At 58.5% G+C, this 43,721-nt stretch carries 51 protein-coding genes, 1 tRNA gene and 2 pseudogenes; 19 read left to right on the plus strand and 35 right to left on the minus strand.

Annotated features, from left to right (window positions below):
• The first annotated feature begins 78 nt into the window (after positions 1 to 78).
• The gene (locus tag CG471_RS15155) at positions 79 to 696 is read left to right on the plus strand and encodes a fructosamine kinase family protein (protein ID WP_257211563.1); all 618 of its coding nucleotides are present in this window, start codon (positions 79 to 81) and stop codon (positions 694 to 696) included.
• A gap of 730 nt (positions 697 to 1,426) precedes the next feature.
• Here CG471_RS15155 and drt3b read toward each other — a convergent pair.
• From drt3b to CG471_RS15180, 6 genes are all read right to left on the minus strand, one after another.
• Positions 1,427 to 3,397, minus strand: a complete 1,971-nt coding sequence (gene drt3b / locus CG471_RS15160) for an antiviral reverse transcriptase Drt3b (RefSeq protein ID WP_083575546.1) — start codon at positions 3,395 to 3,397, stop codon at positions 1,427 to 1,429.
• Positions 3,390 to 4,625 carry an antiviral reverse transcriptase Drt3a gene (gene drt3a / locus CG471_RS15165; RefSeq protein ID WP_175551307.1) on the minus strand — a complete coding sequence of 412 codons (1,236 nt, stop codon included), beginning with the start codon at positions 4,623 to 4,625 and terminating at the stop codon, positions 3,390 to 3,392. Before drt3a ends, drt3b begins: the two co-directional genes overlap by 8 nt.
• A 71-nt stretch (positions 4,626 to 4,696) precedes the next feature.
• A complete protein-coding gene (locus CG471_RS30705) occupies positions 4,697 to 4,837 on the minus strand; it encodes a hypothetical protein (RefSeq protein ID WP_175551306.1) in 141 nt (46 codons plus the stop codon).
• A 321-nt stretch (positions 4,838 to 5,158) separates the two neighbouring features.
• On the minus strand, positions 5,159 to 5,302 hold the full coding sequence (locus CG471_RS30710) for a hypothetical protein (protein WP_175551305.1): 144 nt from the start codon (positions 5,300 to 5,302) through the stop codon (positions 5,159 to 5,161).
• Positions 5,303 to 5,510: 208 nt separating this feature from the next.
• Entirely contained in the window at positions 5,511 to 6,833 is a 1,323-nt protein-coding gene (locus CG471_RS15170; RefSeq protein ID WP_072896111.1) for an acetamidase/formamidase family protein, read from the minus strand.
• A gap of 319 nt (positions 6,834 to 7,152) precedes the next feature.
• Entirely contained in the window at positions 7,153 to 8,058 is a 906-nt protein-coding gene (locus CG471_RS15180) for a sigma-70 family RNA polymerase sigma factor (RefSeq protein ID WP_083575551.1), read from the minus strand.
• A gap of 159 nt (positions 8,059 to 8,217) precedes the next feature.
• Here CG471_RS15180 and CG471_RS15185 point away from each other — a divergent pair, with 159 nt between their 5' ends.
• On the plus strand, positions 8,218 to 8,679 hold the full coding sequence (locus tag CG471_RS15185; protein WP_257211564.1) for a carboxymuconolactone decarboxylase family protein: 462 nt from the start codon (positions 8,218 to 8,220) through the stop codon (positions 8,677 to 8,679).
• A gap of 24 nt (positions 8,680 to 8,703) precedes the next feature.
• A complete protein-coding gene (locus CG471_RS15190; protein WP_072896118.1) occupies positions 8,704 to 9,108 on the plus strand; it encodes a DUF4440 domain-containing protein in 405 nt (134 codons plus the stop codon).
• Between the two features lie 254 nt (positions 9,109 to 9,362).
• Here the strand turns inward: CG471_RS15190 and CG471_RS15195 are convergent, their stop codons facing one another.
• Genes CG471_RS15195 through CG471_RS15205 form a run of 3 tightly spaced genes read right to left on the minus strand, consistent with a single transcriptional unit; the run spans position 9,363 to position 11,566 of the window.
• Positions 9,363 to 10,127, minus strand: coding sequence for an SDR family oxidoreductase (locus tag CG471_RS15195; protein WP_063141696.1), 765 nt, complete (start codon positions 10,125 to 10,127; stop codon positions 9,363 to 9,365).
• Between the two features lie 45 nt (positions 10,128 to 10,172).
• On the minus strand, positions 10,173 to 10,724 hold the full coding sequence (locus tag CG471_RS15200) for a carboxymuconolactone decarboxylase family protein (protein ID WP_072895184.1): 552 nt from the start codon (positions 10,722 to 10,724) through the stop codon (positions 10,173 to 10,175).
• Between the two features lie 38 nt (positions 10,725 to 10,762).
• The gene (locus tag CG471_RS15205; RefSeq protein ID WP_097385750.1) at positions 10,763 to 11,566 is read right to left on the minus strand and encodes an SDR family oxidoreductase; all 804 of its coding nucleotides are present in this window, start codon (positions 11,564 to 11,566) and stop codon (positions 10,763 to 10,765) included.
• A 117-nt stretch (positions 11,567 to 11,683) separates the two neighbouring features.
• Between CG471_RS15205 and CG471_RS15210 the strand changes: the two genes are divergently transcribed.
• On the plus strand, positions 11,684 to 12,625 hold the full coding sequence (locus CG471_RS15210) for a GlxA family transcriptional regulator (protein ID WP_063141699.1): 942 nt from the start codon (positions 11,684 to 11,686) through the stop codon (positions 12,623 to 12,625).
• A gap of 9 nt (positions 12,626 to 12,634) precedes the next feature.
• On the opposite strand, the gene CG471_RS15215 is transcribed toward CG471_RS15210, so the two are convergent.
• Both CG471_RS15215 and CG471_RS15220 read right to left on the minus strand, forming a co-directional pair.
• Positions 12,635 to 12,946 (minus strand): putative quinol monooxygenase, encoded by a 312-nt coding sequence (locus CG471_RS15215; RefSeq protein WP_063141701.1) that lies wholly within the window; start codon positions 12,944 to 12,946, stop codon positions 12,635 to 12,637.
• Positions 12,939 to 13,964, minus strand: a complete 1,026-nt coding sequence (locus CG471_RS15220) for a zinc-binding alcohol dehydrogenase family protein (RefSeq protein ID WP_072895187.1) — start codon at positions 13,962 to 13,964, stop codon at positions 12,939 to 12,941. The genes CG471_RS15215 and CG471_RS15220 overlap by 8 nt, the downstream gene beginning before the upstream one ends.
• Positions 13,965 to 14,065: 101 nt before the next feature.
• Between CG471_RS15220 and CG471_RS15225 the strand changes: the two genes are divergently transcribed.
• Positions 14,066 to 14,413, plus strand: a complete 348-nt coding sequence (locus tag CG471_RS15225) for a helix-turn-helix domain-containing protein (protein WP_063141705.1) — start codon at positions 14,066 to 14,068, stop codon at positions 14,411 to 14,413.
• A 265-nt stretch (positions 14,414 to 14,678) separates the two neighbouring features.
• Here CG471_RS15225 and CG471_RS15230 read toward each other — a convergent pair whose 3' ends face one another.
• Both CG471_RS15230 and CG471_RS15235 read right to left on the minus strand, forming a co-directional pair.
• Entirely contained in the window at positions 14,679 to 15,128 is a 450-nt protein-coding gene (locus tag CG471_RS15230; protein ID WP_099232374.1) for a DoxX family protein, read from the minus strand.
• Between the two features lie 53 nt (positions 15,129 to 15,181).
• Positions 15,182 to 15,457 carry a DUF2282 domain-containing protein gene (locus CG471_RS15235; RefSeq protein WP_072895193.1) on the minus strand — a complete coding sequence of 92 codons (276 nt, stop codon included), beginning with the start codon at positions 15,455 to 15,457 and terminating at the stop codon, positions 15,182 to 15,184.
• Between the two features lie 207 nt (positions 15,458 to 15,664).
• Here CG471_RS15235 and CG471_RS15240 point away from each other — a divergent pair, with 207 nt between their 5' ends.
• The 10 genes and pseudogenes from CG471_RS15240 (at position 15,665) to CG471_RS15285 (ending at position 24,059) form a co-directional block, all read left to right on the plus strand.
• Complete coding sequence (locus CG471_RS15240; RefSeq protein WP_099232375.1) at positions 15,665 to 16,204, plus strand: sigma-70 family RNA polymerase sigma factor; 540 nt, start codon at positions 15,665 to 15,667, stop codon at positions 16,202 to 16,204.
• Positions 16,201 to 16,842 (plus strand): DUF1109 domain-containing protein, encoded by a 642-nt coding sequence (locus tag CG471_RS15245; RefSeq protein ID WP_072895200.1) that lies wholly within the window; start codon positions 16,201 to 16,203, stop codon positions 16,840 to 16,842. Before CG471_RS15240 ends, CG471_RS15245 begins: the two co-directional genes overlap by 4 nt.
• Positions 16,843 to 16,974: 132 nt before the next feature.
• Positions 16,975 to 17,244, plus strand: coding sequence for a hypothetical protein (locus tag CG471_RS15250; protein ID WP_004208798.1), 270 nt, complete (start codon positions 16,975 to 16,977; stop codon positions 17,242 to 17,244).
• A gap of 61 nt (positions 17,245 to 17,305) precedes the next feature.
• Positions 17,306 to 18,136, plus strand: coding sequence for a DUF692 domain-containing protein (locus tag CG471_RS15255; protein ID WP_072895203.1), 831 nt, complete (start codon positions 17,306 to 17,308; stop codon positions 18,134 to 18,136).
• Positions 18,133 to 18,909: a DNA-binding domain-containing protein gene (locus CG471_RS15260; RefSeq protein WP_072895205.1), complete on the plus strand. Its 777-nt coding sequence runs from the start codon at positions 18,133 to 18,135 to the stop codon at positions 18,907 to 18,909. Before CG471_RS15255 ends, CG471_RS15260 begins: the two co-directional genes overlap by 4 nt.
• Before the next feature lie 206 nt (positions 18,910 to 19,115).
• A pseudogene (locus tag CG471_RS15265) lies at positions 19,116 to 19,415 on the plus strand (transposase); the annotation flags it as partial.
• 129 nt (positions 19,416 to 19,544) lie between these two features.
• The gene (locus CG471_RS15270; protein WP_099232376.1) at positions 19,545 to 20,447 is read left to right on the plus strand and encodes an iron-containing redox enzyme family protein; all 903 of its coding nucleotides are present in this window, start codon (positions 19,545 to 19,547) and stop codon (positions 20,445 to 20,447) included.
• 3 nt (positions 20,448 to 20,450) lie between these two features.
• Positions 20,451 to 20,798, plus strand: coding sequence for a response regulator transcription factor (locus CG471_RS15275; RefSeq protein ID WP_004208794.1), 348 nt, complete (start codon positions 20,451 to 20,453; stop codon positions 20,796 to 20,798).
• Positions 20,799 to 20,912: 114 nt separating this feature from the next.
• Positions 20,913 to 21,163 (plus strand): annotated as a pseudogene (locus CG471_RS31820) (IS630 family transposase); the annotation flags it as partial.
• Positions 21,164 to 21,458: 295 nt separating this feature from the next.
• Complete coding sequence (locus CG471_RS15285) at positions 21,459 to 24,059, plus strand: PAS domain-containing protein (RefSeq protein WP_099232377.1); 2,601 nt, start codon at positions 21,459 to 21,461, stop codon at positions 24,057 to 24,059.
• Between the two features lie 66 nt (positions 24,060 to 24,125).
• Here the strand turns inward: CG471_RS15285 and CG471_RS30715 are convergent, their stop codons facing one another.
• Positions 24,126 to 24,482, minus strand: a complete 357-nt coding sequence (locus CG471_RS30715; protein ID WP_175551285.1) for a DedA family protein — start codon at positions 24,480 to 24,482, stop codon at positions 24,126 to 24,128.
• Positions 24,483 to 24,558: 76 nt separating this feature from the next.
• Entirely contained in the window at positions 24,559 to 24,975 is a 417-nt protein-coding gene (locus CG471_RS15295) for a hemerythrin domain-containing protein (RefSeq protein WP_080993684.1), read from the minus strand.
• A gap of 150 nt (positions 24,976 to 25,125) precedes the next feature.
• Here CG471_RS15295 and CG471_RS15300 point away from each other — a divergent pair, with 150 nt between their 5' ends.
• Positions 25,126 to 25,407 (plus strand): DUF2171 domain-containing protein, encoded by a 282-nt coding sequence (locus CG471_RS15300; protein WP_072895282.1) that lies wholly within the window; start codon positions 25,126 to 25,128, stop codon positions 25,405 to 25,407.
• A gap of 10 nt (positions 25,408 to 25,417) precedes the next feature.
• Positions 25,418 to 25,603, plus strand: coding sequence for a hypothetical protein (locus tag CG471_RS15305; RefSeq protein ID WP_037490583.1), 186 nt, complete (start codon positions 25,418 to 25,420; stop codon positions 25,601 to 25,603).
• Between the two features lie 535 nt (positions 25,604 to 26,138).
• On the opposite strand, the gene CG471_RS15310 is transcribed toward CG471_RS15305, so the two are convergent.
• Complete coding sequence (locus CG471_RS15310) at positions 26,139 to 26,324, minus strand: hypothetical protein (RefSeq protein ID WP_048938969.1); 186 nt, start codon at positions 26,322 to 26,324, stop codon at positions 26,139 to 26,141.
• Positions 26,325 to 26,549: 225 nt separating this feature from the next.
• On the opposite strand from CG471_RS15310, the gene CG471_RS15315 reads away from it, so the two are divergent.
• Positions 26,550 to 26,846: a plasmid stabilization protein gene (locus CG471_RS15315; RefSeq protein ID WP_072895214.1), complete on the plus strand. Its 297-nt coding sequence runs from the start codon at positions 26,550 to 26,552 to the stop codon at positions 26,844 to 26,846.
• A 557-nt stretch (positions 26,847 to 27,403) separates the two neighbouring features.
• On the opposite strand, the gene CG471_RS15325 is transcribed toward CG471_RS15315, so the two are convergent.
• From CG471_RS15325 to CG471_RS15340, 3 genes are all read right to left on the minus strand, one after another.
• Positions 27,404 to 27,925, minus strand: coding sequence for an Hsp20/alpha crystallin family protein (locus tag CG471_RS15325; RefSeq protein ID WP_072895286.1), 522 nt, complete (start codon positions 27,923 to 27,925; stop codon positions 27,404 to 27,406).
• Between the two features lie 81 nt (positions 27,926 to 28,006).
• The gene (locus CG471_RS15330; RefSeq protein ID WP_004208786.1) at positions 28,007 to 28,483 is read right to left on the minus strand and encodes an Hsp20 family protein; all 477 of its coding nucleotides are present in this window, start codon (positions 28,481 to 28,483) and stop codon (positions 28,007 to 28,009) included.
• A gap of 693 nt (positions 28,484 to 29,176) precedes the next feature.
• Positions 29,177 to 29,743: a hypothetical protein gene (locus CG471_RS15340; protein ID WP_004208785.1), complete on the minus strand. Its 567-nt coding sequence runs from the start codon at positions 29,741 to 29,743 to the stop codon at positions 29,177 to 29,179.
• A 357-nt stretch (positions 29,744 to 30,100) separates the two neighbouring features.
• Between CG471_RS15340 and CG471_RS15345 the strand changes: the two genes are divergently transcribed.
• A complete protein-coding gene (locus CG471_RS15345) occupies positions 30,101 to 30,730 on the plus strand; it encodes a class I SAM-dependent methyltransferase (protein WP_150131267.1) in 630 nt (209 codons plus the stop codon).
• Positions 30,731 to 30,775: 45 nt separating this feature from the next.
• Here CG471_RS15345 and CG471_RS15350 read toward each other — a convergent pair whose 3' ends face one another.
• The 16 genes from CG471_RS15350 to CG471_RS15425 form a co-directional block, all read right to left on the minus strand.
• A complete protein-coding gene (locus CG471_RS15350) occupies positions 30,776 to 30,973 on the minus strand; it encodes a hypothetical protein (RefSeq protein WP_004208783.1) in 198 nt (65 codons plus the stop codon).
• Positions 30,973 to 31,416, minus strand: a complete 444-nt coding sequence (locus CG471_RS15355) for a pyridoxamine 5'-phosphate oxidase family protein (protein ID WP_004208782.1) — start codon at positions 31,414 to 31,416, stop codon at positions 30,973 to 30,975. The genes CG471_RS15350 and CG471_RS15355 overlap by 1 nt, the downstream gene beginning before the upstream one ends.
• Before the next feature lie 62 nt (positions 31,417 to 31,478).
• Positions 31,479 to 32,276 carry a S9 family peptidase gene (locus CG471_RS15360; protein ID WP_004208781.1) on the minus strand — a complete coding sequence of 266 codons (798 nt, stop codon included), beginning with the start codon at positions 32,274 to 32,276 and terminating at the stop codon, positions 31,479 to 31,481.
• Complete coding sequence (locus CG471_RS15365) at positions 32,273 to 33,391, minus strand: DUF3182 family protein (protein WP_004208780.1); 1,119 nt, start codon at positions 33,389 to 33,391, stop codon at positions 32,273 to 32,275. Before CG471_RS15365 ends, CG471_RS15360 begins: the two co-directional genes overlap by 4 nt.
• A 231-nt stretch (positions 33,392 to 33,622) precedes the next feature.
• Positions 33,623 to 34,597 (minus strand): TIGR03557 family F420-dependent LLM class oxidoreductase, encoded by a 975-nt coding sequence (locus CG471_RS15370; RefSeq protein WP_072895219.1) that lies wholly within the window; start codon positions 34,595 to 34,597, stop codon positions 33,623 to 33,625.
• Between the two features lie 107 nt (positions 34,598 to 34,704).
• Positions 34,705 to 35,217, minus strand: a complete 513-nt coding sequence (locus CG471_RS15375) for a hemerythrin domain-containing protein (protein ID WP_072895223.1) — start codon at positions 35,215 to 35,217, stop codon at positions 34,705 to 34,707.
• Between the two features lie 700 nt (positions 35,218 to 35,917).
• Entirely contained in the window at positions 35,918 to 37,201 is a 1,284-nt protein-coding gene (locus tag CG471_RS15380; protein WP_004208776.1) for an integrase arm-type DNA-binding domain-containing protein, read from the minus strand.
• Positions 37,202 to 37,367: 166 nt separating this feature from the next.
• A tRNA-Phe gene (locus CG471_RS15385) sits at positions 37,368 to 37,443 on the minus strand.
• Positions 37,444 to 37,492: 49 nt separating this feature from the next.
• Positions 37,493 to 37,687, minus strand: coding sequence for a DNA gyrase inhibitor YacG (locus tag CG471_RS15390; RefSeq protein WP_037521277.1), 195 nt, complete (start codon positions 37,685 to 37,687; stop codon positions 37,493 to 37,495).
• Entirely contained in the window at positions 37,677 to 38,666 is a 990-nt protein-coding gene (locus CG471_RS15395) for a ribonuclease (protein WP_099232380.1), read from the minus strand. The genes CG471_RS15390 and CG471_RS15395 overlap by 11 nt, the downstream gene beginning before the upstream one ends.
• A gap of 49 nt (positions 38,667 to 38,715) precedes the next feature.
• Positions 38,716 to 39,303: a nucleoside triphosphate pyrophosphatase gene (locus CG471_RS15400; RefSeq protein WP_099232381.1), complete on the minus strand. Its 588-nt coding sequence runs from the start codon at positions 39,301 to 39,303 to the stop codon at positions 38,716 to 38,718.
• A gap of 12 nt (positions 39,304 to 39,315) precedes the next feature.
• Positions 39,316 to 39,534, minus strand: coding sequence for a translation initiation factor IF-1 (gene infA, locus CG471_RS15405; RefSeq protein ID WP_003049127.1), 219 nt, complete (start codon positions 39,532 to 39,534; stop codon positions 39,316 to 39,318).
• 57 nt (positions 39,535 to 39,591) lie between these two features.
• Positions 39,592 to 40,881: an adenosylmethionine--8-amino-7-oxononanoate transaminase gene (locus tag CG471_RS15410; protein ID WP_099232382.1), complete on the minus strand. Its 1,290-nt coding sequence runs from the start codon at positions 40,879 to 40,881 to the stop codon at positions 39,592 to 39,594.
• A gap of 32 nt (positions 40,882 to 40,913) precedes the next feature.
• Positions 40,914 to 41,537 carry an OmpA family protein gene (locus CG471_RS15415; RefSeq protein ID WP_099232383.1) on the minus strand — a complete coding sequence of 208 codons (624 nt, stop codon included), beginning with the start codon at positions 41,535 to 41,537 and terminating at the stop codon, positions 40,914 to 40,916.
• Positions 41,534 to 43,366 (minus strand): sodium:proton antiporter, encoded by a 1,833-nt coding sequence (locus CG471_RS15420; protein WP_017499663.1) that lies wholly within the window; start codon positions 43,364 to 43,366, stop codon positions 41,534 to 41,536. Before CG471_RS15420 ends, CG471_RS15415 begins: the two co-directional genes overlap by 4 nt.
• Positions 43,367 to 43,479: 113 nt before the next feature.
• Positions 43,480 to 43,721 (minus strand): DUF4168 domain-containing protein (locus CG471_RS15425; protein ID WP_143560214.1); only part of this gene is annotated, 242 nt, incomplete at its 5' end.

The raw sequence follows: 43,721 nt of genomic DNA on the forward strand, positions 1-43,721 counted from the left end.
ACTGCCGCCGCGAACCTAAGCCTCTGCAAGCTCAACCAAACCCAAAAATGTAGTGGTAACACTCGCGCCGGTGCGTGCATGTCATTGAACAAAAATGCCTTTTCCAAAAGCACTGTTCAAGTTGGGCTTGAGGATCTACCCTCGAGCGCCCGGCTCGCCCGGAACTGGGCGCATCTTGCCGAACTGCTGGACCATCTCCATGCCCAGAGCCAGGTGGCCTATGGCTGGGATCGCGATTATGGCTTTGGCGATGTGTTGATCCCCAATGGCCGATCCGACAACTGGGTCGAGTTCTGGGCGGAGAAACGCCTGCGCTGCCATATTCCGCATCTCAGTGCCCAGCTGGCCCATCGGGTTGAGCGGCTCGCCGATCGCCTTGGCGAGCACATACCCAATCGCCCGCCCTCAGCCCTCCTCCATGGCGATCTATGGGGTGGCAATATCCTTGTCGGCCAGGACCGGATCAGAGGGCTGATCGACCCTGCATGCTATTATGGCGACCGCGAAGTCGATCTCGCCATGCTGGGGCTGTTCGACCAGCCGCCACAGATATTCTACGATGCTTGCGGCCTCACCCAGGGCTGGGAAGACCGCCAGCCCGTCTATCGGCTGTGGCCGCTGCTCGTCCATGTCCGGCTCTTTGGCGGCACCTATCATCAGCAGGCTGGGGCATGCCTCCAACAGCTCGGCCTCTGACAGGCCCGCATCCTCCTCAATTGCGCAAGGCGCAATCGCACTCCAGCCTTTGTCAATTGGCAGGACAGCGCCGCCCAACCATAGAGGCCCTGCCTTTCAGGCATCCTCTCCTAAAACTCATCGGCCGGTCTTCTGATCGGCCTTTTTTTTTGTCTGGCTCAGCGTTGACGAGAAGCGCTTTCGTGATCGTCATGTAAAGATCGAAACGCGCGCCCGCGTCCTGGCGATGTGGTCTGGGTGACCGCAAAAATATGCAACACGCGCGAGCAGGTGGCTTCGGGCTGTTGCTTGGAGTGGTCCGCCCGGCTGCTAACGGCAAGGGATGGGACTTACCGGAATGTCGGCTTCAGAAACGCGAACCCAAGAAAGCTGCCGTTCACGACTCGTAGATGTACTAGCCTCAAAAGACGGTAACGCACCCTACGCACCCTACGCACCCGTGCTGCCAATAAATTGAAATAGATCATATACTTATGAGGCATACAAAAATGTCTCAGGGCACATTTTTTGGGTCTCAGAGAGAGGTTTGGCAAGCAATTTTTGTGTGGCTCGTGGTGGCGCCCACGAGGCAACATCGCTGGGTGGGTCTGCCCAGTCACGTTTGGTGTGTGCACGGAGGCTCATCATCGTCGCCTAGCAAGCTCTAGCAAAGAGAATGCCTTTGGACGGGAGAATAGAGCAGCGGACTGCTCTCAAGTGAAAGGACAGAACCCGTGCGTCTTGTGTCCGATTAATAGACCGCGCTCAACTCCTTTTTCCGCAATATGCTCAGCAGGTCGATCGTTGCCCAGCGAACAAACCATGGATGGGCTTCGATTTCCGTAACCGCGTTACGAGCTTCAACTGCGGAAATGCCCGGAAGCTGACATTGCGACCGGAGAATGTTGAACCAGCTCGCGCGCCTTTGGAGCGGGACATAAGGGCAGCTTAAAATATCGAGCGCCAGGTGAGCCGATTGCGAATCGGTACGAGGACCGAGTCCATTCGCAACAACCATTTTCGCGCGGTCAAAAAGCTCTCTGATGAGCGCGCGGTGCTTCACCCTTCCTCCCGACAGAAACAAAAATGATACAATTTCAAAATAATCGAAACTGTCTACAGTAGAGCACATTGAATCTATCAATTCATCCACTAACGGTTCCGATGCCGCGATTTCACGCATAGGAATCAAAATATTGAGAACTTCCACTGGAACGGCTGTAAGGTCCTTGTGACGCGAATTTCGCCTGATGGACTTTGCCAAATCCAAGGTCCACCGGACAATGCTTTCCGACAAGTGCGCTAATCGATCGGGGAAATTTTCGCGGAATAGGCGGGTTGACGTAATGGTTGCACGAGCAACATTTAGTGACGACCGGACGGTAGGATTCACAGTATAAAAGAAATATATCACTTCAATCAACATCATAGATGATGCAATATACTTCTCCTTATCGTATTCATAGTTTTCCAATATCCCAAATCCGTCAGACAATTCAGTCATTCTCTTGCTTGCGGCAGATACGATATAATCTGAAACCGTATCATACCCGGTCTGATGAACCGTACATATAGCCTTTATATCACTTACTAGTGAGCGTATTAATGCGTCAGCGCGCATAATCATCTTTGGAATCAATGCAGCCTCATCGCCATCTGACCTTTCTTCCAGAAAACGACCAAAAAATTTAGTAAGCACTGCATTAGTCTCGGCAATAATTCTGGACTTTTTTGTCGAAAAAGGCCGAGATATGGTTACGGTCTTTGCTTCATTTAGATGAAGATTAAACTCTTTCAGGTTGGTCTGGATGGCAGCGGTTACCCGATCCGCCGTAATTTCATCTTGCGCAAATACATAGTAATCATCAACATATCTGCGAAATTCGTAATCCGTGCGAAATGATATATCACGTTGCGATAAGGAACGAATTACTCTTCGATCTATTTCCGCAAATATAATTTCAGCAAAAATGCGACTTATCTCAGGCCCGACACAAATCCCATTTGTCTCATTGTAGTTCATAGACTGCATCAGACGATCAAACTCATTGGCAAATCCGGCCGAGTTCGTGCTGTCCTTGGCGGTTTGGACATCAGAAACCGCCCAGTATAGGGTATGAGTATAGATACTTCCAAAGCACTTGCTGACATCTAGTGATCTAAAAAATTGATATTTTTTCTCCAAATGTAAATATTCATTCGAATCGAAAAATTCGTGAGCGCGGCTAATTTTATTATAGGCGAAATAAGACGCTGGATTTGAAACTGAGTTTTCTATCGTTACGGTATCGATACCGCTGCGGCGGAGCTGGTTCCGTCCGCTTGCTGGGCCTTTGACGAAGAATGTGCTGCCCACTTTTACCGGTGCCCGCAGAGATGCTTCGGATCGCCCTCCGTAATAGCATATGAGCGAGTCATATTTCTCATAGAACTCAGCCGTAGCTTGTTGAGCTGAGGGATGGATAAGGCTGAGCCCTCGAGCCGACCATGCGTCTTTAAGTACGCTATAGCGATAAGGCTTAGTGTATGAGCGTTCGGGAGTGAGAAGCGTTTCCACGAACAGCGCAGCTTCAGCAGAATGTGGAACGCGCTGTGATAGATTGCTGTAGAAGCCATCGTTTGAAAATATTATCGGAACTTCTTCTGGTAGCGTGTCAGTAACTACGGCCCGAAGATAATCGGCACGCCTCACATTGCCCTTGGCAATTACCCGTTTACGCATGCGACCAGCATCCGATCAAATTTTTCAGAGTGACTTCATCAAAAGTGAAGAAGCGATTGGCTAAGAACCCAGACGTGAAGCCGAAGCCTAAAATTCTTGCGCGCTGAACCCTTGTGAGATTTGGGCGTATCCGATTGTTTGGATGGCTTGATGTCACAACATTTATCAAGAATCGATCAAGAGCAGCTAATTGCGGCGAATTTGTCGGATCTATCAAACCATAATTATATTTAATTCCAGAATATCGTTGCTGGCCGGTTGAATCATCAACAAAACCATAGTTGCTTGTAAGCAATTTTATTCTGTTATGAAGATCGTTAAAATTTCCACCATTGTTGAAATTCAAAAGAGATAGGCAAATTCTTCTTTTAATTTTTGCAACCTTAGAATGTGCAATGTCTACATGGACATTTCGACATAGACGTCCGTTCGTGCGCGTTATATGACTTATGTCTAAGGTGTACCCAAGAAATTTAATACTGTGCTCTGTTGTAGATCCTGCGCTCCGCAAAAAGGAACCGAATTTATATGGCTTTGTCTTAGCTCGATTCAGCTCTAATCCAATTGGGAGGAGGCCTTTTACGAAATCTAGTAGTTGGGACGCATCTACTTTATCAGATGCTAGAATTATCCCGTCGTCTACATATCGGCTATAGAATCTGACGCCGGGGAAATTTGAGATGGCACTGTCGAATGCACGAAGGAGATATTCTGAAAGTGTCGCACTAAGGCCTATTCCGCGCGGCAGTCCATTTATTCGTTGGCTCTGGAGGGCAGCAAAAAAGGTTTCGATCAGTCCGATGGACTGACGGGAAAAAGCAGGGTCACGCCGCAATCTTTCAATTAGGGCATCGGTGTCTACGCTTTCATAAAAAGATTTTATATCAAATTTAAGAATATTGAATGGAACGCCTTCACTTGTGAGAGCAATAAGCGACTTAACTATAGATTTTCTATCTGATTGCTGAACGCCTGTTATCCGCCGCAGGCCTTCGGAAATGTGTCTAATCAATAATGCTTCGCATAGGGCAGCGTGCCGATATACTGGCTTGCCTCCGATAGAGTTTCGCCTGAGTGAAACTGTCGTAAATCCAGTGGCTGCTACGCGCAACGCATCAGCGATGATCTCATCTTTGTCGTCAGCAGTTATACCCCAGGATGAATCTCTAAAATCACTTCTTCTAAATTGTCTCGCAATAGTTTTTGCGTGTATGGTTGTGTCGAGCAAAATCAGCTCTCCATTCTAATGCATACGTAATCAAGAAAGTTGAATATTTATTATAATATAAACTTCATTTTTCATACGATGACGATTTCTTTTGGAGAAACTTGTTCCGGATTCCATGTTTTGCTCGCTTCTTGTCCCTTGAGCAAGTGCGACGGCCGCAACGGTTTGGCGTGCAAGCCATCGGCGCGCCGCATCGAATCCAACTTCTGCACTACCCCCCCAGCTAAACAGATAGCAAGTTGCAAAGGCTTAGCAGCGGAGGCAGCTTTTATGCAACGTTCAGAGATCAAACGGCAGCCTAAGCTTTACGAGGGTACACACACGACCCTGCTCGATCAGTCGAGCAGACTTGGAAGCTGCGCTTCGCCAGATCGATCGACAGCATGTGTGCATTCGCCATATGCTCCCCCTTCGGGCACCGCCATGGCGCCATTGAGCATTATACGATGCCCGCTGAAGGGAGGCATCCACCGCATCAGTTCAATAGCATCCACTAGCAAAATATCGCTATCGGCAATGCGACCGGCAGAACGTCACGGCGAAGTGGATTTGTTGTTTTTCATTTGAGCGATAATTTGACGGATTTGAGCCGCTTCAATTAAATTGATGCGCCCCTCTTTGTTGGCGCGTACAATCATCCTGGCGAAGCTGCCGGCATTTTCGAAGCGGCTTACCACCCTCGGCCCTGTGTGTGACCGTTTCCGGCCCTGACCCGACACTCCCACTGTCGCAACGGAACGTCGTATTTTGGTCGACACCTGCCTGGATAGCAGACCGTCAGCAGCTGGGAACCAGTATTTGGCTCTTGAGAGTCTTAATTGGGTCGGCAGCAGAGATGGCAGCTACGCTCCCCAAGCTGCGACGGCAATTATGCACCGTGGCTCGCTAAAAATCCGTTCCTGCAGATGCTTGTTTTCGAGCCGGAAGCAAGGCCTTGTTGATGCGCGCTGCCACGCCGACACTTCGACCCGCGAGGTTCGGGATTGAATAGCGCACTGCGCTGCCGAGCACCTTTGCCGCGTCGGAAAGGCTCAAGCCATAATCCTGCTGCAGCCATTGTATCAAACCTGTGGTTGCGGCCCTCGTGGCTTCGTCGAGCGAGCCGGCCTGCCCCAATGCCATGATCGCATCAGGTGATTCAATCCTGGGCATCATGATGGCGCTTCCCTTGATGATTTCGACCGAGAATTCGACGTCCATCGACGTTTCGAGTGCATATTGGGAGGTTTCGCCGTCCCCTTGGAGCGCGTGTGCGTCACCCAGATACAGCAACGCGCCGGGTTGCTGGACTGGCAAAAAGACGGTGTTGCCCGCAACCACCTCGGGAAAGTCCATGTTGCCGCCTGCACGACCGGTATCCCCTGTCGATAGTGGAGGAGAAGCAAAGCCACTCGCCAGGCCGACGCCGCCGAGCATTGGTCGCAATGGGACGCGATAGTCTTTCAATCGATCTCCAGGCTCCTCGAGCGTTGCAAATCCGCTCTCCCGATCGAGGCGCCATCGCACTGGCCGGCCAAGATCGGACGCTTTTGCACTCAAGCCCGCCCCCAGTACGCGTGTCACGATCGTGTCGAGGCTATCTGCCCAATCTCGATTGGGCGTCAGCTTGCGGATGTGTATCGCGAGCGTGTCGCCTTGCTGTGCTCCCGCAACAAAGAAGGGGCCGGTCTGCGGATTGCCGAACAATGCGCGCGTGACGCCATTTGCATCAATGCCGCCGGAATCGATTGTCGAGGTTCGAACGATATCTCCAGGCCAGATCGTCAGGACCGGATCGCGCTCAGCCGAGAAGCTGTTGGCGAAGGATTGAGGGGCATAGTCTATCACGCGCGGCTGAGCCGTCGGACGCTCGGGCACCGGTCGGGAGGAGAAGGCAAATGCCTGCCGCCTATCCGGGAAATTATTATCAGGGTAATTGGCGGTACCAGACAGCCGGCCTTTTTCGAGACGCGCCTCGAACCGATATTCGGCTCCGCGCTTGTCGGTCACCGAAAAATGCAAAGCCTTGCCAGCAATCGTCCCTGCTACACGATCGCCGTCCCAGTCGCCGGAAACCGCATCCTGCAGGATCGACAGGTTGAGTGTCGAATACTCCGGATTTCCCCATCGATCGACCACCAACACCCACTGGCCATTCATCTTGTGCGAGGCCGACGCCATTGTCGTCAGCATGCACAACGCGCCAGCGGCTATCACGGTACGCAACATACCCCCTCCTCATCAATTGACTACAGATGTAGTCAATTGATGAGCGCTGGCAATGCTGTTGGTCGAAGAGTTGGTTATGGAAAGGCGGTCGACGTCCATCTCCTTCTTGACGCTCACAATCCACATGGTCGCCATCAGCCATATGATCGAGAACAACGCAAAAAGCGGACCGACGGGAAATGATAGACGACAAATCGCGGCCGAATGGCCGCAAAGGGGCGACCGCAGAAGCGTCGGTTACGCGCCCATTCAAGCTATCTAACAGCGATAATGCCGCACCTAGAAGCAGACATTGGATTATGACCATCCTCGGCGTGGGTTACTCATGCACTGGAGGAATATGACCTAGCTTGTCAGGGTTGCGCACGATGTAGACGGCGGTAATTCTGCCCTCGTGCATTCCGAGCGCGGTCGTCTGCAACAGGCCTGCACCGTCGATGCTGATATAGCCTGGCAGGCCATCGATCATCGCTGTGCGGATCAAAGTCGGTACAGGCGCGTGCTTGCGGTGAAGTCCGGCGAACAACCGCAGTGCGTTCTCGACCCCACGGACGACATTTCGGAAGGCAAGTACCTTGCCGCCGCCATCGGCATGGATCTCGACATCCTCCGCAAGTAACCCGGCCAGCTGGGCGGTGTCACCATCGCGTGCGGCGACGAAGAAAGCGCGAGCGATCCGATCTGCTTCGGTAGCCTCGACGGCGAAGCGCGGTCGCGCAGTTCGAACGTGTTTGCGCGCGCGCGATGCGAGCTGGCGGACTGCGGCAGGCTCCCGGCCTAGCGTCAGAGCCACTTCGGGCAAACTCATGTCAAAAACATCATGGAGAAGGAACGCGGCCCGCTCTAGCGGAGACAGCCGCTCCATGGCCAGCATCAGGGTGACGGTAATGTCATCAGCAATCATGACGTCGGGTTCTACAGAGTCCAGAAGCGGGTCGGGCAGCCATGGACCGACATAGGTCTCGCGCTGTGTCCGCGCCGATTTCTGCCGGTCAAGGCACAGGCGCGTGACGATCCGGGTCAGATATGTGGTTGGATATTCTATTGCGCTGTCGGCGCGCGCCCAACGCAGCCAGGCGTCCTGCACAACATCTTCAGCGTCACTGAGAGAGCCAAGCATCCGATAGGCGAGACGCAACAGTCGGCTGCGCTGCGCCTTAAATTCGTCGAAGCGCTGGGCGCTGTGCACCGCTTCCTGATCTGTGGCGCTGTTGCGCGCTGACACTCAAACCTCCTGTGTTGTCATACCCAATAAACGAGCCAGCATGAGCAAATGTGACATAGGTCCGGGGGAGTGGGGAAAAAATGTCTCGTCATGTCACACTTGACTGCTCTGCCTCGTCAAGTTCGCGAGCGCCGCCAGATGGCGGCCCAAGCGAAGGACATGATCATGAGCGAGAATAAACGGCTGATCTGGCACGAGGTCGCCCCGCAGGGGGCGAAGGCGATGTTCGGCATTCACCATTACCTGACGACGGGCACCGATCTGCCAGAGGAACTGATCCATCTCACTTTCCTGCGAGTATCTCAAATCAACGGCTGCGCTCATTGCATCGACCTGCATACGCGCGACCTTCTCAAGACGATGTCGATCGACAAGATCGCGCTGGTGCCAGTCTGGGCGGAGGTGCCGCATCTCTTTCCGGCGGAGTATCGCGCGGCGCTGGCCTGGGCAGAGGAGGTCACGCTGGTTAGCGAAACGCATGCCTCGGACGAAGCCTATGCGGCCGCCGCTGCGGCGTTTGGTCCCAAGGATCTGGTCGATCTTACCATCGCCATCGCCGCGATGAATGCTTTCAACCGTCTTGGCGCACCGTTCCGCCTCCCTGTGAAGGCGCAGGCCTGACCATCTCTCAAGAGGACTACTTTCATGACTGCAATGCCCGCGCTTTCCCGCACGCCAGAGGGGATCGTTCCGTCGCTTCTTCAGCATTTCAATTCGATGGATGTCGACATCATGTGTGGGTTCTATGAACCCGACGCTATTCTCGTCAGCGCAAATGGCGAGCCGCAGCGCGGCATTCCCGCCATTCGTGCTGAGCTCCTGAAATATTACAGTGTGCAACTGCCAATGGTTATCATCGCGCGGCACGTTTTTGTGGCGGACACAATCGCTTCGCTAGTGCTCGACTGGAACATCGTGGGGAAGACGCCAACCGGCGATGATTTCCACATGGTCGCGACCTCGAACGACATCGCGCGCCGTGGAGAAGATGGCTACTGGCGCTACATCATCGACAACCCATTCGGGACGCAGGTTCGCAATGTAGGCTGACTATAGGTATCGGGCTGGTGGTGCGCCTCGGTATCGCGAAACACGCGACCAGCCCGACTTTCTTCACCATCGGCGTAAGAGTGGCAGCTATCCCCATTTTCCAAACACGAACCAGACAGTCTCCTACCGGCCAGTCTCGAACGTTCCGATCGGCAAAGCGGACCGGCCGCACCTGGGAATGAAAAATCGGCTGCTGAACGGCGGCAAAGGGTCGGTGGGAGAAGCGGAGCCTTTGACAGCCCCGCCTCGAATTTTCATGCCGCGACCGGGATCGGATTATCCGCGACGCTCTGATTGAAGGCGTGGACGAGCGCATGTTCCTGCGCGCCCGGATTGTCACGCAGCGGCTTAACCGCATCGACCAGAATTTCGAAATCATCGCTGCCAAGCGCCACCAGCGTCTGTTCGATGAAGTCGTCCAGTGGCATCGCGCGCGGATCTCCGCTCCTGTAGATAAGATCGGTATCGACCCATGGCGGGGCGATCTCCTGGACCCGCACGCCGGTGTCACGAAGCTGGAACCGCTGGGACAGGGCGTAGGAATGCAGCGCAGCCTTGGTAGCCGAATAGATGGCGTTGGTCGCGAGCGGGACAAAGGCAAGCACGCTGCTGGTATAGAGGATGGTCGCCTCGGGCTGAGCCTTGAGATGCTCGATCAGCGCCGACGTCATACGGATCGGCCCCAGCAGATTGGTGGTGATCAGGCCCTGCGCCATATGATCGTCGATTTGCGCTGCCGCATCATCGAACGGCATGATCCCGGCATTGTTGAGCAGCACATTGGTTGCCGGAAAATCGCGCTTGATCGATTGGGCGGCACGGCCGATGCTGATGGGATCGCTGATATCCAGTTCGATCGCAGCCATGCCCGGATTGGCAGCCGTGACGGCATCCAGCAGGGCACGGCGCCGCCCGGAAATGATGACTTGGTTGCCGCGCTTGTGCAGCGCCTCGGCGAGGGCCCGACCGATGCCGCTGGTGCCGCCCGTGATGAAGATGGTGTTGCCGGTGAGTTTCATGGATCTCGTCCTTGTCTCTGATGTTCAGGCTCGGGGGTTTCAGGATCAGGCGCCGACCGTTCCGACGCGTGCGACGCGCGGGAAGTCGAGGCTGGTGCCCACGATATTGTTGATGCTGTTGGTGAGGATGCTGATCGCGACATGGGCGATCGTCTCGAGTATCTCGGCGTCGTTCAGGCCTGCAGCACGGGCCTGATCCAGAATATCCGGGCTAGCGCGACCATGAGCGGCGTTCACGTCCAGGGCGAGCGCCAGGATCGCCGCTGCATCGCCACCATTGGCCTCACCACGCTGTGCATCGGCGAGGTCGGCCGCAGACAGGCCCGCCGCACGTCCGGCCCCGGTGTGTGCCGCCAGACAATAGTCGCACCCGTTGGCCGCCGCGACGGCAATGGCGATCTGTTCCTGAACCTTTGCGGGAAGCACCCCCTGACCGAGCGCGCCGCGCCCATCCCAGTAGACATCCAGCACGGCGGGTGCCTGCGCCATGACGCGCAGGAGGTTTGGCACCTTGCCCATGCGGGCCTTCGCCTCGCGGAAGATGGCGGCGGTGTCGGGCGTGGCATCGGCGTCGGAAAGAAGAGCGATGGTCGACATGATCTTGTTCCTTTGGGAAAGAGTTCAGGTGGGAGAATTCAGTCCGCTGCGCGCTCGGCAAGGCCGAAACGGGCGGCCGGCGCGCTGGCGGACAGTTGGGGGGCAAGGGCAGCACGGGCGGCTTGGAACGCATCCCACAGAGCGATGTCCGCGAGCGCAGGGATCGTGCTGGTCTCGCCGCGGTCGAACCCGACCAGCGCAGCATCGACCATGTCCTCGGCCCGCATGACGATTTCTGTGGGCAGATTTTCGACCGGAAGGCCGCCAGTTGCCCAGAAGTCGGTGGCAGTCGCGCCGGGCAGGACCGACTGGATACGGATGCCCTTGTCGGCCAGTTCCTTGTGGAGCGACTGGCTGAAGGCCTGAACGAACGCCTTCGAGCCGCCATAGACGCCATTCAGTATTTCAGGCGTAATGGCCACGATCGAGGCGATGTTGATGATCGCGCCCCCTTCGCGCGCCACGAAGGCGGGCGCGATGGCATAGGACAGCCGCATGGGGGCCGTGACATTGAGGCGGACCATCGCTTCCATGCGATCCACATCGCTTTCGAGCAGGCTGCTGTGCGTGCCAACCCCAGCATTGTTGACCAGCATCGTGATGCTCGCGTCGCTGCGCAGCACCGCCTCGACCCGGGCAAGGTCGGCGCTGTCGCCAAGGTCGGCCGCGATAATCTCGACCGCGCGGCCGGTTTCGTCCGAGAGCCTGGCGGCAAGCGATTGCAGCTTGCTCTGACTGCGGGCGACCAGGATCAGGTCATGACCGCGGCGAGCCAGGCGATCGGCATAGATGGCGCCGATCCCGCTGGATGCGCCGGTGATGAGAGCAGTGCCATGGGACATGGGATGTTCCTTTTTCAAGAAGCAGTCGGTGACTTTCGACACCCCCTTTATGGACAGGATGGATCTTGTCTTAAATGACGTATAACGACATGATTCAGGACATAAGGAGATGAAGAAATGCCACATGTCGCGATGGTGCTGACGCCGGGCTTCCAGTTTCTCGCCCTGGGCGCGCAGGCCGCGTTCGAACTGGCCAATGTGGTGGTGGAAGACGCTTTCTATACGTTGGGCATCTATTCGGTCGGCGGCGGACCGGTTGCATCGTCCAGCGGGTTTGAAATCCCCACTGTCCCGCTTGGTGAGGCCGGGCCGGTCGATACGCTGCTGCTGATGGCGGGGCTGATGCCGCCGCCACCCCAGGACGCGGAGATCCTGGCAGTGCTCCAGGCCGCCGCCCTGCCCGCCCGCCGTATTGCGGGGCTTTGCACTGGTGCCTTTCTGCTCGCGCAGATGGGCCTGCTCGATGGGCGGCGGGCCACTACGCACTGGGCCTATGCGCAGATGATGCGTAGCGCCTTTCCCGATGTCCGGGTCGAGGAGGATCGCATCTTCATCAATGAAGGATCCGTCTGGACCTCGGCCGGGCTGACGGCGGGCCTGGACGTCGTGGTCGCCATGGTGGAGAAGGATCTGGGGGCTGATGTTGCGCGATCGGTGGCGCGTCGCTTGGTGATGCATCACCGCCGCGCAGGCGGGCAGTCGCAGCATAGCGAGATGCTGGACCTCGCTCCCAGCAGCGATCGCATCCAGAAGGCGCTCGTTCATGCCCGCAGCCATCTGCAAAATCCGCTGACGGTCGAGGAACTGGCGGATGTCGCGGCACTTTCCCCTCGCCAGTTCAGCCGCGCCTTCCGCGCAGAGACCGGTCAGTCGCCGGCCAAGGCGGTTGAACAGCTGCGGCTCGAGGCCGCCCGGCTTCTGCTGGAGGACACGCGCCACAGCCTGGAAGCGGTGGCGCGTGAGGTCGGGTTCATCGATCTGCGCCGCATGCGCGAGGTGTTCATGCGCAATTATGGACAGCCGCCCCAGGCGCTGCGTCGGCTGATGCGCACGGCCTGAGGTTTCCGTTCAACCGACGTGCTGCAACCGTTCCAGCGATGGCGGCGCGCCGAGCAGGTCTGCAAACCGAGCGGCAAGCCGGGTAAAGGCCGGAGCGGTGGCATGGCTGTCCAGCGCGGCCTGATCCGCCCAAGTCTCGATCATGACGATCACGCCCGGCTCATCCCGGCTCACATGGGCAAGATAGGCGATGCAGCCGCGTTCTGAACGGACCTGCGGCAATATCGCCAGCACGGCTTGCAGGAGGTCATCCGCCTTGCCGGCTCGCGGCACCAGGCGCGCGACGAGGTAGACGGTGGCATCGCCAGCCGCATCAGTCATGATCCCATCCCTCCAGCACGATCTTGCCCCGCGTGGTTGCGCTTTCGATCTGACGATGCGCCGCGATCAGATTGGCCGCATTGATCGGTGACATTGTCTGCGTCAGCGTCGTGCGGATTGCGCCCTGATCCACCAGCGCAGAAACCGCCTCGAGCAGCTGTCCCTGTTCTGCGACATCGGCTGTGTCGAAGAGCGACCGGGTGAACATCAGCTCCCAATGCACCGACACGGCCTTCCGCTTGAAAGCGATAATGTCGAGGCTTGCAGGATCGTCGATGAGCGCGAAACGTCCCTGTGGCGCGATCAGATCGGCAATGTCGGCCAGATGCCGGTCGGTATGGGTGGTCGAGAAGACGAAGGCCGGTGCATCAAGCCCGAGAGCGGCGATCTGCGCGGCCATCGGCTGGCTATGGTCGATGACATGATGCGCGCCAAGGCTGCGGACCCAGTCCTGCGTTTCGGGACGTGATGCCGTGGCGATGATCGTGAGATCCGTGCGCGCCCGCGCGATCTGGATCGCCACCGACCCGACGCCGCCCGCGCCGCCGATGATCAGGATGGCGGCAGGCTCTGTCCCGGCCTTGTCCTGCACCCGCAGCCGATCGAACAATGTTTCCCAGGCAGTGATGGCCGTCAACGGCAATGCGGCCGCCTGTGCTGCCGAGAGCGTGGAAGGCGCGTGGCCGACGATGCGCTCATCGACAAGCTGATATTGGGCATTGCTGCCGTCGCGGGCGATATTGCCGGCATAGAAGACGCGATCGCCGGCCTTGAATCGCGTGACATCGGGCCCGACGGCTTCGACGATGCCTGCCGCGTCCCACCCCAATATGCGCTCCGCCCGGCCATCAAATGGCGGGGCGCCGGCGCGGACCTTCGTATCGACGGGATTGACCGATACCGCCTGCACCGCAACCAGCAGATCGCGACCAGTGGCAGCGGGAAGAGTAAGGTCGACATCCAGAAGGGCGTCGGACCGATCGATGGAACCTGGATCATGATAGGCGATGGCACGCATGAGAATGCTTCCTTTTGCAGTTGCCGTACCTATGTGGTGGCAGTGCCGTTTCATACGATACGCACAAAATCTGCCTATAGTATCAAAAAGGATACCGTACCTTGGTCAAGCCGCGCCATTCCCGCCTCGATTGCGCGCCTGGCTGCGCGGTGGAGGCCGCCATCAGCCTGATCGATGGCAAGTGGAAAGCCGTGATCCTCTATCATCTCCAGGACGGGCCGGTTCGCTTCAACGAACTGCGTCGACGCAGCGGGAGCGTGACGCAGCGCATGCTGACCAACCAGCTGCGCGAACTGGAAGCGGACGGACTGATCGAGCGGGAGATATTCGTGCAGGTGCCGCCTCGGGTGGAATATCGTCTTTCCGATCGTGGAAGCACCCTTCTGCCGATAATCGAGGCACTCAAGGCATGGGGCGATGCGAACATGGATCTGTTCGCCCGGCGATAGACGGTGGGCCCTAGCGGAAATTTGTAAGCGGACCGTCGTTAGCTGGGAGCGATAAGTCGGCGGTTGAATGACAACTATGGGTCGGTTGTGATGCATCCGAACACCCGGCCGTGGGATCATTCCGCCGTCCCAACTGGCTTGGCCCAACGACAGCTTTTCATATAATCTGGCGTTCGCGGTCGGCCCTGCGAAGTCGGCCTCCCGTGAACGCGGGGCGGGAGAATATCGGTCGCGTCAGGCAATATTTCTTGGCGCTAGCTATGCCTCACATCCTTGATCGGGGAAAAATAAGCGCATCCATGGACCAGATGCCGCCGCCGCGGGCGACAAGGGGAAGCAGGATCGCGGCCCAGCTGAGATGCGTCGGCCATGCGTCGGGATAGACGAATGTCTGGATGACCAGGGTCATGCCGAGCAGGGCGAATGCCGAAAGCCGCGTAAACAGGCCTAGCACCAGCAATATCGGGAAAAGATGCTCCGCCCAGGTCGCCATCGTTGCCGCAAGGCCAGGCGGGACGATCGGCAGGGCATATTCGGTGCGGAACAATTCATATGTGCTGTCGGTGATGGTGATGATGCCCTCCACCTTCGTTCGCCCCGACGGGAAGAATATGGCCGCAATACCCATGCGGGCGACCAGCAGCAGCAGTGCATCAGGCAGCAGTGCCTCAATCCGCCGAACGACGGCATCGCGCATTTGCAGGGGCAGGTTCATCGTTCGTCTCCAGGAGGGATGGCCGGGACGGAATGGCGCCCCGGCCGCCATTGTCAGGCCTTGGGGGAAAGCGCGCCGTTGCCCTTGGGCGTCTTGATCGATGTACAGGTGCCGGCCTTCACCAGTTTCCAGGCATTGCCTTGATAGTCGACCTTCGACGTACCCGCGCAGCTGGTGCCGGGACCGGCCGCGCAGTCATTCTTGCCGGCGAGCGAAACGCCGTAGCATTTCTCCATCTTGGGCTTCGTCTCCGCATGGGCGGAAGCGGCGAGCGTGGTCGCCGAAGCGATGGCGATGCTGGCGGCGAGCGCCGCATGAGTTGTACGCATAATGATGTCCTCTACGATCCAGCGCCTCTGCGCGCGGCCCGGACAGGGGCCAGGCCGCGCGGTGACCGGGGAGGAGGCGGGAAGCCCGTGTCACATTGGCAGATTCGGGGCAGCACAAGCTTCGGTTACAATCGAACGGCGCAGAAATTTTCGTCGATGCTGTAACCGGTGGCTGGTCCGGCCCGAACATGCGGGCGAGGAGATTGAATGCAGACCACAGAGGAGCATCTGCGCGCGTTGATGATCAATGGGCTGGACGGCGACGCCGCTGCCCATGCGGCATTACTGCGCCTGCTTGTTCCGCTGCTGCGGGGTTTCTATCGGCGCCGTGTTCGCGGCGCCGACGACGATGTCGAGGATATGGTGCAGGACACCCTTATTGCCGTTCACACCCGCCGCGCGACCTATGATCGCGGGCGCGCTTTTACCGCCTGGCTCTATGCGGTCGCCCGTTACAAGATGATCGACCATTTCCGCCGTGTCGGCCGGTTGCGGCCGACCGACAGTCTGGAAGAATTGCTGATCGCCGACGAATTCGAGGCAAGCAGCATGGCGAAGCTCGACATAGACGATCTGCTGGAGCAATTGCCGCCCAAGCAGGCGCGGATGATCCGCGCAACCCGGCTGGAGGGATTGAGCGTCGCCGAAGCGGCAAGTGCGGAGAGCATAGGCGAATCCGACGTGAAGATTTCGGTGCATCGCGGGCTGAAGGCGCTGATGGTGCGGGTGCAGGGGGCAATGCGATGAACACGGACGATCTGATCCGGCATCTTGCCAGTGATACTCGCCCGGTGGCCCGAAACAGCGTCGCGCGGCGGCTGGCCATCGGTATCGTCGTTGGCGGGATCGCATCAGCGCTTCTCATTCTGGCTTCGATCGGCATCCGCCCGGATCTGGGCACGGCCATGCAGGGTGCGTCCTTCTGGATGAAATGGGGATATACTTTCTCCCTGTCGATAGCCGCACTGGTGACGACGGCCCAACTCGCGCGCCCCGACAGCGGTCGATTGCGCGGATTGTGGGCGCTTGCGATACCCGTCCTGCTTCTTGCGGCGGTCGGCCTGCTCGAACTGGCGCGCACGCCCTCGTCGCAATGGCTGGCAATGTGGCTCGGCCATAGCTGGAAAAGTTGCCCCTGGCTGGTCCTGTCGCTGTCAGCCCCGATCTTCGCCGGTTTGCTATGGTCCTTCCGCAGGCTCGCCCCGACCCGGTTGCGCGCGGCCGGAGCGGCCGCTGGCCTGTCGGCGGGGGCCTTTGCGGCGACCGTTTACTGTATCCACTGCCCCGAAGTGTCGGCGATTTTCGTCCTGACATGGTATTCGCTGGGAATATTGCTCGCGACCTTGCTCGGCATGCTGGTCGGGCCGCGGCTGCTGCGCTGGTGAAGCAGAAGCCGCGCCATTGCGCAGCATGTTGCCATCGGTTCGGTAAATTTCTGGCACCTCTGTAACCGGGGGCCGCTGCAGGCCGAAAGACAGGGGCCAGATTGGCTCAACTTTTTTTTCGGAGAAATCATCATGCTCACCCATAACAGCGGTATCGGCATGGCTGCTTCGGCCGCCGCCATCGCGATCGTTTCAGCAGCAGCGGCACCGGCCGTGGCGCAAGACAGCGGGGATACGAAAGTCGTTCACTGCTACGGCATCAACAGCTGCAAGGGCACGTCGGACTGCAAGACCGCCAGCAACGAATGCAAGGGGCAGAATGTCTGCAAGGGGCATGGTTTCAAGGCCATGACCGTCAAGGCGTGCAAGGCCGCCGGGGGCAGCCTGACCGAGCCGAAATGACGTTTCAATGCCCGGCGTGCACAGGCGCGCCGGGCAGCCTTTATCAGCAGGAAGTTTACCCATGATCCCCTCCTTCTCCGGTTTCGGACTTGGCCTGCGCAAACAGCATTATGCCGACTTTCTGGACCATCGCATCGCGGTCGATTTTCTTGAGGTGATCTCGGAGAATTTCATGATCGACGGCGGTCGGCCGCGACATATTCTGCGCGATATTCGCGCCCGCTACCTCGTCGCCCTGCATGGCGTGTCCATGTCCATCGGCTCCGCCGACGGACTTGATCGGGCCTATCTCACGCGGCTACGCGCACTTATCGATGATATCGAGCCGCTATTCGTGTCGGACCATCTCAGCTGGTCGCGGATCGAGGGTTTCAGTTCTCACGATCTTCTGCCGCTGCCATACACGCAGGAAGCATTCGATATCGTAAGCTCCAATATCGACCGCGCACAGAACGCACTGGGCCGTGCGATGCTGATAGAGAACCCGTCGACCTATATTGATTTCGCTCCAGCGGACATGACCGAATGGCAGTTCATCGACGCCCTGTGCGCGCAAACGGGCTGCGGACTGCTGCTCGATGTCAACAATGTGTTCGTCAGCGCCAGCAATCACGGCTTCGACCCGGTCGCCTATCTCGACGCCGTGCCGCATGACCGCGTGCGCCAGATTCATCTCGCCGGGCACAGCCAAGGCAACCATCTGCTGATCGACACGCACGATCAGGCGGTGCCTCCGTCCGTATGGCAACTCTATGCGCATATCCTGCCGAAACTTGGACCGGTTGCAACGATGATCGAACGCGACGATGCCATCCCGCCGCTGGCCGACCTGCTGGTGGAGCTTTCCACCGCGCGCGGGATTTCCGCCGGGAAGATGGAGGAAGCGGCATGAGCCTGCTGGCGCTTCAGCGCGACATGCGAGACTGGCTGCTACGGGAAGACATGGCTGCCGCCGATCGCATCGGTGCGGCGGCGGGGCCAGGCCTTGCCGTCTATCAGAATAATTACCGCACCCAGCTTGTCACCTGTCTGGAACTCAGCTTTCCGCGCACCCGTGCGTGGATCGGTGAGGATTTGTTTCTTCATGCCGCCGTGCATCATATCGACAGCGTCCCGCCGAGCAGTTGGACATTGGACGCATATGGACGCGATTTTCCGATGACACTTGCACGGCTTCACGCTGACGATCCCGAGATAGCGGAAATTGCTGGTATCGAGCTTGCATTGGAAGAACTGTTCGTCGCAGCCGACAGCCCCGTCGTTCGGCTGGACGGTTTGGGCAATGTCGACTGGGATCGCGCGGTGTTGACGTTTTCGTCGTCGATCGACCTTATGCACCTTCAAACCAATGGTTTTGTCATATGGTCGGCTCTGGTTGATCAGAGAGAGCCCCCCGCGCCGCAATATCTGGACATGCCCGATATCGTCATTTTGTGGCGTCAGAGCGAGCAGTGCCGCATCCGGACTATCGACGACGCCGAATTGCAGGCGCTGCTCAAATTGCGTCGTGGCATGACATTCGGCGCACTGTGCCGCGACGTCGCTTTGTCGCTCGGGGAAGAGGCAGGAATGATGCTTGTTGGACGGTGGCTGGGTCTTTGGCTTTCCGACCAAATGGTCGTTGCCATACACGATCGCGGGCAAGCTGAGCCGCCGTGCTTATAGTCCGGTGTTAAGACCGCGTTTTGCAGATACGGCTAGCGCGGCTCTCTTTGCAGAACGACGAAAATCGGTCGCCAGTTTGCCGACAAAGCGGAAGGTTTGCATCTGGTGACCCGTATCCCGGCTCTGAGCGTCTCATAATGATGACGTGGAAGGCTCTCCAACCCTCCCGCAGTCTGACCTGCGTATGAGTCGGAAGGAGAGCTCCAATGGGAACGGTCACGACGATTGGTTTAGACCTGGCGAAGAACGTGTTCCAGGTGCACGGTGTGGATGCCAATGGTGCAGCGGTATTGCGCCAGCGATTGACGCGCGATCATCTGCTGAAGTTCTTCGCGAAATTGCCGTCTTGCTTGATCGGAATCGAAGCCTGTGCCTCATCACATTTCTGGGCGCGTCAGCTCATCGCTCTGGGTCATGATGTCAAGCTGATGCCCGCTTAGTATGTGAAGCCGTACGTCAAACGCGGAAAGAACGATGCAGCGGACGCTGAGGCGATCTGCGAAGCAGCCGTGGAAATAATCGGTTTCACATTTTAAGATTGACCAGGCTTAGCACTGCGCCTGGTTTCATTGATCCTGATCAATATGATTTTCAGGAACGAGAGTCAGCCCTCCAGGATTATTCCGCCATATCATATGAAAGGACTGGATGTGGCTACGCAGCTCAAAGCTGACGGATCTCAATTTCTGCAACAGGAATTTCAGGAGGTGCTGAGCCGCTGGAATCGCGAACGGCTATCGCCCACTTTTCCAGAGGACATGTCAGCTAGTCGCTTCGACAATGATCGCCATATGCTTCGTCTGGAGATGGGATTTCTTGAGGAGTTGCGGCGGGAAGTCATGGTTGAGGCGCGCGAGGCGCCAACGGACCCTGCTCGCTTCATCGCCTGGTTCGAGAATCTCAAGGCGAGTGGGCCTGGACAGCATGATCGTCTTTTCCCGTGGCTCGCTGAACAGGCGGACCGAGATGAGCTTCGATGGTTCCTGTCGCAGGAAGCTGCGGGCGAAGCAGGTTTCGACGATCTGGTCGCAATGACGCAAGTCAAGCTGCCGGCGCGCGCCAAGCTCGAACTGGCGCGCAATTACTGGGACGAGATGGGCCGGGGTAACGCGAAGGGCATACATGGGCCGATGCTGGGCCAGCTGGTCGATACTCTGGACCTCGATACGCGTATCGAAAATACTGCCTGGGAAAGTCTGGCGCTCGCCAATGCCATGACGGCCATGGCCTCCTTACGTTGCTATGCTTGGCACAGCGTCGGCGCCCTGGGAGTGATCGAGCTTACCGCGCCCGATCGGTCCGCGTATACTGCCAGGGGGTTGAAGCGCGTCGGCCTGTCTGGGTCCGAACGACGCTATTTCGATCTCCATGCCGTACTCGATATCAAGCACAGCCGTGAATGGAATGATGAGGCAATCTACCCACTGGTCGCGGAAGATCCCCGCCGTGCAACCGCCATGGCGGAAGGAGCGCTGATCCGCCTGCGCTGCGGGGAGCGTTGTTTCGAGCGATATCGTGCTCATTTCGGATTGGCCTAAAAGATGAGTAACCGCATCCTGCTGGTCGAGGACGACCCTGCCGTCGCCGCCGTCATCGCTAACATATTGGAGGACGCCAACTATGCGGTAGACGGGCCTTACCAAACGCTCGCCGACGGTATCGCTGCCGTGGCTGAAGATATGCCGTCCGCTGCTGTGCTGGATATTCGGTTGAAAGATGGCGACGTCGGCCTTTTGGCAGGTGATCTTGATCTGTACGGCATCCCCTATGTCTTTTGTTCAGGCGCCCCGGACTTCGCGTTAATGCGCAAACATCCCACTGCCCCTTTGATCCTTAAACCGCTGCTTCCGACCGAACTTGAGCGCATGCTTCAAACTATGCTGCACTGAGCGCCGGCAGGCCGAACGCGAGGGATCGCCCACGGCGGCGACCGGCAGATTTTTTGCCCTGGGAACTGGGCTGCAACCGGAGCGTCGAACTGAACAGATATGCTTGGCGATCGTCGCGCCTATTGGACCAGGCATCCGCGTTGTACCTTCCATTTCGTCTCGACGACGTGCCCATGGCTCAATGCCGTCGACCGCTTTTCGCTAAGCTCACAGGTCGCGGTCGAAAAGACGGCATATTTCATTCCGTCGTCGATCTGCAGGCCGCCATCAACCTCTTTATCAAGGAGAATAACGAGGCCCCCCGCCCTTGCATCTGGAAGGTCGATCTGGACGAAATTATGCACGGGCACCAAATGTCGGATTCAACCCACTGGCCCAGACAGCTGGCGCTCTTCGCATCCCCTTTTTTGGTAGCCTCTCGGGGCGCTACGCCCACCCAGCTATTGACCAGCGTACCAGCCTGCCAGCGCCTTTGACCAAAATGGCCACTCCACCCCAATCCATCTCGATGGAAAAAAGCCAAAGTCGCTGCCTTCAGCGATTTCGAGCGCGCCTCGATCTGTAACGCCTTCCAGCTTTCCCGTGCCAGGGAGATGGAACCGCACTCTACGTGCCTCGGTTCTAACAAAGGGGAAAAGCGTAGGCGGGATCGGCATAGGAATGAGCGAAACAGTGACGAGCGGAAACGGCACCGCCGATGCTCAAAGGATTGAAGCGGAAGTTTTAGGCCTCGACGCAGGGACGGATCCCTTCGTAGCTGCGGTGCGCGCCACGCGCATGCCGATGATCATAACCAATCCACGTTTGCACGATAATCCGGTGGTGTTTGCGAATGACTCCTTCTGTCGGCTGACGGGTTACGAGCGCGACGAGATACTGGGTCGCAACTGCCGATTTCTGCAGGGGTCCGAAACGGATCCGACGGATGTCCAGGCGATTCATGATGCGGTGGAGGCGGTGCGCCCGATCGAGATCGACATTCGCAATTATCGCAAGTGCGGGGAGCCATTCTGGAACCGGCTCCTCCTTGCCCCCGTATTCGACGGGGCGGGAAAGCTCGCATATTTCTTCGCCAGCCAGGTCGATGTGACGCTGGAGCGCGAACGTCTTGAGGGACTCGAAAATTCGAACGCCGTCCTCATGGCCGAAATTACCAGCCGGCTCCAACGCCAGAACGAGCAGGAGCGCGAGCTCGATTTCGCCCTTCGCGCCGGAAAGTTCGGGACATGGAGTATCAATTTCGAGACCGGAGAGCTCGCCTCCTCTCCGGCGTGCCGGGCACTGTTTGGCGTAGATACGGAAAAGCCGTTTACATATGATGACCGCCTGGCGGCTATTCATCCCGCCGATCGTGCGGCTAACATCGATGCGATCGACCTGACACGGCGTACGGGTGTGGACTTCGATGTGACCTACCGGATCGTCACGCCGGGGGGGGAAATCCGGTGGTTGACCTCTCGCGGTCAGCCGTTTCTCAATGCCGACGGCAAACCTGTTCGGCTTGCAGGCATATCTTCGGACGTTACGGAGCTGAGGCGCGCCGAGCGGATGCGCAATGCGCTGGTCGAACTCAGCAATGTCGTGCGCGACGTGCAGGACCCAGCAGACATCTCCTTTGCTGCATCCCGGATATTGGGCGAGGCGCTGGAGGTCAGCAGGGCGGGCTATGGCGTCATTGATCCGGCTCTTGAGACGATCACGATCGAGCGCGACTGGAATGCCGAAGGGATATCGTCCTTGGCCGGGGTGCTGCAGTTTCGGGATTATGGATCCTACATCGAGGATCTCAAGCGCGGGAAAGACGTCATTATTGCCGATGCCGACCTTGATCCGCGGTCGGTGGAGGGAGCCGATGCGCTCAAGGCCATAAGCGCGCAGGCTGTGGTCAATATGCCGCTCACTGAACAGGGCGGCCTTGTCGCGTTGCTCTATCTCAATCATGCCACCGCACGCGACTGGCTCGACGACGAGATCGCTTTCGTCCGTGAAGTTGCGGAACGAACCCGAGTTGCTACCGAACGGCGACGGGCGGAAATCGAACTTCGCGAGCTGGCGGCCTCTCTGGAGCAACAGGTCGAGGAGAGAACGCGAGACCTGATAGCCGCCGAAGAGGCGCTGCGCCAATCGCAGAAAATGGAGGCTGTTGGGCAGTTGACCGGTGGACTGGCGCATGACTTCAACAACCTGCTCACCGGGATCACTGGTGGGCTTGAGATGATCCAGATTCGTCGGGCGCAGGGTCGGCATGAGGATGTGGACCGCTATGTACACGCTGCGCAAGGTGCTGCGCGGCGCGCGGCAGCGCTGACACACAGGCTGTTGGCTTTTTCCCGTCGTCAGACTCTTGCTCCAAAACCAACCTGCGTTGTCGACCTCGTGAATGGCATGGTCGACCTCGTCATGCGCACTGTGGGGCCGGCTATTGAGGTGGAGGCGGTCAACGGGGTAGGGCTTTGGCCAGTCCTTGTGGATCCGAGCCAGCTGGAAAACGCTCTTCTCAATCTGTGTATCAATGCGCGAGACGCAATGCCCGATGGCGGCAAGATAACGATCGAGACAGGAAACCGATGGCTGGATCGCCGGACTGCTGTTGAGCGAGACATGGAACCAGGGCAATATGTCTCCCTGTGTGTTTCGGATACCGGCACAGGAATGAGCAAGGAGACAATCTCCAAGGCATTTGATCCATTCTTTACGACCAAACCCATAGGGAAGGGGACGGGGCTCGGCCTCTCTATGATCTATGGATTCACACGTCAGTCCGGTGGGCAGACCCGGATCTATTCGGAGCTCGGTCGCGGCTCAACGATATGTCTCTATCTTCCACGCCATCTGGGGGAAGCGGGCACTCCCGCAACACCGGAAGCCGAGCCGGCGCTGGCGCCTCAAGCACGCGAAGGCGAAACCGTTCTGGTGATTGATGACGAGCCCACTGTGCGGATGCTGGTCGTAGAGATTCTAGAAGGGCTTGGCTATGGTGCGCTCGAAGCCATAGACGGCGCGGCAGGGCTAAAAATTCTGGAGAGCGATACACGAGTGGACCTGCTTATCACTGATGTCGGCTTGCCTGGTGGAATGAACGGCAGGCAGGTGGCAGATGCAGCCCGTGTGAACAGGCCAGATTTCAAGATTCTCTTCATCACCGGTTATGCGGAAAACGCGGTATTGAGCCACGGGCATCTTGATCCCGGTATGCACGTCCTCACCAAGCCTTTTTCGATGGAGGCCATGAAGCAGCGCATCACCGATCTGCTTCACTGAGAAATTGGATGCGGAGAAAAGGGCCGATCGCACGTTTTCCGCGCTTTTCCACGCGATCGCCGCCGTTTACATTGAACTTCTTCCGGCCAGATGACACTTACTCCCAGCTCGACCTCTGTGCGCAGCCGCTGAATTGCATGACGCTTGATGCACCCGCTTACTTCGCGCCGTGGGTCTTGTCGCTTGCGTCGCGATCCCCTCGAGCTTGGCCACCCACCACCAAAAGAAAGCGCCCGCGGTTGTGCCGACCGTGCCGGAGAGGATGACGAAAATGATATTGAGTTCGCCGTCAGCCGCCGAATATTCCGCAAGCGGCATGATAGCCTCGGACGGTATCGGCGGGAAAATATTATCTAGCATCATCAAAAGAGCGATCGCCCAATAACCAAGCTGTCCAACAAGCTCGGTAATCCACTGCGTCATCGCCACGTCCTCGAATTTTGCCCTTCCCTGTGCAGGGATAGCAGGTATTGCACCATTGAGAGGGGTTGCGCCCGGGTCAGGCCAGCTTGAGCCCTTCCTGATTCATCCGACGCGCAAGATAATCGCCATCTGCCTTTTCCAAGGCCAACTTAAGCCGAGGAAAGAGATCATGCTCTTCGTCGCGCATATGAGTTTCGATGTCGCGGCGAAAATTTGCCAATTTAAGCTGGAAAGCGTCGTTATCCTTCACAAGGTCTGTGAGTTTATAAAGATATTGCTTCACATAACCATGCTCGGCATGGAGCGTGTAGGATTCCGCCAGAAGACCATGCTGGCGCATAGCGGGGTAAATTGCATTCTCCTCTTCCAGCGCATGTTTGCCCAATGCGTGCTTGAGCTGCGCTAGAAGGATGAGCCGTTTGGTGGACGTCGTACATAAGGCTCCCCCAATCTGGATGCTCGAACAGAATGAGAGGGGGAATCCAACCAACACAAGTTAGGCGGGCGGGAGCTGAACCGATTTTATCGGAACAGTCGCGTCGTTATCAGGTTGCTTACCGAGGGTTTAAGCGAACGCGCAGCGGTGGTTGACCACCTTCGGCAGGAACGCTTTGGACATCACAAAAGAATGCAGGAGACGATCATGGCAGACCTGACCGCTATTGTTGAACATATGGAAATAATCGGAGCGGATGGCGTCCACATCGGGACCGTGGACCGGCTTGAAGGTGACAGGATCAAAATGGTGAAGGCCGATAGCGGTTCTCATGGTGACCATCACCACTTCATCTCGACCGGTCTGGTTGCTGCGGTGGAAGACGATCAGGTTCGCCTTTCGGCTAATGCCGATTCCGCCATCCTGCTCGAAGAGGAACAGGATGGCGGTGGTATCATGGACGATGGCCGACAGCCTGGCGAAGGCTAAGGATTGGAGCATGACGCACACGGTAAGAAAAAGGCATGAGGACGATGTCGGGCTCATGACCGACAAGGAACTGATCGACAATTGGGAGGCAGCCTCCAGGGAGGAGATCGAAAACCCTTCTTCCTTCCTGCGAGCTGTCATCGATGCGATGGCCAAGCGGGACATCTCATCTTCATCGGATCCGCGGGTAGCGTGATGAAAAAGCCCCTGAGGCGCTGATGATGCGGTTTTGTGGAAAAGCCATGGTACCAAAGCGCATGGTAATGTGGTGAATAAAGTTATGGCACCAAACCATATCAAAATTCACAAATTATTACCCTCCCGGCAAAACCGGGAATACATACTGAAATGCAATAAAAGCAGGCGCAATGATCGTTTCGCCATATTACCAATTGACGGTTTTAAACACAAATAAAACTTCTCAACTATGTTCGTCGGATGATATATCTCCGTCGCCACGCAATTGGCAATGGAGCATCCTGCCGATGGCGGGAATTTGGCTTTCTTGTATTATTCATTTTTTGGCGGCTATGACTGACAAACAGAGGTGTTGCCTGAAGACAAGATAGTCGTCAACAATAACGCTACTGTGCATGCCGGCCCATCTTGCGATCAAAAGCCCAGATATGATCGAGTGTCCCGAAATTGACGTCGAAATGGGTATCCATGTCCCAATACTACGGTAGGAAACTCTCGTCCAATTAATCGGCTAATCAGTTAGCAATTGTTTCCTATTCTTTTTGTAATAATGCCCCCCGAGCACCCGGCGTGTCCTCCGACCAACGCGCACGCATCGCATATTGCTGTGCCATCTCCCAATGCAGCCGCTTGGCGAGAGGATTTGCAATTTTCTCGGCAGTGGCAAGCTCCTGAATCTCACGCCGGCGAAAATAGGCCGCATCGTCCTGATGGTGCATCGTCGTCTCTCCTCATCTCGCCATGGAATGACTCCTGGTCACCCAGTCTTCCATTACATGGATCAATTTAAAGCTATCGCCAATTGAAGGCGTCTCGAGCCATGCATTTGATCAGAAAGCAAATTCTCGCTCTTCCTAACTTAAGTGGGAAAGTTTCTTGCGATCACAGCCGGACACGAACCCCTGTTGCCGTGTTGGGAAAAACAACATGGAAGGAGAGCCAACATGCCACGTGGAGACAAGTCGAGCTATACGGACAAGCAAAAGCGCAAAGCGGAGCACATCGAAGAAGGCTATGAAGATCGGGGCGTAAGCCATGAGGAAGCCGAGCGCCGTGCGTGGGCAACAGTCAACAAGGAAACCGGTGGCGGCAAGAAATCCGGATCAGGACGTGGCAAGGCAGAAAACCACGATTCATCCAGAAAAGGCGGCCGCATTGGCGGATCAGATCAAAGTCATGCGAAGCGATCGCAAGCAGCGAAAAAAGGTTGGGAGACCCGACGCAAGCAGGCGAATGGCTGATGTCCATCCATAAGATGATATCGCTCCATCCAGACGTAGGGCAGGATTTTAATCCGCTTTTGGCCACCGCGGCACGCCACGCGATGTTCTGCGCTGAAATGTGTACCTCATGCGCAGACGCTTGCATGGCAGAGAAAATGGAGATGACGCAGTGCATCCGGTCATGCCTTGATTGCGCGGACGTCTGTACAGCGATGGGCCGGATCGCCGTGCGGCGCTCGGGCTTCAATATCGAAGTTGTCGGAGTGATGCTAGACAGTTGCGCCCGCATTTGTGATCTGTGCGCGGCCCAATGCGGTCGATATGAGCATGCGCATTGCAAACTTTGCGCTGACATGTGCCGCGAATGCGCGGCAGATTGCCGCGCAGCGCTTCCTACGGTCCGATGACGCCGAGCCACATGGTCCGGTCGTCGGAAAGTGACGGGACTTGCCAAGGATATCTTCGACGGCTGATGCGGCTCAGTTGCTGACTTTGATCAGTAGGACCCGATAAGGCAGAGGCTGCCCCCACAATTATAATTGGCAAGACAGGAACCGAAGTTCTGAGCAAGGCCGTCAGGCGGCCTTGCCATTGACCGGATTTGGGCGGACATTTTCGTTTGCCGCCTCCATCTTGGGCAGAGTGACCGTCAACCCGCCGTTCTTGAAAGCTGCGTTAGCGTTGTCACGGTCGATGTCCTCGAGCAGCCGGATACGGCCTTCAAAGCAGTTATCGCTGCGATCGGGATAACCAAAGTCCTTGTTTTCAACTTTGGACCGCCTCTCTCCCCGGAGCGTGAGCGCACCGTCTTCAACGGTAATATCCACGTCCTTTTCGTCGAGACCCGGCAGTTTGGCCGTAGCGCGGATTTCCTTGTCGGTCTCGCCGAGCTCGACATGCGGCCAGCCGGCAGCGCGGTACAATCCAGCCAATGCGGGTACGCCGAAGGCGCGGAAGAGGCCATCGAACTGCCGGTCCACCTCGCGGTGGAGCGAGAGCATCGGGTGGGTATCGCTGTCTCGGCCGCCCTCGGCACTGACCGGGACGGGGAGCCAGTTTACCTGCCGCCTCCAGGGAATGAGATCACGAAAAGCCATGATGGTCATCTCCTTTTGTGGCTGGAAGGGGTAGGCCTACCGGGCCGCTGGATGCGGCCCGGCAAACCCTTTGGTCGGCGATCAGGCTGCTTCGCGGACCTCATCCCTAGGTGCTTCGATCTGATCCTGGGCGGCCTTGCCCCCAGCGATCTCAATTCGGCGCGGTTTCATCGCCTCGGGCACCACGCGCCTGAGCGTGATGCTCAGCAAGCCGTTCTCGAAACGGGCATCGCCAGCTTCCACGAAATCGGCAAGCTGGAAGCGCCGCTCGAACGTACGCGTGGCGATGCCCCGGTGCAGATACTCGCCTTGGCCGTTGTCCTCGGCACGCTTGCCGGTCACGGTGAGCAGATTCTGCTGGGCCACCACTTCAATGTCCTCGGGGCGGAAACCTGCGACAGCGAGCGTGATGCGATAGCTGTCTTCGCCTTCTCTCAGAATATCAAACGGTGGATAGCCATCGTCTTCGCGCGCGCCTGCCTCGAGCAGGTTGAACAGCCGATCAAAACCCACGGTTGAGCGTCGATACGGCGAAAAGTCAAAAGCACTGGTTCTCATTTCCAAATCCTCCTGATTGAGCAATTCGGGCATGAGAAGCGCCGGAGAGAGCCGGCGCTCTCAATGTCCACCGGACCCAGGTTTCGGCGTCCGGCGAGGAAAAATTAGGAAGCAATAAACCGGTTTCAAGAGGCATTTTTCAGCTAGCGCTGGCGTGCGTTCTTCATCCGCTCAAGGCGCCGATGGTCGAGACTAAAGCCGCGCTTGTCCCTGGAGCTGCTACAGGGCTTATGGAGCGTCCGTACTGGGAACCATATACGTCGTAGGAACGGAGCAATGTCGAGAGAAGCCCCTTCTGCGTTGACGTCGCCGCTCGCGAGGAGATCGAGGCGAAGTTCCTTGTCAGTCAACATTGGTCAAGTGCATGAGCAACTCGCCGAGTGACCACGTGTAATCGACGTTACCGGCACTTGGCGCCCCCATATGCATATCCCAGGCCCAAACTCAAATTCCGGCCAATTGGTCAGCTTCTGCGAAGCGATCTTGAAAGCCGTCAAGTCTGGCCGATGAGTGAGCCTTAGTTTATGAGGCTATCCCCGCAAGGGATAAGCCATCACGATGGGCAATCCCCAGCTATCGTCCATGTCGTGTCCTTACCGCTGGATAGTCTATGCAAAAGCCGCCCTCGGTACGAGGCCGTAGCCCTATTAAAGGGCAGAAGGCGGCCTACGGCAAAGCGCCAGTCTTGATACGTCAGCGTCTAGCCCATTTCTCCAGCCGGGCCTGATACTTTTTGCGCGCTCTGTCGCGGGCGGTCTCCAGCTTCGTCATACGCTTATCGCCTTCCGCCTGCAAAGCGCGGCGCTCAGCGTCGAGAGCACGCCGCCTTGCTTCGATGTCTGCCAGGCTCTGCTTGAGATTAGCAGCCGCTTGTTCGAGCGCTATCTGGGCTGCATCGAGTTTTGCGCGGCTGGGGCGCGGAACCTTCTTCCTTGGCGTCGGCGCGATGGGCGGCGCGTCGGCTTTCGCCACATTCTCCGTAGATATTCGTCTGCCTTTCGGGCGACTGCGATGTGGTGGCGACTTTGGCTCGGCAGCCTCGAAATGGTCAGCCGCACTGCCCCGGCTGACCTTAATTACGACTCCGGGCTTCGCGAGCGGCTCACCCATCAGCTTGGGATCGGTGACCTTTTCTGCAATCCCGCGCGCAAAGAGGTCGGCGTCGGATCCCCACGCGGCCAGTGCAGCTTTCTGACTTGGCGCCGCTACATAGGCGTCGTGGAAGCCGGCGGGCGTGCGGAAGACCTTGAGTTTCGCCATAGAGGGGAAACAGCTGTCCTGGCGCCCCCGTTCCGATCCTGGCCTTTGATGCAGATTATCGGTACAACCCGTCTAACCCATCCGTCAACCGCCCATCGCCTCGTGATGATCCATAGTTGCTCGCTTGAATGACTGGTGACCAGATTAATTCCGTCGCTACATGAAAGAGGCCGCTTGAAAGCAGGACGGTCGCCCTCTTTCATCGCGCCTCCGTCGAGACTGACATCAGCAATTGTCCCAAAAGCGTGAGAAATCATGTCAGAGATTGATTTTGTTAAGCGTGATTTTTGCGCCGGGAATCGAAACTTCAAATGCATCGGGAGGATTTTAGAGCGGAGAATAAGTCGAGGAGCAGATATGGCCGACGTGCAAAATGCCGCTTCTTACCCCACTTCCGTGGCTTCGGGGGGAACGAGCGATTTGAAGGCCCGGCTCATTGCCGCCGCCGAATTTCTCAAAAGCCCGAACACGGTCGGCTCTTCATTTCCAGCATCGCACTGGCTGATCGACCGAATGCTGCACGGCGTTGATTGGTCTCAGGTAACGACGATGCTCGAATATGGGCCAGGTACCGGCGCGTTCACTAGCGCCATTCTCGCTCACCTCCGACCGCATGCCAGGCTGATTGCCATCGACACCAGCCCGTCATTCACCGACCATTTGGCTTCGGCAATTCCGGACAGGCGTTTGCACGTCATCACTGGATCGGCCACAGATGCTCAGCAGTATATGGCGGATCTCGGCCTTTCGCAGGCCGATTGCATAATTTCGGGCTTACCATTTTCGACACTTGAGCCTGCAATCGCAACGCAGATCATTGATCGCAGCGTGCAGCTCTTATCCCCTGATGGGCTCTTCATGGCTTATCAAATGCGCAAGGCTGTACGCCCACTCCTCGAGCAGCGATTTTCGTCAGTGCACGCCGCATATGAATGGCGCAACATTCCACCATGCCATCTGTTCTGGGCGTCGAAACCTAATAAATGATGGTTTAAAGAGCGACGGAGCTTCCGGTCTGAGGCGTGGCGTGCCTCACGGTCGCTGATTATAGGAGGGGCCGGTATGCTCAGTCGCAACATTGTTGCCGACGGCTTGATCCTGCTCGAGCTCTTCTCCGTGCCACAGGTTTCTGCCGACAAATATGATGATGAAAATGGCGATGATAGTGCCGACAACAAAAGCACCGGCTTTTCCGAGCCGGTGTGCAGAAGGCTTTTCGTTGGGCGACATCACTTAATGCCTTCAAGAAGGATTTCGCCTTCTTTCTCGCCGTCCCAATAATGGGCGCGTTCGCCAATCACCTGGATCAGAACCAGGCCGGGAGTTTGAATGCCCTGCGGCCACCACCGTTCGAGCCCCTTCGTCCAATGGGCTTCAAACTGAGTCCGGTCTCTGATCAAGGCGGCTCGCCCTTCGACCGCGACGAAAAAAGGACGGTGGCCCAGCAGACCGGATTTGCCCTGATAGCTAAGATTGACAGCTGAATCGGCTTCCATGTCCGAAACCATGAAGGCGGTTTCGTCTGTGAAGAACCACGCCGTGCCGTCATAATCGACTTCGCGATTATTGCTCATCGGACGCGAACCAATGGCACCGCCTTTGGCACGAGTTGCAAGCATCGCGAAATCGATGTCCTTCATCTTCCGGGACAGGTCTTCGAGCGACAATGACATGACTCTCTCCTTCCCTCCCTCAACGCATGACGCGGCTTGTCGGGCCAATGCGTTGGAAAAGACTATCGATCCGCAAGTCTATAAGCCTGAGATGGCATTTCTCCGGCCGCTTGCTGGTGGGGGGTAGACGATCTGCGACCTCCCCGAACCATTTCCTCGATCCAGGTGAGCAGCAACTGGTTGTATGCGCGCCGGCAGCCCTCGTTCCGCAACGAATGATCGGCTCCTTTGAGGATACGGTAGCTCAAGGAATTACTGTTGTGAAACGCCGACATATAGGAGCTGATTGTCTCGTGCGGGACATAGTCATCATGTTCTGACTCCACGATGAGCACATCGCCTGCAAATCGCTCGCATGCTGCCAGCGCCTTGTCCTCTCGCCCCGTCCGGAAGCGTGCCCGATAGGCATTGATGAGGTCGCGATCCAGCATCGCCTTGGGGACATCCCAATGTTCGTCCGGATAGAGAGCAGGCACACGTAAGGCCAGCCAGTTGACCGGACGGACTGCGGTGAGAAGGGTGGCAAGATAGCCGCCATAACTTGTACCCACGACTGCAATCGCAGATGGGTCGACCTGGTCCTGGCCGACAAGATAGTCGTAAGCGGCCACGACATCGGCAAGACCATGGGATCGTGTCACTCTGTTACGTTCTTCGGCGTGCCGGGCATGGCCTCGCAGATCAAAGGTGAAGCAGATACAGCCCAGCTGCGCGATCTCTTCGGCGCGCACCATGTCCTGATCGCGCGAACCGCCCCAGCCGTGAATGAAGAGTATGCCAGGAACAAGCTTGTCCGGTGACAGGATCGTCGCCTCAAGACTTTCCCCTTCGACATCGAAGCATATCTGGCTGCCTGTCATTCCAGCTCCATTGCATATTTTGTCATCGGTCCCGCGACCGCATCGATACCGCTATAATAGACGATGCTACCGATCGGTGCGGCGTCGATTTCACCATAAATCTCCATCGTGGCGCATGTAACCGCCGACAATTCGGGATCGCGCGCAAAGGCTTTGAAAGCCGCTATTTCGGCGCCACTCGCGCCGCCCGCCCGCCAACTTTGTTCAAGGACGCCAATGCGTATTTCGCCGGAAGAATTAATCCCGGCAGCGACATCATAGTTGCGGCGAGAGGCCATCAGATCCGGGTAGAATTTCGAGACGATCGCATCATATGCGATCGCCTTTTTGATACCCTGCTTCAGATCGTCTGCAAGATCGAGTCCGGCCAGTCGTTCAAAGCCACCCCTCACAACATGCAGGGTCGAGCCGCCATAGACGGTGGCGCCGTCATTGTTGGTGGCGAGACGCTGCGTGCCCCAATACGAGATCAAGTCTCCAAAAAGGCATGTCATGCCGACGCTGTAGGTGATGACATTGTCGAGATTCTCTTCAATCACGACGCCATGACGGGCAACAGCCTCCGTATCAAGTTGGGCTATCGCTTCTTCCAGTTTCCGAGGCGAGGTAACGACAAATTGTCCGAGCCCTGCCGTCGCTTCAACTTCCTTCAGGCGGATTGCACCCTGTTTAAGCAAGTCGAGGCCGGCGGCGCGCACAGCATCCACACTGAAAGCTGACCAGCCGGAGAGAACATGAGGCGCGAGCGCAGCGCCCAGTTCCGAGTGCCATCCCACGGGCACTGCATCACTGCTTTGGAAAAGCGGATGAGTGATGACCTTGCTTCCCACGAAGGCATGGGGAACCACACCGCCGTAAATCTGGCTCTCATCGCTTATGCCCAGTTGCCGCGCCATGGCTAGGTCGATCGTGCTTGCCGGAATGAAGAGCGTCTTCTGCGCACTATCATCCAACGCCGAAAATCCTGGCGGGTCATGTTCGACGAATGTCGCTTCGCCAAGGCGGGCAATCCTTCGGGCAAGTTCGGCTCTGGCGACCCTGTCATGCTCGTTGTTCATCGCGCCGGACTGGGCGGGACAGATCTTCACGAAACGGGTCTGATGCGAACTGGCCATTAAACCTCTCAGATCCTTGAGGCTCTGCCGCTAGGCCGTTTTCAAACAACCAGGTGACACAGCTTATTATCCATATGCCTGGCGTGGCGACTCGGCGGGCCTTGCCCTAAATAGCGTTGACTGGCGGCATGAGCGGAGGATGGTGCATGCAATCGCTTTTGGGATGCCTAGCCAGTTCACCTCGTTCACACCCATGGAGCGCCCCTCCAACGTCCCGATCCTGGGGCGACCTCATTCGGACGGCTCGAAGCGCGGCAGGGACGGTTTGAGCTCGCGCTCGAAAAATTCGATGAAGCCCGCCTGATCGTCTCCAGGGCACGTCAGCACAATATGATCGAAGCCAGCGTCCACATACTGTGAGATCAACTGAATATGGGTCTGAACGTCCGGACCGGCTGACACCTTCGCTGCCAGATCTTCAGGTCGGACATACTGGCTAGCAGCCTCAAAGCCCTTGACCGAGGGAATCTCGCTGTTGACCGACCAATCGAAGGCAGAGAAGCGAAATCTGTCGCGTGCGATCTCCAACCCTCTTTCAGCGCTGGATGCATATGCGATGACTGCCTCCGCATAGCAGGCCCCACGATTGCCGGCCCTGGCTCCATAGCCTTTTACCAGATCGCTTTCCGGCGCGGTTGTCATGATCCCGTCACCTTTTTCCGCGGCAAGAGCGACAGACGCTGGACCGCTAACGCCAACGATGACAGGAATCGGTTTGGTCGGAAGATCGTAGAGCTGGGCATGGTCGATAAGGAAATGCTTCCCTTTCCAGCTATGGACGCCGCCCTCCCAAAGAAGGCGAAGAATATCGATCGCTTCGCCGAGCATGTCGTGCCTCTCCGGCACTGAGGGCCACCGCACCCCTGTAACATGTTCATTCAGTCGTTCACCCGCTCCCACCGCCAGGGTGAAGCGATTGTCACTCATGATAGCGACAGTGGCGGCGGCCTGCGCAACGATGACAGGATGATAGCGCAGGATCGGGCAGGTGAGGCCGGTCGCGATGCCGATCCGATCGGTCGCATGGGCGATGGCCCCTAGGACGCTCCAGGCAAAGGGGGCATGCCCCTGGGATTCGAGCCAAGGATGGAAATGATCTGAGATAGAGACGAAGTCAAACCCCGCATTCTCTGCACGGATCGCGTTTTCCACGAGCGCTTTTGGCCCATGCTCCTCTGTCATCAGCTTATATCCGAACTTCGGCATGGTCTCTTCCTCGATATGTTCGGGATGTTGGCGAAAAACGTCGGATGCGAGCTCTCTTTCGGCACTGGAGCGCTCGAGTTCGGCCGCGCGCCCTTCGCAATGCCGGCTCAGGTGGGGATCAGATTGACAGCTGTCGGTTTGGCCGCCGGCAAGCCTGCGGCCTTGGCCTGAACAACCAGCTCTTCCTTGCGTGCAAGCATCTGATCCCGCAGGACAATCAGGTCGACATCGGTCGCGCGACATTGCGCAAACATGCCTTCTCCACGCATTTCCTCTTCGTGGACATGGTGCTTAATCTCCTCAGACAACACCTTGACCTTGGCCTCGTAGAATTTGTCGTCCCAAGAGCCAGCCTCGATGTCGTTGATCAGCACCTTGGCGCCGTCATGCTCGACATAGGCTTCCTCAAGCGTATCGGCCTCGATCTTGCCCTCGAACGCGGGATAGAAAATCTCTTCCTCTATCAGCGTATGGATCTTGAGTTCGGTGCAGATCTGGTGGGCGATGTCGCCCTTTTTCTTGCCAGTCGCAGCTTTCTCGAACTGCTCGAAAAGCTCTTCAACCTTGCGATGATCGGCCTTTAGGAGGGCGATGGCATCGGAATATTCGGCCGTGGCCATGTGGGGTCTCCTTAGTGGTTCTATCCGCTAAGGAAGCCGTAAATTGCCGAAGGGTTCCGAGCGCCAATTTCACCTAATCCACCTCAATAATCTGGATCAGGCGGAACACATTTTTTCGCATGGTCTGCGGCGTGTGCATTGACGATGGCTCAAAAGCGACTTCATCGCATTTCGCGCACGGAGATGCTCATTGTGACCTTTCCAGGTGGTTGCTGAACCTGCCTCGCTGCCCTGTCCATCGCGCAACGCCTGGCACGCAGCTTTACGGAGCCGCTTATTGGTCATTTTGAGCATAGAGTCCTGGCACAGCGTTTCTTGCGTCTCGCGACGGCATTTCGATGCCTCTTCGCACATCATTTGAGCCAAACCCGCACTGCTCTAAGATCATGCATCCAAGTCAAATTTGCCTTTCGATCGCCTACCAAAATAACGGACAGAAAAAAATCTTAGCTAATCGTCGGAACATGACCGCTAATTTTCTAGTCGTGATCGCATAGCCAAATATAATGGTACATCATCATGACTTATGCGCGTGCAGCGCTTACAAGTTTTGGCGACCGCAATCGTTGCGTGCCAAGCAAACGCTACAATTCCCCCAATCAGTATCTGCGATTTAATAGAAGGGCGACTTCCATCGCTGAAAGTCGCCCTCTTTAGCCTCACTCATCAGAATAGATTGATAAGGCCTGGGCCATCACTCCTAGCGCCAGTCAGGCGATATGCTTTCGTCATCCCCGTCACGTGACGGAGCCGCCTGCTCGCCTGCAGAAGCTTGAGAAAATTTACGCCTTACGCCGGCTTCTGTCGAACGCAGCTGATCAAGGCGATCAGACCAATATTGCATCATCTGCACGCGTTCGCCCCAATGCTCGCCGCGCACATAGGCACGCCGGACATCATTGCCTTCGATGTGGCCCAGCTGTCGTTCAATGGCATCCGGATGCCATTTGCCGCATTCGTTAAGCAAGGTCGCCGCCATAGCTCGGAAGCCATGCGCCGTCATTTCGTCCTGCTTGAAGCCCATCCGGCGAAGCGCTGCATTCAGCGTATTGTCGGATATCGCGCGTTTGTCGGATCGCGGGCTGGGAAACAGGAGCTGACCGCCCCCGGTCATACCCTCCAGCTTTTCCAACAGGCCAAGAACCTGACGGGAGAGCGGGACCTTATGAAGACGACGCATCTTCGTCCGGCTCGCCGGGATGAGCCAGATACAACTGTCCGGATCAAACTCCTCCCATTGCGCCAGCCGTAGCTCGCCTGGTCGAACGAACAGGTGGGCCGACAGCTGAAGGGCGATTCGGACCGCCCCATCGCCGTCATAGCCGTCGATGGCACGAAGCAGCGGACCCACCTTGGCCGGATCCGTGATAGCCGGCCTGTGCTTGACCTTAGGCGTCAGCAACGCCCCACGCAATTCGCTCGCTGGATCCTTGTTCGCCCTGCCGGTGGCAATGGCGTAGCGAAAGATGGTGCTCAGTGTCCCTCGAAGCCGAATCGCGGTTTCGTGATGCCCTCGCGCTTCGATCTTGCGCAGGATCTCCAGCACCTCCGGCGTCGAGATATCCCGCACCAGCTGGTTTCCGAGCGCGGGCCGTGCGTATTCGAGGATCCAGATATTCTTGGTGACCGTCTTCTCGGCTCGACCCCGAGCCTTCAGACGCGCGACATACTCATCTGCAAGCTGGTCGAACGTTCCGGTTTCAAGCAGCCGCGCCTGAGCGGCATCAGCCTTCCGCCGGCTCGACGGGTCTTCGCCTGACGCAAGAATGCGGCGCAGCTCTTCCCGCCGTTCTCGCGCCAGTGCGAGCGAGACATCGGGATACACCCCGACCGACAGCGTCTTCTGCTTCTTGAGGAAGGTGTAATAGAAACGCCAGTAGCGCGCCCCATTGGGCATCACCATCAGATACAAGCCCCGGCCGTCCGATAATTTATATGGACGGTGGATGGGCTTCGCGTTGCTCACGGCCATGGCGCTCAGCATGGGGTATCTCCTTCAGGGTACCCGCGAGAATAGCTACCAACTTTGGCCAGAAAAGGTTGCGAGATGCAACTGGACACCCTGAGAGCAAAAGGCTCAAAAGGTCGCAGAAATCCGCCATTTCCTAGAGGCGGCTTGGGCATTTCCGAGATGTTCTGAGGGGAACAAATGGTGCCCGGGGACGGATTCGAACCGCCGACACTGCGATTTTCAATCGCATGCTCTACCAACTGAGCTACCCGGGCATCGGGTCTCGGCGGAGGTGACCGCCGGATGGAGGCGTGCCTATAGGCGTCAATCCGGCTCGCTGTCCAGCCCATAATTATCATTTTTTTGCAGGGCTTCGTCGCCCGGCATGCCGGGCACGCGATACCCCTCGCCCAGCCATTGCAGCAGGTCGCGATCGCGGCATCCCTTGCCGCAGAAGGGGCGGGTTTCCGGCTGTGCCGGCTGGCCGCAAACCGGGCAGGCGCCGGCCTTAGGCGACATGACCGGCCGCCAGCGACAGCGCGGAATCGGCGCGCAGCGTGACCTCGCCACCACGACGGCGGGCGAGCTGTTCGATCCAGTCGGCGCGCTTGTGCAGCAGGTCGATGATCGCCGGCGCGGCGGTGATCGTCGCTGCGCCGCCGGTGCCATGCCGTTCGGCCCGGCGCAGCAGCGCCAGCGCGGCGGTCAGCACCGGATCCTCGCGCAGCAGTTCCATCAGATTGGCGCGCTCGCGGCGGCGGATGATCTGGACGAAGCCGAAGCCGTTGACCGCCGTCCGCTCGAACGGCAGCGGCAGATATTTGTCGATCTGCGCGGCCGCGACGATGCGTTCGTCCTTGTTGTTCATGGTCGGCAGGTCGATGCCGATCGAGCCGGCCAGCCCCATGCGACGGATCGCCTGCGCCGACAGCTTCGCGCCCTTGGGGCCGAGCTGGGCCGGCGGCAGGCTGCCGTCGATGTCGATCAGGATCATCGCGGGGGTCAGGAAGATGCGCAGTGCGGCATCCTCGGCACCGACTTCGCCGGTTACCGCTTCCTCCATCAGTTCGCTCCAGCCAAGGGCTTCGAGCCGGTCCTCCTCATGGGCGGGACACGGACGGATGGCGACATCGGTGGCGCGCAGCCGCTGCAGCAGGCTGGGGCCGGGATGCACCTTGGAACCGGGCTGGGCGATGCGGCCCTTGGCGCGCTTGCCCCGGCCTTCCTCGGCAATCGCCTCGCGGAAGATCTCGACTAGCACATTGGCGCCCTCGGCCACCTTGGGCGGGATCGGCTCGATCAGCACTTCCTCGCCCGAGATCAGGCGCACGACGCCCCGCTTGCGCGGAATGATGGTCTGGACCAGACGGCCCTGAAGGATGGCCCCGGCGCGGGCAGCCTCGCCCTCGCGCTCGATCAGCGCCTCGACGATGCGCCCTTTTTCGATCAGCGCGGCACGGGCCTCGCCAATGCCTTCTTCATAAAGCCATTCGGCCATCGTTCAGTTACCTGCTTGTCGTGATTTCCGAGCCGTAAAATGTACCATTTCACGCGAAATCCCGAGGGTCCAGTGGATAGCCCGCTGCCTCAAGCAGCGTGCGGGTTTCGTAAAGCGGCAGGCCCATGATCGCGCTATGGCTGCCCTGGATGCTGCGGATGAGGCCCGCGGCACGGCCCTGAATGGCGTAGCCGCCCGCCTTGCCCAGCCCTTCGCCGCTGGCAATATAGCGGTCGATCTCGCTGCGCTCCAGCCGCTTGAAGATGACCATGCTGGTGGACAGGCGGTGCCGTGCCACGCCTGCGGCATCGATCAGGGTGATGGCGCTGTAGACACGGTGCCGGCGCCCCGACAGCAGGTCGAGACAGGCGCGGACCTCCGCCTCGCTTTCCGCCTTGGGCAGAATGCGGCGGCCAGCGGCCACCACGGTATCGCCCGACAGGATCAGCGCGCCAGGATGGCGGGCAGCCACCAGCGTGCCCTTTTCGGCGGCGACACGCGCCGCATAGGCGGCCGGCAGTTCCGCCTTGCGCGGGGTTTCATCAATATCCGCAGGATCGACGGCATCAGGAAGCACGCCAATCTGCCCCAGAAGGTCACGCCGTCTGGGGGAAGCCGAAGCTAGAATGAGTCGCATCGAAAATGCGGCTTATTTGAAGCGGTAGGTGATCCGACCCTTGGTCAGGTCGTAGGGGGTCAGTTCGACCAGCACTTCGTCACCGACCAGCACACGGATGCGGTTCTTGCGCATCTTGCCAGCGGTGTGGCCGAGAATTTCATGATCATTCTCAAGGCGCACGCGGAACATGGCGTTGGGGAGAAGCTCCACAACCTGTCCGCGCATTTCAAGCAGTTCTTCTTTGGCCATAATATCCCAGAATCGAAAAATCGCGCCGCCATAGCGCCAAAACGTGGAAAATGGAAGTCAGGACGCAGAACCGAAATAATCACCGGCTGCGACGAGGGCCGCGAAGACGGCATCGAGCTGCTGCGCATCGATGCAATAGGGCGGCAAGAGATAGATGGTGTTGCCGAGCGGCCTTAGCAAGAGGCCGCGTTCCAGGAAGAAGGCGCGCAGGCGCGGCGCGAGGTCAGAGAGGTAGCCGGCATCGGCCGCTACCAGGTCGATCGCCATGATCGTGCCGATCTGGCGCGGGTTGGCAAAGGCGGCGTGATCGGCCAGCAAGGCCAGCCGATCGGTGATGCCCTGCGTCAGCGCAGCAATCCGTCCGCGCACATCCTCTTCAGCCCAGATGGCGAAATTTTCGGCGGCAGCAGCGCAGGCGATCGCGTTCGCGGTGTAACTGGACGAATGGTAGAAGAGCCGCGCCCGGTCGGTCGAGCGATGCGCCTCGAAGATGCGCGAGGTCGCCAGCGTCGCGGCGAGCGGGATGGCGCCGCCGGTAATCCCCTTGGCCACGGCCATGATATCGGGCACGACGCCGGCCTGCTCGCAGGCGAACAGGGTGCCGGTGCGGCCCCAGCCGGTCATCACCTCGTCCGCGATGAACAGCACATCGTGGCGCGCGCAGATATCGGCCATCGCCCGCAGCACATGGGGCGGATAGATCAGCATCCCCCCTGCCCCCAGGATCAGCGGCTCGACGATGAAGGCTGCCGGCTGCTGCGCACAAGCCGCCTCCAGTGCGGCAAGCGTCTCCTGCTCGCGACCGGGATGCGGGAAGGGTATGGTGCCGACGTCGAACAGCAAGGGCTGCCAGGCGGCATTATAGACGCCGCGTTCGCCGATCGACATCGCGCCGATCGTGTCGCCATGATAGCTATGTTCAAGGACGAGGATGCGGCTGCGGGCCTCGCCCAGCCCGTCGAGCGCGCGATTATGCCAATAGCCGAGCGCCATCTTGAGCGCGACTTCCACCGCGGTCGACCCGCTGTCGGAAAAGAAGACATGGGCCAGGGGATCGCGTCCCGGAGTCTGTGGCATGAGATCGACCAGGCCCCGTGCCACTGCCTCGGCCGGTTCATGGGTGTAGCCCGCGAAGATCAGCTGATCGAGCTGCCCGGCCTGGCGCGCGATGGCAGCTGCAATGCGCGGATGGCAATGGCCATGGGTCGTCACCCACCAGCTGGAAATGCCATCAACCAGGCTGCTACCATCGGCCAGATGGAGAGTCGCGCCCTCCGCCCGGACGACATGGGGAATGGGCTCATTGAGGCCATGCTGGGTGAAGGGGTGCCAGACAGGAGAGGTCATCGGCGTCCCCTACGCCCGATCGGCGGCCAAGGCTATGGCTTGTCCTTGCGATCCACCGGCGAGATGCTGGGCAGCACGGCCGCCGTCGGCACAACGACCGTGGGCACCGCGACATGAATGTTCACCCGGCGATTCTTCGCCCGACCTTCGGGATCGTCGCTGCCATCCTCTTTGGCATTGGGCACGACCGGCCGGGTTTCGCCCAGCGCGATCAGGCTGATGCGATCCTTGGCGATGCCCTTTTCGACCAGATAGGCCTCGACCGCCTCGGCCCGGATGCGGGAGGCTACGCGATTGTCGCCGTCATTGCCCTTGCTGTCGCTATGGCCGCGCAGCGTGATCGCCCCGCCGGTCTTGATCGCCGGGGTTTCGACCAGCGTATCGAGCGCCGCACGCGCCGCGTCGTCCAGCTTCAGCCCGGACGTGCCGAAAGCGATGGTGGCGTCGAGCGGTTCGATCTTCGGCGCTTCGGGTTCGGCCACTTCGGGGCGCAGGATCGAACGGACCGGCTCGGCGACATTATCCGCCTCGTTCGCGGCCATATCATTGCCGGACGCATTGGCTGCGTTGGCTACGTTATCAACAGCATTGCCTGCGGGCCGATCACAGGCCGCCAGCATGACGCACAGGGCCAGCGCGGGGGCGAGCCTCCTCATTCCTCCTCTCCTTCCGGTTTCTTGCGGGTCTTTGATGCGGGCGGCACATAGGACAGGATGGTGTCGCCCGGCTGTGGCGTCGGTCGCGACGCATGGGTGAAGAAGCGCATCGTGCCGTTCTTGCGGAGCAGCAGCAGCATATCGGCATCGGCCGGCAGGTCGGCCTTGGCCGCCTCGAAATCGAACTGGTCGCTGATCCGCGTCTTGCGGAAGGTCCAGCCGGCATCCTCACGGATCATGATTTCCTCGACGCCCAGGCCGGAGTCGAACAACGCGCGGCCACGAAGCGATTCCGGCAGCGCGCGCGGATCATGATCGTCGCTGGCGTCGCCCAGCTGATAGACATTGTCGCGGCCCACTTCGGGCGCAAACTCGTTGCAGACGAGCGCGTTATAGGCCTCATTCTCCGACGTGGCGGCGAGCACTTGGAACTGGGCGAGGTCGAGCCGTTCCTCGGTCGCCTCCGCCAATATCTCGCCATGATAGGTCGGGATGCCGCCATGGCGGGCGGGCGCCAGCCGCTGCCAGCTATTGTCGGCAATCATCACCGGCACCTCCAGCTGGCGCAACTGGGCGGCAAGGCTGAGGCTGAAGGGGGTGGCGCCGACCAGCAGCAGGCCCTTGTCCTGCGCGCCCGTGACCTTGAGCAGCCGGGCGACCGGCTTGATCGAGAAGCCATGGAACAGGATGGTCGCAACCACGATCGAGAAGGACAGGGTGACGAGGATCGCGCCGTCGCCATAGCCCAGCCGATCGAGACGCAGCGCGAACAAGCCGGAAATGGCGACCGCGACGATACCGCGCGGGGCGATCCAGGCGACCAGCAATCGCTCGTTCCAGGGCACCGGCGAGAAAGCGAGGCTGAGCAGCACCGTCGCCGGGCGGACGACGAACAGCAGCACCAGCAGATAGGCGAGGAAGCGCCATTCGAACTGGCGCAGCACATCAAGGTCGAGTGAAGCCGACAGGATCACGAACACGCCGGAGATCAGCAGGACGGTGACATTTTCCTTGAACGGCTGGATGTCGCGCAGGGAATCGAATTTCATGTTGGCAAGCGCCACGCCCATCACCGTCACGGTGACGAGGCCGGTTTCCGCCTGGATGAGGTTGGAGAGAACGAAGACGCCGATCACCGCGACCAGCAGGATCGGCGCTTTCAGATATTCCGGCACATGGCCGCGCTGGAACGCCCAGCCGATCGCGCGGGCGGCAAGCCAGCCGATCAGGCCGGCGATGATCGCGGCCGCGACCAGCGACAGGATGACGGCCGCCAGCGTGCTGCCCTCGCTCGACCGGCGCAGATATTCATAGGTGGCAAGGCCGAGCAGCGCGCCGACCGGATCATTGACGATCGCTTCCCATTTGAGGATGGCGCGCGGCCGGGCGGCGACGTTGGACTGGCGCAGCAGCGGCAGCACCACGGTCGGCCCGGTCACCACAAGAATGCCCGCGAACAGGATCGCCACCGGCCAGACGAGGCCCGCGACATAATAAAGGGCTAGCGCGCCCAGCACCCATCCGATCGGCGCACCCAGCACCACCAGCCGGGTGACGGCGCCGTCGGTCTTGCGCAATTCGCGGAAATTGAGGCTGAGCCCGCCTTCGAACAGGATCAGGGCGACTGCCACCGACACCATGGGTTCGAGCAGTTCGCCAAAAGTGAGCTTGGGATCGATAAGGCCGGTCACCGGGCCACCGATGACGCCGGCGGCGAGCATCAGGGCGATGGCGGGCCAGCCGGTGCGCCAGGCAATCCATTGGGCGCCGATGCCCAATATGCCGATCAGCGCGATTACAAGGGCCTGTTCATGCATGGCCGGGACCATAGACAGGCGGGGCCGCCATGGTCACCCTCTTTATTTTCAACGATCTGGGGAACCGGATCGCAGATCGGGAATGGCGGGCAAGGGAGAACCCGCCATTCCCATGGCAAATATGCTTATTGCTGCGGCGGGGTTGCCGGATCAGCCGGGGTCGCCGGGCTGGCGGGCGCGGCCGGTGCCGGCGTACCGGCGGCAGCCTGAATCCGCTGCTGCAGGGCCGGGTCGGCGGCCGCAGCCTGGCCGATGGCGTTGAACTTTTCAGGCGGAATGCCCTTCGACTGCAGCGCAGCCAGCATCTTGGGCTGCTTTTCCGCGGCGGCGATCGCATTGTCCGACTGAATCTTGGTCACTTCGACGG

The organism is Sphingobium sp. IP1 (assembly GCF_002708645.1).
GTDB lineage: Bacteria > Pseudomonadota > Alphaproteobacteria > Sphingomonadales > Sphingomonadaceae > Sphingobium > Sphingobium yanoikuyae.

Coding starts and splice junctions, on each gene's coding strand:
- CG471_RS15155 (WP_257211563.1), top strand. CDS start 79: ATGTCATTGAACAAAAATGCCTTTTCCAAAAGCACTGTTCAAGTTGGG.
- drt3b (WP_083575546.1), bottom strand. CDS start 3,397: ATGCGTAAACGGGTAATTGCCAAGGGCAATGTGAGGCGTGCCGATTAT.
- CG471_RS15170 (WP_072896111.1), bottom strand. CDS start 6,833: ATGTTGCGTACCGTGATAGCCGCTGGCGCGTTGTGCATGCTGACGACA.
- CG471_RS15185 (WP_257211564.1), top strand. CDS start 8,218: ATGATCATGAGCGAGAATAAACGGCTGATCTGGCACGAGGTCGCCCCG.
- CG471_RS15190 (WP_072896118.1), top strand. CDS start 8,704: ATGACTGCAATGCCCGCGCTTTCCCGCACGCCAGAGGGGATCGTTCCG.
- CG471_RS15195 (WP_063141696.1), bottom strand. CDS start 10,127: ATGAAACTCACCGGCAACACCATCTTCATCACGGGCGGCACCAGCGGC.
- CG471_RS15200 (WP_072895184.1), bottom strand. CDS start 10,724: ATGTCGACCATCGCTCTTCTTTCCGACGCCGATGCCACGCCCGACACC.
- CG471_RS15205 (WP_097385750.1), bottom strand. CDS start 11,566: ATGTCCCATGGCACTGCTCTCATCACCGGCGCATCCAGCGGGATCGGC.
- CG471_RS15210 (WP_063141699.1), top strand. CDS start 11,684: ATGCCACATGTCGCGATGGTGCTGACGCCGGGCTTCCAGTTTCTCGCC.
- CG471_RS15215 (WP_063141701.1), bottom strand. CDS start 12,946: ATGACTGATGCGGCTGGCGATGCCACCGTCTACCTCGTCGCGCGCCTG.
- CG471_RS15220 (WP_072895187.1), bottom strand. CDS start 13,964: ATGCGTGCCATCGCCTATCATGATCCAGGTTCCATCGATCGGTCCGAC.
- CG471_RS15230 (WP_099232374.1), bottom strand. CDS start 15,128: ATGAACCTGCCCCTGCAAATGCGCGATGCCGTCGTTCGGCGGATTGAG.
- CG471_RS15235 (WP_072895193.1), bottom strand. CDS start 15,457: ATGCGTACAACTCATGCGGCGCTCGCCGCCAGCATCGCCATCGCTTCG.
- CG471_RS15240 (WP_099232375.1), top strand. CDS start 15,665: ATGCAGACCACAGAGGAGCATCTGCGCGCGTTGATGATCAATGGGCTG.
- CG471_RS15245 (WP_072895200.1), top strand. CDS start 16,201: ATGAACACGGACGATCTGATCCGGCATCTTGCCAGTGATACTCGCCCG.
- CG471_RS15250 (WP_004208798.1), top strand. CDS start 16,975: ATGCTCACCCATAACAGCGGTATCGGCATGGCTGCTTCGGCCGCCGCC.
- CG471_RS15255 (WP_072895203.1), top strand. CDS start 17,306: ATGATCCCCTCCTTCTCCGGTTTCGGACTTGGCCTGCGCAAACAGCAT.
- CG471_RS15260 (WP_072895205.1), top strand. CDS start 18,133: ATGAGCCTGCTGGCGCTTCAGCGCGACATGCGAGACTGGCTGCTACGG.
- CG471_RS15270 (WP_099232376.1), top strand. CDS start 19,545: ATGAAAGGACTGGATGTGGCTACGCAGCTCAAAGCTGACGGATCTCAA.
- CG471_RS15275 (WP_004208794.1), top strand. CDS start 20,451: ATGAGTAACCGCATCCTGCTGGTCGAGGACGACCCTGCCGTCGCCGCC.
- CG471_RS15285 (WP_099232377.1), top strand. CDS start 21,459: ATGAGCGAAACAGTGACGAGCGGAAACGGCACCGCCGATGCTCAAAGG.
- CG471_RS30715 (WP_175551285.1), bottom strand. CDS start 24,482: ATGACGCAGTGGATTACCGAGCTTGTTGGACAGCTTGGTTATTGGGCG.
- CG471_RS15300 (WP_072895282.1), top strand. CDS start 25,126: ATGGCAGACCTGACCGCTATTGTTGAACATATGGAAATAATCGGAGCG.
- CG471_RS15305 (WP_037490583.1), top strand. CDS start 25,418: ATGACGCACACGGTAAGAAAAAGGCATGAGGACGATGTCGGGCTCATG.
- CG471_RS15310 (WP_048938969.1), bottom strand. CDS start 26,324: ATGCACCATCAGGACGATGCGGCCTATTTTCGCCGGCGTGAGATTCAG.
- CG471_RS15315 (WP_072895214.1), top strand. CDS start 26,550: ATGCCACGTGGAGACAAGTCGAGCTATACGGACAAGCAAAAGCGCAAA.
- CG471_RS15325 (WP_072895286.1), bottom strand. CDS start 27,925: ATGGCTTTTCGTGATCTCATTCCCTGGAGGCGGCAGGTAAACTGGCTC.
- CG471_RS15330 (WP_004208786.1), bottom strand. CDS start 28,483: ATGAGAACCAGTGCTTTTGACTTTTCGCCGTATCGACGCTCAACCGTG.
- CG471_RS15340 (WP_004208785.1), bottom strand. CDS start 29,743: ATGGCGAAACTCAAGGTCTTCCGCACGCCCGCCGGCTTCCACGACGCC.
- CG471_RS15345 (WP_150131267.1), top strand. CDS start 30,101: ATGGCCGACGTGCAAAATGCCGCTTCTTACCCCACTTCCGTGGCTTCG.
- CG471_RS15350 (WP_004208783.1), bottom strand. CDS start 30,973: ATGTCGCCCAACGAAAAGCCTTCTGCACACCGGCTCGGAAAAGCCGGT.
- CG471_RS15355 (WP_004208782.1), bottom strand. CDS start 31,416: ATGTCATTGTCGCTCGAAGACCTGTCCCGGAAGATGAAGGACATCGAT.
- CG471_RS15360 (WP_004208781.1), bottom strand. CDS start 32,276: ATGACAGGCAGCCAGATATGCTTCGATGTCGAAGGGGAAAGTCTTGAG.
- CG471_RS15365 (WP_004208780.1), bottom strand. CDS start 33,391: ATGGCCAGTTCGCATCAGACCCGTTTCGTGAAGATCTGTCCCGCCCAG.
- CG471_RS15370 (WP_072895219.1), bottom strand. CDS start 34,597: ATGCCGAAGTTCGGATATAAGCTGATGACAGAGGAGCATGGGCCAAAA.
- CG471_RS15375 (WP_072895223.1), bottom strand. CDS start 35,217: ATGGCCACGGCCGAATATTCCGATGCCATCGCCCTCCTAAAGGCCGAT.
- CG471_RS15380 (WP_004208776.1), bottom strand. CDS start 37,201: ATGCTGAGCGCCATGGCCGTGAGCAACGCGAAGCCCATCCACCGTCCA.
- CG471_RS15390 (WP_037521277.1), bottom strand. CDS start 37,687: ATGTCGCCTAAGGCCGGCGCCTGCCCGGTTTGCGGCCAGCCGGCACAG.
- CG471_RS15395 (WP_099232380.1), bottom strand. CDS start 38,666: ATGGCCGAATGGCTTTATGAAGAAGGCATTGGCGAGGCCCGTGCCGCG.
- CG471_RS15400 (WP_099232381.1), bottom strand. CDS start 39,303: ATGCGACTCATTCTAGCTTCGGCTTCCCCCAGACGGCGTGACCTTCTG.
- infA (WP_003049127.1), bottom strand. CDS start 39,534: ATGGCCAAAGAAGAACTGCTTGAAATGCGCGGACAGGTTGTGGAGCTT.
- CG471_RS15410 (WP_099232382.1), bottom strand. CDS start 40,881: ATGACCTCTCCTGTCTGGCACCCCTTCACCCAGCATGGCCTCAATGAG.
- CG471_RS15415 (WP_099232383.1), bottom strand. CDS start 41,537: ATGAGGAGGCTCGCCCCCGCGCTGGCCCTGTGCGTCATGCTGGCGGCC.
- CG471_RS15420 (WP_017499663.1), bottom strand. CDS start 43,366: ATGGTCCCGGCCATGCATGAACAGGCCCTTGTAATCGCGCTGATCGGC.